The following is a 56,557-nucleotide window of genomic DNA, read 5'->3' on the forward strand; positions in this document are numbered from 1 at the left end:
CGTCTCGGGCGCCTCGCAGGCCAACGGCGCCGCGGTGAACATCTGGGACTGCAACGGCCAGGCCAACCAGCGCTGGACCTCGAACGCCGCCGGTGAGCTGCGCGTCTACGGCAACAAGTGCCTGGACGTGAGCGGTAGCGGCACCGCCAACGGCGCGACGGTCCAGATCTGGGACTGCAACGGCCAGAACAACCAGAAGTGGCGCCTGAACGCCGACGGCACCATCACCGCCCTCGGCGCGAACAAGTGCCTGGACGTGTCCGGCTTCGGCACGGCCAACGGCAGCAAGGTGCACATCTGGACCTGCGCCGGCGGTACCAACCAGAGGTGGACCCGCGTCTGAGGTCTCCCGAGGACGGCGGTCCCGCGTTCACGCCGCAGGCGTGACAACGGTGTCCGGCGCGGGCCTGATCGCCCGCGCCGGAACACCGTGCGGACCCGCCCGGTGACGATGGCACAGAAGTTTCATACTCATTCGGTCCGCGACCGGGGTCCCGGCGGCTCGCCCGTTCGCGCGAGCCCGGCCGCGCCGATGCCGTCACACATCCTGAACAGCGCTGATTCGTGAACCACCGGTCCTGCGGCGGAACGCTCGGCTCCGCGCCCCTCTACACATGTCCTAAATATCCGAAATAAGAATGCTTGACACCATTCTTATGTAGGCTTATTTTCCTACAGAACCGACTTGATGATCACCGAACGGCCGTTCCCGGTCTCCCGCACGCCACGCGTCGTTCACCGGGGAGGCGCGCCTTCCGCCCCGCGAGCCGGACGCGGGCCGGGGGCCGGGCCGTCCGCCGACGGTGAACGGCCGGTGAAGAGCGCCGGGCCCGGCATGACCCCCATCGCCGCTAGGAGATCCTCGTGCACCACTCCCCCCACCGAACGGCGCCGGGATCGCCCTCGGACGATCCCGGCGGCGCGACACCGGCCGGCACGACCGTGCCGTCGGACGGGCCGCCGGACGGGCCGGCCCCGTGCTGAGGATGACCGGCATCGGCAAGAGCTTCCTGGGCGTACGGGTCCTCGGCGGCGTCGACCTGGAGGTGTCCGCCGGCGAGGTGCACGCCGTGGTGGGGGAGAACGGCGCGGGCAAGTCGACGCTCATGAAGATCCTCGCCGGCGTGCACGCCCCGGACGAGGGGACGATCGAGATCGACGGCCGGGGCGTGGTGTTCGGGCACCCGGTCGAGGCGCAGCGGGCCGGGGTGGCGATCATCTACCAGGAGCTCACCCTGCTGCCGGAACGGACGGTGGCCGAGAACGTCTTCCTCGGCCGCGAGCCCGTCCGGCGCGGCCTGGTCGAGCGGGGCGCGATGGAGTCGGCGACGGCCGAGCTGCTGAGCTCGCTGGGCGAGGAGTCGTTCGGGCCGCGCGACCTCGTCCGGCGGCTCTCGGTCGCGCAGCAGCAGGTCGTCGAGATCGTGAAGGCGCTGTCGCTGAACGCCCGGATCGTGGTCATGGACGAACCCACCGCCGCCCTGGCCGACCACGAGGTGGAACTGCTCTACGCGCTGGTGCGGCGCCTGGCCGGGCGCGGCATCGCGGTCCTGTACATCTCCCACCGGCTCCGTGAGATCTTCGAGCTCGCCGACCGGATCACCGTGCTCAAGGACGGTGCCCGGGTCACCACGGCGCGGGCCGCCGACCTGGACACCGCGACCGTGGTCCGCCTGATGGTCGGCCGGGAGCTCGACTCCTACTACCCGCCCCGGGCGGCCGATCCGCCCGGACAGGTCATGCTGAGCGTGCGCGGCGGCGCCAACGCCGCCCTGCGCGACGTCGACCTCGACCTGCGGGCGGGGGAGATCACGGGGGTGGCCGGGCTGCAGGGCTCGGGCCGCAGCGAACTGGTCAAGGCGCTGTTCGGCGCCGAGCCCTTCACCCGCGGCGAGATGACCCCCTGCCGCCCCCGGTCGGTCCGCGAGGCCATCGACGCGGGGATCGGCCTGGTCACCGAGGACCGCAAGGCCGAAGGACTGCTGCCGCGCCAGAGGGTGCGCGACAACGTCCTGCTCGTCGCCCGCGCCGTCCGGGGACGCCGGCCCGCGATCGAGCGGCTGCTCGACCGCGTGCGGCTCCACCCCTCGCACCTGACCCGGGAGGTGAGGCTGCTGTCCGGCGGCAACCAGCAGAAGGTCGTGCTGGCCAAGTGGATGACGGTCGCGCCACGCGTCCTGCTGCTCGACGAACCCACCCGCGGCGTCGACGTCGGCGCCAAGGCGGCGATCCACGAGCTGATCCGCGAACTCGCCGCCGACGGCACGGCCATCCTCATGATCTCCTCCGAGCTGCCCGAACTCATCGGCATGAGCGACCGCATCGTGGTGCTGCGGGAGGGCCGCGTCGCCGGGGAACTGCCCGCAGGCTCCACCGAGGAGGCCGTGATGGCCGTGGCGGCCGCGTCATGACCCGGCAACTGGAACTCCGGCGCGCCCCGGCCCCCGGGTCGCTCCTGCGGCGGATGACGGCCGACCGTCCCGCCCGCCCCGTCTACGTCGCGCTGGTCCTGCTCGTCGGCCTGGGCTGGCTGCTGTTCGCCCTGGACGGCGGGTCGTTCCTCGGCCTGGAGAACATCGTCGGCATCCAGCAGCGCTCGGCCGCCCTCGGCATCGTCGCGGTCGGGCAGACCCTGGTGATCCTGGCCGGGAGCCTGGACCTGTCGGTGGCCTACCTCATCAGCCTGACCTCGCTGGTCGCGGCCGAGATCATGGCGGGCGCCGGCGCGAACGTGCCGGCCGCGATCGCCGCGGTGCTGGCGGTCAGCGCGCTGACCGGGCTGGCCAACGGCCTGATCGTCACCAGGCTCCGGGTGCACGCCTTCATCGCCACGCTCGGGGTCGCGCTGATCATCAAGGGTGTGCTGGACCACCGCTACGACGGCCCGGCGGGCAGCGTGCCGGAGTCCTTCCGGCATCTCGGCTACGACCGCATCGGACCGCTGCCGGTGTCGGCGCTGCTGTGGGCCGCGGTGGCGGTCTGCGCGTGGCTGCTGCTCAGCCGGACCCGGCTGGGATACCGGATCCACGCGGTGGGCGGGGACGCCGAGGTCGCCCGGCTGTCGGGGATCCGCACCGGGCGGGTCGTGATCATCGCCCACGTGCTCTGCTCGGTCTGCGCCGGGATCGCCGGGCTGCTGCTGGCCTCCCGGCTCGGGGCCGGCGCGCCGACGGTCGGGACCGACGGCGGCTACGACCTGGAGTCGATCGCCGCGGTGGTCCTCGGCGGCACCGCCCTCGCCGGCGGCCGCGGCGGGGTCGCCGGGACCGTGGGCGGCGTCCTGCTCCTGGCCGTCCTCGACAGCATCTTCAACCAGCTGGAGATCGACTCCTTCGCCAAGGACGTCGTGCGGGGCGTGGTCCTGGTCGCCGCCCTGGCGATCTACGCCCGAAGGGGGCGGGCCGCATGAGACGCGCGCTGCCCATCCTCGCGGTGCTGGCCGGACTGCTCGTGGCGATCGCGGCCGTCAACCCCCTCTTCCTGGAGCCGCCCACCTTCCTCGCCTTCGTCAAGCGGGCCGCGCCGCTGGTGATCCTCGCGGCCGGGCAGTACTTCGTCATCGTGTCCGGCGAGTTCGACCTGTCGGTCGGCTCCCTCGTCACCGCCGAGGTGGTGATCGCCGCCCGGCTCATCGACGGCTCGGCGGAGGCCACCTGGCCCGTGCTGGCCCTGCTGATCGTCATCGGGCCGCTCGTCGGGCTCGTCAACGGGGTCGTCACCACCCTGCTGCGCGTCCCGTCCTTCATCACCACGCTCGGCATGCTGCTGATCCTGTCGGGCGCGGTCTTCCTGTGGACCGGCGGCGCGCCCCGCGGGGCCCTGTCCGAGCAGTTCCGCGAACTGGGACGGGGGAGCGCCGGACCGGTGCCCTGGTCGGTCCTGATCCTCCTCGCGCTCGCGGGCCTCGCCGTCGCCGTCATGCGCTCCGGTTTCGGCCACACGCTCGTCGCGACCGGTGACAACGACCGGGCCGCGGCCCTGTCCGGTGTCCGCGTCGCCCGGACGCGCACCGTGGCGTTCATGATCTCCGGGCTGTCGGCGGCGGTCGCCGCCGTCCTGCTCGGCGGCTTCGCCGGCGTCTCCGCGCAGGTCGGCCAAGGCCTGGAGTTCCAGGCCATCACCGCCGTCGTGCTCGGCGGCGTGGTCCTCGGGGGCGGCCGCGGTTCCGTGGTCGCCGCGATGGCCGGCGCCCTAACCCTGGAGGCCCTCTTCACCCTTCTCAACCTGCACGGCGTCTCGGGGGCCCTGGAGCCCGCCGTGCAGGGCGTGATCATCATAGGCGCGGTGGCGCTCGGAGCCGTGAGGCTCCCGCGCAGGACGACCGCGTCCGTCACCTGAAAGGACCACAATGCGCACACCCTCGCGGCGACTCCTCGCCGTCGCCGCGCTCATCGCGCTGACGCTCTCGGCGGCCGCGTGCACCAGCGACACGCCGGCGCCCGCCGCCACCGCCGCCACGTCCTCCTCCGCCTCCTCCTCGGGCGCCGCCGCGCCGGACAGGGGCACCGGGGCGCAGTCGAAGTTCTTCGTCCAGGCCGACTACGACGCCCAGATGGCGATGCGCCAAGCGCAGCCGACCGGCCCGTCGGACAAGCCGTGGGAGCAGAGCATCGACCCCGAGCCCGTCGACACCGCCGCGTACAAGAAGGCGGGCCCGTACCACCTGTGCTTCTCCAACGCCGCGGTCAACAACCCCTGGCGGCAGGTCGGCTGGAAGACCATGCAGGCCGAGGTCGCGCTGCACAAGGAGATCGGGCGCTTCACCGCCCTGGACGCCGAGGGCAAGGACGACAAGCAGATCTCCGACATCGCCGAGCTGCAGGAGAAGGGGTGCGACGCGTTGATCGTCTCGCCCAACACCACGGCCACGCTGACCCCGGCGGTGTCCGGGGCCTGCCCCAAGGTGCCGGTCATCGTGTTCGACCGCGGGGTCCAGACCGACTGCCCGGTCACCTTCATCAAGCCGATCGGCGGGTACGCCTTCGGCGCCGAGGCGGCCGAGTTCCTCGTCGGCAAGGTGCCCTCCGGCGGGAAGGTCCTCGCGCTGCGCATCCTGCCCGGCGTGGACGTGCTGGAGACCCGGTGGTCGGCCGCGAAGGTCGCCTTCGACAAGAGCGACCTGCAGGTGGTCGGCGTCGAGTTCACCGACGGCGACGCCGCCAAGACCAAGAGCATCGTCAGCGACTACATCCAGCGCCACGGCAAGATCGACGGTGTCTGGATGGACGCGGGCGCCACCGCCGTCGCGGCCGTCGAGGCCTTCGAGGACGCCGGTCTGCCCGTACCGCCGATCAACGGCGAGGACCAGCAGGACTTCCTGAAGAAGTGGAGCGACGCCAAGCTCACCGCGATCGCCCCGACCTACCCGACCTACCAGTGGCGCACGCCCGTGATCGCGGCGCTGAGGATCCTCAAGGGCGAGCAGGTGCCGAAGGTGTGGAACCTTCCCCAGCCGACGATCACCCAGGAGAACCTCGCCTCCCGCATCACGCCCGGCCTGCCGCCGCTGCACTACGCCCTGTGCGGGTGCGAGGACCTGCCCGGCTACCCCGCCAAGTGGGGCGGCACGTCGTGATCGGCGTCAACACCTGGGTCTGGGTCTCGCCGCTCACCGACGAGGCGCTGGCCGCCCTCGCGCCGCGGATCGCGCGATGGGGGTTCGACGTCGTCGAGCTGCCGGTCGAGCACCCGGGCGACTGGGACCCGGGCAAGGCCGCGGCCCTGCTGGGCGAGCTGGGGCTGCGGGCGTCGGTCGTGCTCACGATGCCGCCGGGGCGCGAGCTCGTCGGCGCCTCACCGCAGACGATCCGCGCCACCCAGGACTACCTGCGCCACTGCGTGGACGTCGCGGTGACCGTCGGCGCGCCCGCGGTCTGCGGGCCCGCCTACGCCTCCGTCGGGAGGACGTGGCAGATGAGCCCGCGGGAGCGGCGCGCGCTCTACGCCGAGCTGCGGGAGAACCTGAGACCGGTCCTCGACCACGCGGCCGAACGCGGCGTCCGGATCGGCGTCGAACCGCTCAACCGGTACGAGACCAGCCTTCTCAACACCGTCGAGCAGGCGCTCGAGGCCCTTCCCGAGGACTGCGGGATCGCCCTGGACACCTACCACATGAACATCGAGGAGAAGGACCCCCTCCGGGCCGTCCGGCTCGCGGGCCCCAGGATCGCGCACGTGCAGGCGTGCGGGACCGACCGCGGCGCCCCCGGCGGCGACCGCTTCGACTGGCCCGGCTTCGTCACCGTCCTGCGCGGCGTGGGCTACACCGGCCCGCTGGTGATCGAGTCCTTCACCGCCGACAACGCCGTCATCGCCACCGCAGCGTCCATCTGGCGTCCCCTGGCACCCAGCCAGGACGCCCTCGCCACCGAAGGGCTGGCTTTCCTACGCACCCTGACCACCTGACCCCCCCTCCCAGGAGACCCCCCCATGCGAAGATCACACCTGCTCCCGGCCCTGGCCACGGCCCTGTTAGGGCTGTTCCTGTTCACGGTGCCACCGGTGGCGAACGCCGCCGCGCCCCAGTTCAAGGTCCTGCTGTTCTCCGAGACCGCCAGCGGCGCCTACCGGCACGACGCCATCCCGGCCGGCATCGCGATGTTCCAGCAGCTGGCGGCCGACAACAACTTCCAGGTCGACCTCAGTGAGAACTCCTCCGTCTTCACGTCGGCGACGTTCAACACCTACGACGCGGTGATCATGCACCAGACCAGCGGCATGGTCTGGGACAACGACGCCCAGCGTCAGGCGTTCCAGTCCTACCTGCGCAGCGGGCGCGGTGTCGTGGCGATCCACAACGCCACCGACATGAACATCGAGGCGCAGTTCCCCTGGTGGGACCAGGTCGTGATGGCCGGGGCTCACATGACCGCGCACTCGGCGACCGTGCAGGGCACCGCCAAGGTGGCCGACAAGGTGCACCCCTCCACCGTGGGACTTCCCGACCGGTGGACGCGCACCGAGGAGTGGTACAACTTCGACAAGAACATGCGCGGCTCGGTGCACGTGCTCGTGACGGCCGACGAGACCACCTACGACGCCGGCCCGAACAAGATGGGCGCCGACCACCCGATCTCCTGGTGCCACAACCCCGAGGGCGGCCGGGTGTGGGCCACCGCCATGGGCCACCAGGCCTCCTCCTACTCCGAGGCCAACTTCAAGCAGCACCTGCTGGGCGCGGTGAAGTGGGCGGCGGGCGCGGCGCCGGGCGACTGCGGCGGCACGGTCGCGGCCCGGTTCCAGAAGGTCACCCTCGACGGCGCGCCCGACCAGCCGATGGAGCTGGACGTGGCCGCCGACGGCCGGGTCTTCTACATCTCCCGCTCGGGCAAGGTCAACCTGATCCCCGCGGGCGGCGGCGGCACGCGCGTCATCGGCACCCTGCCGGTGTACGACGGCGGCGAGGACGGCGGCATCGGCCTGGCCCTGGACCCGAACTTCGCGGCCAACGGCTGGATCTACCTCAACTACTCACCGGCGAACGGCGGCGAGGTGAACCGGGTCTCGCGGTTCACCTTCAACGGCACCAGCCTCGACCTGTCCAGCGAGAAGAAGATCATCGAGGTTCCGGCCTACCGCAACGTGGACGAACCAGGCCACACCGGCGGCTACCTGGCCTTCGGCCCGAACGGCAACCTGTACATCGGCCCCGGTGACGACACCAACCCCAACGGGTCCAGCGGGTACACGCCGATCGACGAGCGTTCCGGCCGGCAGCACTTCGACGCCCAGCGGTCCTCGGCCAACACCAACGACCTGCGCGGCAAGATCCTCCGTATCCACCCCGAGCCCGACGGCACCTACACCGTTCCCGCCGGCAACCTGTTCGCGCCGGGCACCGCCAAGACGCGGCCGGAGATCTACGCGATGGGCTTCCGCAACCCGTTCCGGTTCTCGGTCGACAAGACCACCGGCTGGATCTCGGTGGGCGACTACGGCCCCGACGCGGGCAGCGCCAACGCCAACCGCGGCCCCGAGGGCACGGTCGAGTGGAACCTGATCAAGCAGCCCGGCAACTACGGCTGGCCGTACTGCGTCGGCAACAACATCCCGTTCAACGACTTCAACTTCGCCAACAACACCTCGGGGGCGAAGTTCAACTGCTCGGCGCCGGTCAACAACTCGCCCAACAACACCGGCCTGACCAACCTGCCCCCCGCCCAGCCCGCGAACGTCTGGTACAACTACCACGTCTCGGCCCAGTTCCCCGAGATCAAGTGCTGCGGCGGCGCCGCGGCGATGGGCGGCCCGTTCTACCGCTACAACGCGGCGAGCACCTCCGACCGCAAGTTCCCCCAGTACTTCGAGGGCACCCCGTTCTTCTACGACTGGAGCCGCAACTTCGTCAACGAGTTCCGCCTGGACTCCTCCGGCAACCTCCTGAAGATCAACCCCTTCGTGGCGCAGATCGCGCCGCGCGCGCCGATCGACATGAAGTTCGGCCCGGACGGCGCCCTGTACATGGCCGACTGGGGCAACGGCTTCGGCCACGCCAACACCGACGACTCCATCTACCGGATCGACTACGTGGTCGGCAACCGCGCCCCCGTGGCCAAGATCATCGCCACCCCCGACTCGGGCGCCGCGCCGCTCACGGTGGCGTTCTCCTCCGCCGGTTCGGCCGACCCCGACGGTGAGGCGATCACCTACGCCTGGGACTTCGGCGACGGCGGGACCTCCACCGCGGCCAACCCGTCCCACACCTACACCTCCAACGGCACCTACACCGTCAGGCTGACCGTCCGGGACTCGAGCGGGAAGACGGCGATCGCCACGACGACCGTCGTCGTCGGCAACACCCGTCCCAAGGTCGTCTTCTCGGCCCCGCCCGACGGCGGGTTCATCTCCTTCGGCGACCGGGTCTCCTACACGGTGAACGTCACCGACCCCGAGGACGGCACCGTCGACTGCACCAAGGTCAACGTGATCACCGCGCTGGGCCACGACCAGCACGCCCACGACACCGGCCAGTACACCGGCTGTTCCGGGACGGTCACGACCACCGCCTCCGGCCACGACGAGGCGTCCAACGTCTACTACGTGCTGGCCGCCGACTACACCGACTCGACCGGCCTGAAGGGCAACGCGGGGATCACCCTGAACCCCAAGCACAAGCAGGTCGAGCACTTCTCCGGCTCCTCCGGGGTCCGGGCCGTCGACGAGGCCGGGGCCGAGGGCGGCAGGCGCATCGGTGACGTCTCCAACAACGACTGGGTGTCCTTCACACCGGTCAACCTGTCCGGGATCGACTCGGTGTCCTTCCGCGTCTCGGCGCCGTCCAGCACGGGAGGGTCCATCGAACTGCGCGCCGGCTCGCCGACCGGGACGCTCGTCGCCTCCGCCGCCGTGACGGCGACCGGGGGATGGAACACCTACGCGTCCCTGCCCGCGGCGCGGGTCACCGACCCCGGTGGCACGCGCGTCCTCTACGTGGTGTTCAAGGCGCCGACGGCCGACGCGTTCGACGTCGACTCCATCACCTTCAACGGCAGGGGCGTCGGGCAGGGCGACGGCAACCCGACTCCCACCCCGACCCCCACCCCGACGCCTTCGGGGAACGCCCTGAAGGGAGTGGCCTCGGGCCGGTGCCTGGACGTCAACGGCGCCTCCCAGACCAACGGCGCCGCGGTGAACATCTGGGACTGCAACGGCCGGGTCAACCAGCAGTGGACCTCCACCTCCGCGCAGGAGCTGCGGGTCTACGGCAACAAGTGCCTGGACGTGACCGGCGGCGGCACGGCCGACGGCACCGCGGTGGTCATCTGGGACTGCAACGGTGGCAACAACCAGAAGTGGCGCCTGAACGCCGACGGAAGCGTCACCGCCGTCGGCGCGAACAAGTGCCTGGACGTCTCCGGCGCCGGTACCGCCAACGGCACCAGGGTGAACATCTGGACCTGCAACGGCCAGAACAACCAGAAGTGGACCCGGGGATGACCGCGATGTGACGCGCCCCCGGAGCCGGCCCGCCTTCCGGCGACCGGCTCCGGGGGACGTCCCCGGGGACGACCCGGCGACCGGCTCCGGAGGAGGCCCCGGGGCGACCTTTGCCATATGACGACGCTCGTCCCGGCGTCACCGCGTGACCAGGGGGGATGACACCCTGCGGACCGGCCGGGAGCGGTCCGGGCCGATCAGCGGGCCCGACGGCCGGCAGGTCCCGGGCACGGGTGCGCGGCGGGGCCGGACCCGCCGTCACGGCGTGCGCCGCCCCGACCGTCGCCTGCAACCGGAGCCCGCCGATGGACGTGTCCGCTGTCGTCTGGTGGTTCACGATCGCCGGCATCGCCGGTCTGCTGCTGTTCGACTTCGTCTTCCACGTGCGCAAGGCGCACGTGCCCACCCTGGGCGAGGCCGCCCGCTGGTCGGCCGCCTACGTCGGCGTCGCGCTCCTGTTCGGCGTCGGCGTGTGGGTCTTCGGCGGGTCCGCGACGGGGATCGAGTACTTCGCCGGTTACGTGACGGAGAAGGCCCTGTCGGTCGACAACCTGTTCGTGTTCCTCATCATCATGTCCAGCTTCAAGGTGCCGCGCGCCGACCAGCAGAAGGTCCTGCTCTTCGGCATCGTCTTCTCCCTGATCGCCCGGGCCGGTTTCATCTTCCTGGGCGCCGCGCTGATCAACTCGTTCGCCTGGGTCTTCTACATCTTCGGCCTCATCCTGCTCGTCACCGCCGGCAACCTGCTCAGGCCCGAGGGGGAGGACGGCCACTCCGCCGACAACATCATGGTCCGCCTGGCCAGGAAGGTCTTCCACACCTCCGACACCTACGACGGCGACCGGCTGTTCACCGTCCAGGACGGCAGGCGCGTCATGACGCCCATGCTGCTCGTCATGGTCGCCATCGGCGGCACGGACATCCTGTTCGCACTGGACTCCATCCCGGCCATCTTCGGCCTGACCCAGAACGTGTACGTGGTGTTCACGGCCACGGCGTTCTCGCTGCTCGGCCTGCGCCAGCTCTACTTCCTCATCGACGGCCTGCTGGACCGCCTCATCTACCTCACCTACGGTCTCGCCGCGATCCTGGGCTTCATCGGCGTGAAGCTCATGCTGCACGCGCTGCACGAGAACAACGTGCCCTTCGTCAACGACGGCCGGCCGGTCCCGGTGGTGGAGATCGACACCGGCCTGTCGCTGAGCGTGATCATCGGCGTCCTCGTCGTCACCGTGCTCGCCTCGCTGTTCAGCCCCAAGGGAAGGGCCCAGAACGCCGTCTCGGCGGCCCGGCGCCACGCCACGGAGTACCTGGAGGTCGAGAACGACCCCGCCCGCCGCGAGGAGCTCTTCGCCGCGCTGGTCCACGAGATCGAAGTGATCAAGAAGCTTCCCGAGAAGTACCGGGCGAGGATCCGCGAGGAGGAACGGCTGATGGCACTCCTCACCAGGGCGAAGGAGGCGCATGACGCCTCCCCGCCCTCCTGACCGGCCCCGCGGCCGGGGGCGGCGAACCCCGGCTCACCGTCCCCGCGGGTGCGCCGCCGACCGTCGGGCCAGTTCGGTCTCCAGGGCGTTCAGATAGCGCTCGTGACCCGCGCGGAGCCTGCCGGCGCCGAAGACCAGGGAGACGAGCGGGCCCGCGAGACTCTCCCGCATCGTCACCCTGGTACGGCCGCCGGGAAGGGCCTGGAGCACCTGCTGGTCGACGGCCCTGTACCCGAGGACCACGCCGCTCCAGGTGAGCTCGCGTCCGGGGGCGACGACGGCGAACCTCGACGTGATCCTCACCGGGCCGAGCCGCCAGCGGAAGGCGGCACCGGGGGTCATCTCGCCGAGTTCCAGGACCTCGTACCCGGGTGCCCACGCCGGCCAGTTCCCGAGATCGGCCAGCACCTCCCAGACCTCGGCGGGGGTCGCGTCGACGACGACGCCGGACTCGGAGGTGACGGGGGCCTCGGCGTCGATCCGGCCCCAGCCTCGCGCCGGCCGTCTTCGAGGACAGCGTCGCCGGCCTGGAGGCGCTCGCCGAGGCCTCCGGCACCACCCTGGCCGACGTGCTGGACCTGATCACCGAGCAGACCATCGCCTCGACCGCGTTCATCGACATGGTCAGCGCGCCGCCGGACCCCGACCCCCGCATCATCGCGGTACGCGACCGCGTGGCGAGGGTGCTGGAGAGCGGGCTCCCCGAGGCCCGGCGCGTCGGCCACGTCCGCGCGGACGTGACGGTCGACGACCTGGTCCTGGCCGTCGGCGTGCTGGCCGGTCTCCTCGCCAGGATCCCGGCCCCCGAGCGGGCCGGGACCGCCGAGCGGGTATGGGGACTGCTCCGCGGGGGAATCGAGTCCTGAACGGGGCCGTCCGGGCAGGCGGGTGACCCGTGCCCTCCGGTGGCCGGCGACGGGCGATCGGTGACCGGGGCCGGAGGTCCCGGGGGGTGAGGACTTTCGCCCGTACAGGGGCGTGAGCGCCCGCGGTGGGATGGACGTGAGGGGGAGGGGCCACGGCCCGCCCGTCACCGGAGTCCGCGACGGCGCGCCCCGACGGCGGCGTCCGCGGCCCGGACCCCGCGGGCACCGACCACTGTGACGAGGACGAGACGATGAACACGGGCAGGACTGACGGCCGGTCTCCGGCCGTTGCCGGTCGCGGGCCGGCGTCGATGCTGGCGCTGGCCACACTGGGCTTCGCGGTCAACTTCTGGGCGTGGGCGCTGCTCAGCCCCCTGGGGCCGCGGTTCAAGGAGATACTGAGCCTGTCGGCCTCCCAGCAGGCCCTCCTGGTCGCCGTCCCGGTGATCGTCGGCTCGCTGGGCCGCATCCCGGTCGGCGTGCTCACCGACCGGTTCGGCGGCAGGGTGATGTTCCCGCTCATCTCGGCCGTCACCATCGTTCCCGTCCTGTTCATCGGCCTGGCCGGGCAGGGCTCGCTGGCGGCGTTGCTGGTGGGCGGGTTCTTCCTGGGGATCGGCGGGACGGTCTTCGCCGTCGGGGTGCCCTTCGTCAACGCCTGGTTCCCCCCGCACCGGCGCGGGCTGGCCATCGGCGTCTTCGGGGCGGGCATGGGCGGCACCGCGATCAGCGCCCTGACCACGGTGAGGCTGGTGGAGTCCGGCGGCTCGGCGACGCCGTTCGTGATCACCGCGATCGCGCTCGCCCTCTACGCCGTCGTCTCCTGGCTGGTCATGCGCGACGCGCCGGGACGCACGATCCCGTCGCAGCCTCTGGCCGCGCGCCTGGCCGCCACCGTCAGGCTGCCGATCACCTGGCAGGCGTGCGTCCTGTACGCGGTCGCCTTCGGCGGCTACGTCGCCTTCTCCGTCTACCTGCCGGCCTACCTGCAGACCGCCTACGGCCTGGAGCAGGCCGACGCCGCCAACCGGATGGCGGGCTTCGTCCTGCTGGCGGTCCTGATGCGTCCCGCCGGAGGCTGGCTGTCGGACCGGATCGGGCCGCTGCCCGTGCTGACCGCGGTGTTCGTCGTGGCCGCCGTCGCCGCCGCCGCGCAGTCCTTCACCCCGGCCCTGATGCCGGTGGGCACGATCACGTTCCTGACCATGGCCGCGGCGCTCGGCGCGGGCAGCGGGGCCACGTTCGCGCTGGTCGCGCAGGTGGCGCCGGCCGACAAGGTGGGTTCGGTCACCGGCCTGGTCGGCGCCGCGGGCGGTCTGGGGGGCTTCGTCCCACCACTGGTGATGGGCTTCATCTACGGGCGGTTCGGCTCCTACGCGCTGGGCCTGGCCCTGCTGGCGGTCGTCTCGCTGCTGACCGCGGCGCTGACGACGACCGTGGTCCGCAGGGCCGCCCTGCGCAGGGCGGCCGCGGTTCCCGGATCCTGAAGTCCGTCACCTCGCCCGAACCGGGGTGCCACGACGACCGCCGGAACGGGAAAGTCATGGAGCCGGGCCTTTCGCCCTCCCCACAGGTCAGGCCCACCGGTCCCGTCCGGGCGGCCTGAGCCGGGCGCCGGAGCCGATGATCGGCCCGGCGCCGGCCAGGCGCATCCCCGCTCCGGCGCAGCAGAACGCGCCGCAGGGGCGTTGCCGTAGAGATGGACGGCGAGAATCTCCTCGGCAGGGGCGTCCACCGGGACGGTGCAGGCGCTGTGCGGCTCCCGGTCGTGCGAGAGCGCGCAGAGTCGTGGATCAAGACCGGCGAGCTGACGGGAATGCCCACGGAGTACCCCCTCGACACGGGTGCCGACGGGAACCCGGACCAGGGCGTCTGCGTCAAGGTCCTGTGACAGGATCGCGGAATGCTGCGACTCACCGATTTCATCATCGACTGCCCGGACACGATGAAACTGGCGGCCTTCTACGCTGAGGTGACGGGCCGACCGATCAAGGAAGGCAGCGACGAGAACTGGGCCGGCATCACGTTCGGCGAGGTCGAGCTGGCCTTCATCCGGGTGGAGGAGTACCGCGCTCCGCGGTGGCCCGACAGCGAGCACCCCAAGCAGTTCCACCTCGACTTCGAAGTGGACGAGATCGAGTCCGAGCAGCGCCGCGTCCTCGGCCTCGGCGCGATGCTGCGGCAGGACTTCATCGGCCCCGGCGGCTACGGCTGGCGGATCTACACCGACCCGATCGGCCACCCCTTCTGTCTGTGCCGCAACAAGGGCGTCGTCTGGACCGGCCAGGGCCCGGTCTGGCCCAAGCGCGGCTAAGAGCTGCTAACAGAATGAGCTGAAACGACGCCAGCAGATCAGGGCACAGCCGAGCTTGGGAACTTCTCATGGATGGCGGCAGGGACCTCCCAGCGGATACGCAGCCGACGGAAGGCATGCGGAAGGCGAGGGCTTGCTCGGCCACCCAGCGCTGTTCGCCCAGACCGGAGCCGTGATCGGCGAGCACGACCTCGGGTCGCTACCAGGGACGGCCGCGCTTGCCGCGCACCTTGGGGATTGCCTGCAGCAGCGGCACCAACGGGGTGCATCGTTGCGGTCGCCCCCGGCGAGGATCACCGCGAGTGGGATGCCGGTCGCGTCAGTGATCAGATGGTGCTTGCCGCCGGCCCGTCCGGACACGGTCGGCAGCCTACTCGATCACCACGTCCCGCCGTGGCGGCGGAGACGGCCCTCCGGGCGGCGCACCGGTGAACGGAAAGTGAATTGTCGATACGTTGTGACTACCTCGCTCCGTCCTGTCGTCGTTAATCACATAATTCAATTACATCCGCTATTTCGCAGCGGTACGGGGCGAGTTTTCGGGGAATCACATGAGGCGTTGGATCGGTGTCGGGCTGGCGCTCCTCCTCGGCGTCGCCGTGGTGGCGGCGGTCGTGGCGGGCAACCGTGACGGCGCGGAGACGCAGGAGCTCACCCTGGTCCGCGGGGTGATCGGTTCGGAGAAGAAGCCGTTCTTCGACGATCCGAGGGTGCGGAAGGTCTTCGCCGGGCGCGGCCTGCGGGTGGAGGTCGACACCGCCGGATCGCGGCAGATCGCGACCACGGTGGATCTGGGGAAGTACGGCTTCGCTTTCCCCTCCAGCGCTCCGGCGGCCGAGAAGATCAGGCGTGACCGGGGCGCCGCCCGCACGTTCGCGCCGTTCTCCTCGCCCATGGCGATCGCCACGTTCACCCCCATCGTGGACGTGCTCACCGGGGTGGGTGTCGTACGGGACTCCGGTCAGGGTTACCACGTACTCGATATCCAGAAATATTTGGATATGGTGGCGAAAGGTGCCCGATGGGATAAATTGCCAGGAAATACCGCTTACCCGGCGCGCAAGCGCGTGCTGCTCACCACCACCGACATCCGTACCTCCAACTCGGCGGCGATGTACCTCTCGATCGCCGGTTACGTGGCCAACGGCGACGACGTGGTCACCTCCGCCGAGCGGGGCACCAAGGTGGCCAGGACTGTCGCGCCGCTCTTCCTCGACCAGGGCTACTCCGAGACCTCCACCGAGGCGCCGTTCGAGGACTACCTGTCCCTCGGGATGGGCAAGACGCCCATGGTCGTGATCTACGAGGCGCAGTACGCCTCGCGCCTGTTCGCCGGGGACGGCTCGATCCGCCCCGGCATGCGGCTGCTCTACCCCTCGCCCACGGTCTTGAGCAAGCACACGCTCGTACCGCTGAGCGCACAGGGCGGCGAGGTCGGCCGTCTCCTGCAGGAGGACCCCGAACTCGGGCGCCTGGCGGCCCTGTACGGCTTCCGCACCGCCGACGCCAGGGCGTTCGACGACCTCGTGGCGAAGGCCGGGGCCCCGTTGCCGCCCGGCCTGGTCGACGTGGTGGAGCCCCCCGACCACGACCGGCTGGAGGGCATGATCTCCGCGGTCGAGACGCTCTACCGGTCCGGAGCGGTCCCCTCGTCCACCCCCTGACCTCACCTTTTCAGCGCTTCGAGGAGAGACCACCGTGAGCGATCTCATGCTCAGCCCACCGGAACCCGTGGCCAAGGTGCCCGCGGAGAAGGCCGCCACCATGCTGCCGGTCCCCGAAGGGCGGGCCGAGGAACTGGCGCGCAAGGCCGAGGGCTTCGCCGAGGAGCTGAGCGGCCTGGATCCGAGGTCGCCGGAGTTCACCCGGAAGGTGAACGACATCACCTCCATGGGCGACACCGAGATCCGGGCCTCCTCCCAGGTGGCGAACCGCATGCTGAGGCGCCCGGTGGCCGCGCTGGCCTCGGCGAGGGGCGAGGGCAAGGACGCGCAGGCGGCCGTGGCGGGGCAACTGGTCGCGCTGCGCCGCACGATCGTCGACCTCGACCCCAAGCAGACGTCCGGCCCCGCCAGGAAACTGCTGGGAATCATCCCGTTCGGCGACAGGCTGCGCGACTATTTCGCGAAGTACCGATCGGCACAGAAACACCTCGACGACATCGTCCGCGCCCTCAAATCCGGGCAGGACGAGCTGCGCAAGGACAACGCGGCCATCGAGGGGGAGAAGACCAACCTCTGGGAGTCGATGAAACGCCTGCAGGAGTACGCCTTGCTCGCCGCCGCCCTCGACGCGGCGGTGGAGGAGAAGATCACCTACGTCGAGGCGGCCGAACCGGAGAAGGCCACCGCCCTGCGCTCGGACGCGTTGTTCGGCATCCGGCAGAAACACCAGGACCTGCTGACCCAGCTCGCGGTGTCCGCCCAGGGATATCTCGCGCTGGACCTGATCCGCAGGAACAACCTCGAACTGATCAAAGGCGTTGACCGGGCCTCCACGACGACGGTCGCGGCACTGCGCACGGCCGTGACCGTGGCCCAGGCCCTCGCCGGCCAGAAACTCGTGCTCGACCAGATAACGGCGCTGAACAGCACCACCTCCGACCTGATCGTGGCGACCAGCGAGATGCTGCGCACGCAGGCCGCCGACATCCAGACCCAGGCGGCGTCGACCACGGTCGGCATGGACGCGCTGCGCAAGGCGTTCGACAACATCTACTCCACCATGGACATGATCGACACGTTCAAGGCCAAGGCCGTCGAGAACATGGCGATCACCGTGGACAGCCTCACCGTCGAGCTGGACCACGCGCGCACGTACCTGGAGCGCTCACAGCGGGGCGACGAGCAGGGGAGCATCCGATGAGCGGGGAGCACCCGATGAGCGGGCCGGTACCCGGCGCGAAAGCGGGTGCGCCCCGGGCCGGGCGGGCGCCCGCCGCACGCTCGGGCGCCCGTCCTGTCCGGCGGGCGCTCGCCGCGCTGGCCCTGCTGGTGGCGTCGGCCGCGTGCGGCGGGGCCGACACGCCCGCCACCCCCGACGGCGTCGCCGGCGGCGTTCCCGACGGTCCCGACGTGCTCCGCGTCCTGGCGGGAAGCGAGGTCGCCGATCTGGAACCGCTGCTCAGGCAGGCCCAGGACGCCGTCGGCGTACGGGTCGCGCTGTCGTACGCCGGAACGCTGGACGGGGCCGACCAGGTGGCGAGCGGCGGCGCCGACGGGCGCCACGACGCGACGTGGTTCTCCTCCAACCGCTACCTGTCACTGATCGACGGGGCGGCCGCGCGGCTCTCGACCCAGACCAAGGTCATGGTCTCGCCCGTGGTGCTCGGGCTGAAGGCCTCCAAGGCCCGCGAGCTCGGCTGGGACGCCAAGACCGTCACCTGGAACGACATCGCCTCGGCCGCGAGCGCCCGCAGGTTCACCTTCGGCATGACCAGTCCCGCGGCGTCCAACTCCGGATTCTCGGCGCTGGTCGGCGTGACGGCGGCACTCTCCGACGCCGGCGAGGCACTGCAGGAGGCCCAGATCGCCTCGGCGACTCCCAGGCTGAAGGAGTTCTTCTCGGCGCAGACGCTCACCGCTGGCTCCTCCGGCTGGCTCGCGGACGCGTACGCCAAGGAGGGCGCGGTGGACGGGCTCGTGAACTACGAGTCCGTGCTGCTCGGCCTCAACGCCTCGGGAAAACTCGCCGAGAAGCTCACGCTGGTCTACCCGGGCGACGGGGTGGTGACGGCCGACTATCCGCTGACGCTTCTGAGCTCCGCGCCCCCGCGCAAGAAGGAGCTGTACGGAAAGCTCGCCGCCTGGCTGCGCACGCCGGAGATCCAGCGGGAGATCATGACCACCACCCACCGCAGGCCCATCGTCCCCGAGGTCGCGCCGGACCCGCGTTTCGGGACCGCGTCGCTGGTGGAACTGCCCTTCCCCAACCGGCGTGACGCGGCCGACGAGCTGATCGGCGTCTACCTCAACCAGGTGCGCAGGCCGTCGCGGACCCTGTTCGTGCTGGACACCTCCGGTTCGATGACCGGGGAGCGGATCGTCGCGCTCAGGCAGGCGCTGACCGCCCTGTCCGGCGCCGACACCTCCGTCAGCGGATCGTTCTCGCGCTTCCGTGACCGCGAGACGGTCACGATGATCCCGTTCAACACCGGCCCCGGCACCCCGCAGACCTTCACGCTGCCCGAACGCGATCCAGGGCCGGTGCTCCAGCGGATCCGCTCCTACAGCGAGGGGCTGCAGGTCGAGGGCGGCACCGCGATCTTCGACGGCCTGCGGGCCGCCTACGGGCAGGCGGCGTCTGCGTCTGCGTCTGCGTCGAAGGACTTCACCTCCATCGTGCTGATGACGGACGGCGAGAACACCGACGGCAGTTCCTATGATGACTTCGCCGCCTACTACGCGTCGCTGCCCGTGAAGTTCAGGACGTTCGTCGTGCTCTTCGGCGACAGCGACGTCGAGGAGATGAGGCGGATCGCAGAGCTCACCGGCGGGGCGACCTTCGACGCCCGCCAAGGATCGCTGGCCACGGCCTTCAAGGAGATCCGTGGCTACCAGTAGCCCGAGAGGACGGATCCTCGCCTACGCCGGGTCGACCAGGAACATCGCCGGGTGCGTCCTGGCCCTCGCCGGGGTGGTCCTGGTCTTCCTCGGCGTCGCCGGAACGTACTGGCCCGTCGTGGTCGCCGGGCTGTACGGCGTCGGGGCGCTGCTGGCCCCGGCGGACCGGATGAGGCTCACGATCTCGCACGCGGAGGTGGAGTCCGGGCGGCTGCGCGCCGACCTGGACACCCTGCTGGGCAAGGTCGGCGGGAACCGGTTTCCCGCCGACGTGGTGACGAGGGTCGGCGCGCTCGCCGACGTGGTGCGCGACATCCTGCGTCGGGCGGACACGCTCACCGCCTCACCCGACCACCTGCACGTCGTGTCGCAGACGATCAGGGACTACCTGCCCTCCAGCCTGGAGGCGTACGCGAACCTGCCCCGCTCCTACGCGCTCACGCGGCGCGGCGAGCGGGAGCACAGCGCGCACGAGGAACTGCTCGCCCAGCTCGACCTGCTGGAGGTCCAGATGCGCAAGGTGGCCGAGTCGGTCCACCGGGGCGACGAGCAGGCCCTGCGCGACCAGGGCAGGTTCCTCCAGGACCGGTTCGGCGGTTCCGGCCTGGATCTCTGACCCGATCGCTCGACGTCTCTGCGTCTCTGCGTCTGCGGTGGCGCGGAGAGGCCGTCGCGGTCACGTCCCGCCAGGTCTCATGCCCCAGGGCACGGCCGGTCGCCCGCAGCGGACATCCGGTGCCGACGCGCGCGGTGAGCTCGGCCCGCAGGGCGGCGAGCTCGGCCATGCGCGCGTCGACGACCTGGATCCTCTCCTCGAACAACGCGGACAACGCCCGCGCGGCGTCCGGCGCCTCGCTCAGTTCCTGGCCGTGCCGTGCGATCTCCGTCGGCGTGAACCCGAGGGTCTGCGCCGTGCGGACGTAAGGCTGTTAGTGCGACGTTCCTCAAAGCAGGTAGGTAAAACGGCGTCGGCGGCGACGAGGCTCGGGAGCCGGGCGGCCCCAGATCCAGGGGCGGGCGCGGGCGTTGAGCTGGGTGGTGGTCACGGCGGTGGCGTAGGCGATCTCGTCAGGGTCGGCGAAGGTCTGCCCGGCCCCCGGCTGAACTGGCGCTCGGCCAGGTCCGCGGCGGTGGGTGTCTGCTGAACAGGTCGGCGGCGCTTGTTGCCGGGCAGGCCTTTGATGCCGGCGCGGTGCATCAGCATGGTCACCGCGCCGTGTCCGACCGCGATACCGCGCCCCATGGTGAGTTCGGCGTGTACCCGCGGGCCGCCGTAGACGCTGTTGGAGGCGGCGTGCACCTGCCGGATCTCGTCGGTCAGCCAGGCATGCCGGAGCGTCCGGGCTGAGGGCGGTCGGTTGCGCCAGGCAGAAAAACTGACTCCGACACGTTCATGATCCGGCAGCAGACCTGGATGGGAGCCCTTCGGCGGCCATCACCGCGATGGCCTCGAACCGCCTCTTGGGGGCACCGCCTCTCTCAACAACTCGGCGGCGCGCCTGGTCACGGCCAGCTCGGTGTGGCCGGAGGAGGTGATGCCGGGTTTCTGACCGGTGTCGATCAGCTCCTGCTCGCGCCAGTTGTAGATCGTCTGGTCGCTGATCTGTAGATCGAAGGCTGCTTGCCGCACGGTTCGGCCGGCCTTCAGCAGGTCCAGGAGCTTGCGGCGGAACTCAGGGGGATATCTCTTCGACATGCCGACCTCTCGAAGGGGCGTAGGCATGTAGCCAATCGAAGCGACTCCACGAAAGCCGGAGTACATCAGACCGCAAGAGCCGCCGTAACGTTCGCCACCGAGGCGGACATGTGGGCAGTGCCGGGCCGTCGACGTGGAAGGGAACCCGTGAGCTCGCCGGAGGATCGATTCGCCGCACTGTTCGAACGCGCCCATCAACCGTTGCTGGCCTATGCCCTGCGACGGGTGGCCGATCCAGCGGACGCGGCCGACGTGGTGACCGAGACGTTCCTGGTGGCCTGGCGCCGCCTGGAGGAGGTACCCCAGGGGGACCAGGCGCGCCCGTGGCTCTTCGGGGTGGCGCGCAAGGTCCTGGCCAACCTCCATCGCGGGGAGCGCAGGCGGCACGCGCTGGCCGAGAGACTGCGGGCGTCCCTGTCCGACGTGGCACCCCAGGACGACACGGCGTTCTCGGCGGTCGAGGTGGCCATGAGCCGGCTCACCGACGACGACCAGGAACTGCTCAGGCTGCTCGCCTGGGAGCAGCTGAGCCGTGACGAGATCGCGCTGGCCCTGGCCGTGTCACGGGCCGCGGTCCGCGTACGCCTGCACCGCGCGCGGGGCCGCCTGGTGAAGTCGCCCCGCGATCCCCGACCCGGTGGCGTTCCGCTTCAACGAGGACGTGTACGTGGCGCCACGGTCACAGGTGCCCTCGTCGGCGACCCTGCTGAACCCGGCCACGCCGCAGGACGTCGCCGTGCGGGAGCTGGAGGGAGGTCTCGGCGACTGGGTGGACGGGCTGTACTCCCGCTGCTTCTCCGAGACCGAGGCCGTCGCGTTCACCAAGGCCCAGATCAAACGGCTGGGACTGACGGGCTGGCGGATCGAGGTGTTGCCCGCGGACTCGCGGGACGACGACCAGCCGTGCGCGGACGCGGACCTCGACCCCGGCCACAACACGGTGAGCGTGCTTCCCCACCGCATGAGAGACCACAGCGTCAGGAACGCCGGCACGGTCGACCCGTTCGTGTACGAGCTGCGTGACGCGCTCGTTGAGGGCGTCACCTCCCGGTGTGTCGGCCTGCGCCAGGCGGAGCAGGTGACCAGACGAGCCCTGGGGACGCGGCATCACTGGCCCCTGACCGTGCTGCCCGACCCCACGGCCTCCTGCACCCGCGCCGACCTGCAGGTGGGCGGCAGCGTCCAGGTCACGCTGCGCGGCCCCGAGGTCGCCAATCCGTAGCCCCTCCTCCTGGAGGATCTGTCGTGCCCCGACGCCTACGGAATCGGAAACATGTAGTCCGGCCCGTGCCACTCGGAAGGGATCTCCTCGATCAGCAGATCGGAGAAGATCAGGGTCAGGTCGTGGGCGTTGGTCTGGATCCGGACCTCGTGGAAGTCGATGCCGACGGCCGCGGCCCACTCACGGGCGGCCGGCGAGTCGGTGACGAGCGTCATCCCGGGGTAGAGGCACTGCCAGTTGACGCCCCAGACGTATCCGTCGAGGTCGGCGCCGGTCCCGTGGGTGATGAGCCGATCGTCGAGAGACGCGCGCCAGACACCGGCCGGCACGGTCGTGGCGCAGTCGGCCCGCACGCAGTGGCGGAACAGGTAGCGCAGCGTCGACGGCGCGATCCCGCTCCGCGGGTCGGTGGTCATGTGGATCACGACCTGGTAGTCGCGCATGTACCCCGTGAAGCCGTGGCGAAGCAGTGCCCCGTCGAAGACGTCGTCCAGGGCCTGCCGCAGTCTCACCGGATCCATGACGCAGTTCTACCTGACGGTGCCCTTCGAACGGCGCCGGGGTCGGCGGGGTGGCGGGCCTGTCCCGGGGGCCTGCCGCCGTGCTCGGCCGTGTTCAGCCGTGTTCAGCCGTGTTCGGGCTCCACCGGGAGCCACAGTTCGGCGTCGGCCTCGGTCTTGTCCGGCGACAGGCGGACGCGCAGGATCTCGGGGCCGATGCGGGTGCGGTACGGGTTCGACGGGAACCACTCGGTGAACACGTCCCGCCACAACTCCTGGATGGCCCGCGGCACCGGCCCGGAGACGGTGAACACCGCCCAGGTGCCGGCCGGGACTGCCAGCGTGCTCGTGCCCTCGGGAGCGGCCATGGAGGTGATCACGCCCTGGTGGTAGTCGAGCTCGGTGCCCTCGGCGCGGCCGGGGTCCAGGTCGTCGCAGACCGCGACGATGCCGTGCGGCTCCTGGTCCGACAGCTTCTCCAGGCGCTCCAGGGCCCGCGGGTCGATGCCGCGGACAAAGTCGATGATCGCCTGGTTCGGCCCCGCGTGCACCAGCGGTATCCGGGTCCTGAGCCCGACGACGGTGAAGGCGGCCTTGTCCACGAGGCGGTAGCGCATACTGCTGCTCCCCTCGACGGTGAGGCGGAAGGTCAGCCGGGACTGGGAGTTGAGCGCGGCGCCGGTACGCCGGGCCTCGCCCGGCCCGATGCCGTGCATGGCACGGAACGCCCGCGCGAACGCCTCGCCGGAGCCGTAGCCGTGGCGCACCGCGATCTCCAGCAGGGTCTCCCGCCCGGCGAGGACCTCGGCGCCCGCGAGGGTGAGCCGGCGGCGCCGGATGTACTCCGACAGCGGTATGCCCGCGAGGGCGGAGAACATCCGGCGCAGGTGGTACTCCGAGGTGGCCGCGATGCGTGCCAGCTCCTCCACCTCGACGGTCTGGTCGAGATGGCGCTCGATGTGCTCCATGGCCTGGTTCAGCCGCTCCAGCATGCCCGGTCCCCTTCCTCACGGCGACCACCACGCTAGTGCCACGACCGGAACCGTTCTCCCGGTCGGGTGATCATGCCGTGAGGGGAGGGGGCGTCCGCCGGAGCGGGTGCCCGGTGGCGGACGTGCCGCTGCCGGGCACCGGTTCTCCGTCCGGACCCGGCAACGGGGGAGGTGTGTCTACCCGGCGCCGTGGTCGGTGCCGTCCCCGTCCGGGCCGGGGGTGTGCTGTCCCAGGCCCCGGCGGATCGCGATCTCCACGGGGGAGTACGCGCCGTCGGCCCGTTCCAGCTCGTACGGCGCGGCCGGCATCAGCGGCGGCTGGGCCATGAAGCGCGGCCGCGCCCCGTGGTGCGGTTGCGCCGCGTGGACCAGGAACGGATGGCACAGGAAGACGTCGCCCGGGGACCCGGTGGCGAGGGCGACCGGCCGGTGGTCGGACGCCGCCACCAGATCGGGCGCGAGCACCAGCCCGCTCGCCCCGTCCTCGCCGTACTTCTCCAGCACCTTCGGCACGTCGAGGTGTGAGCCGACCCGGATCCGCGTCGGGGCGTCCTCCTCGCCGACCTCGCTGAACAGGAAGAGCATCAGCAGCGCCCGGCCCCGGGAGCGCAGATTCGTGAAGTACCAGCTCTCGCCCTCCGGCAGATAGCTCCCCTCGATGTGCCAGCCCGCGTCGTCCGGCTCCTCCTCGTGCGGGAAGCGCAGCGGGAACGTGCCCAGCGAGTAGCGCGGCTCCCAGCGTCCCGCGCCGACGAGCAGGTCGTACGCGCGGTGCAGGAACGGGGAGTTGGGTGCGGCGGCGAACGGCCCCTGCGCCAGGCCGGGCACCCAGTGCACGGGCTTCGTCCACGTCTCCGGGTCGTCCGGGTCGCAACCCGTCTCCCGCCACAGCAGCCGCGCGCAGTCCGCGGCCACGCGCGGCGCGACGGCGCCCTCCAGCTTCACGAAGCCGTCGCGGAGAAAGTGGGATACCAAGGTCGTGTCGTCCATGCCCCCATCGTGCGGCGGCACGGGCCCCGGCCGCCCGACACTTCCCGCACCGCCTTTGTCGGGTGTTCACCGAACCCCTCCCCGCCCCGCGGCCTGGCAGACCGAAGCCCGACGGCCGGGCGCGCGAGGGCTTCTCGGCCGGCGAGCGCCGGGAACGACCGGGCGGTGTGCTCGGCGTCCTCTACGTGACCTTCGCCGAGGGGGCGACGGCCACGTCGGGCGACCGGCTGCCGCGCCCCGTACGCGGTACCTGCCCGTACCGGTAGGGTTCTTGATCATTCGAGGTGATCAGGCGGAAAGGGTGGGCCGCTGTGCTCTCCGTGTCTACTCTCGGGCCGCGGCGGCGTCATCCGGTGTTCTGGTGGTGGCTGGCGGCCTCGTACGCGTTATGGGAGATCATCCGGGGGGTGGTGACACCCTCGCGGTACGTCACGTGTGTCGGGCCGCCGACCCTGCACCCGGTGGGTCCCGTCCGCCGCACAGCCGCGGAGGTGGCCGAGATGGCCGGGGACGTGCTGTACCCGGCGGGGCCGTTCCTCCTGGCGATGATCGCCCTGTTCGTGGCCAGGCGCGACCATGCCCGGGTCCACCTGATGGCCGCGGTCGCCGGGTTCGGGATCGTCGCGTTGCCCGAGGTGCTGGCGGTCGCCACGGAGATGCTCAGGCCGTCCGCGGAGCCGCCGCCCGGCTGCCTGCCGGACCCGGAGCCGTTCCGCGTCCTGCCGGTGGTCGTGGCCTGGGTGGTCTCGCCACTGACGATGATCCTGTTCGCGGGCGCCGCCGGGACGCGCGTGCGCCCGGACCGGGGCTCCGTGCTGCGCCTGGTCGCGGCGCTCGGGGTGATCGTGCTCCTCGTGCAGGCCGCGCGGATCCTGCCCGAGCGACTGGCGGCACCGCCGGTCGCGGATGACGGCACTCCCCGGTACGCGCTGCTCGCCATGGGCTACCTGGAGACGGTGAACCTGGACACGGGCCGCATCGCCCACGAGTACATGCCCTACCTCGGCAGGCGCATCACCCCGATCAACGCGGTGGCCGCCACCCGCGAGCCGGGTGAGTACGTGGTGAGCGTGACCTTGCGGCGGGGCCAGGACTCCTGGTCGCCGCGCGGCTTCGTCTCACGCATCCACCGCCTGACGGTGGACGCCGACGGCCAGGCGAAGCTGGGCCGGGCGCTGTCGGGCAGGCTGAAGGGGAACGTCGACCGGATCGTGCTGTCGCCCGAGGGCCGTGTCGCCTACCACCGCCGGACCGAGGACCGCGATCACGAGCAGACCTCCTACGTCGGCGTCCTCGGCCCCGACGTCGAATGGCGGGCGGCCGCGTACGGGTTCTACTGGAGGGACGCCCACGCCCTGGTTCTGCCCGACGACCTCCACTTCACCGGGGTCACGTACCCGCCGAAGCCGAAGTCGGTCAAGGCCTGGGAAGGTGCCCTCGACGTGCGGAGGCCCGCGTCGGAGCGGATGCCCGCGTCGGATCCGTCGTCCGCGGTGACGCTCGTCCGGGCGCCCCGCGACAACGGCAGCCACACCCTCCCCCACCCCCTGCCGGACGGCCGGACCCTGCGGGTGCGCCAGGGCAGCTACGAGCAGCCGTCCGAGCTGATCCTCTACGACGGGGCCCGGAAGGTGACCACGGTACTCACCCTGAGCTGCGGCGAGATCGTGTCGATGGCGCTGGACCGATCGGGTCGGCATCTCCTGGTCGGCAAGAACAACGAGAACGATTCGGTGGCCGGCAACCGGCCGTGCGGGGGCAAGGACCACGAACTGCTCCGCGTCGATCTTGCTCCGACGGCCACCGGCGCCTTCCCGCACAGGGTCGTCTGGCGGGGCGAGACCTACGTCGGCGGACTCACCTGGTGACCGATCCCCGCGGGCGACCGGCCGGATCACGTCCACCACCACCGATCGATCCGGCTCGTGAACACCCCACAGGACGAAAGACCCGGTTCCGGGTCATGGAGCCGGGTCCTTCGCCGTGTCACCCGGTCGGTGCCACCGGGGAGAGACGCGGAGTTCAGGACCGGCGCAGCAGGACGGTGCCCGCCGTGCGCGCCGGGTGGCTCAGGAATGTTCCCATCCGCGTCGCGGGACGCGGGAGCCGGCCCGCACCTCGTCCCGGCTGCGGTAGACGATGTAGGGGCGGGTGACGTACCCGACCGGGGCGGTGAGCATGTGCACCAGCCGGGTGAACGGCCAGAGCGCGAACAGCGCCAGCGCGCTGAGGGCGTGCAGCCGGAACAGGATCGGCGCCCCGGCCATCAGCGACGGGTCCGGGCTGAAATAGAAGATCGACCGGAACCAGGGGGAGATCGTGGTGCGGTAGTCGTAGCCGCCGCCGACGATGTTGGCCACCACCGTGGCCGCCAGGCCCAGCACCAGGGTGACGGTCAGGGAGGCGTACATGAGCTTGTCGTTGCGGGTGGTCGCGGTGAACACCGGGCCGACGGTGCGGCGCCGGTAGATCAGGATGGCGATGCCGCCCAGGGTCGCGACGCCCGCGACGGTGCCGAGCACGACGGCCACGACGTGGTAGACGCCCTCGCCGATCCCGGCCGCCTCGGTCCACGCCTTGGGGACGAGGAGCCCGCCCACGTGGCCGAGGATCACGACCAGGATGCCGAAGTGGAACAGCGGGCTGCCGATGCGCAGCAGCCGCGACTCGTACATCTGCGACGACCGGGTGGTCCAGCCGAACTTGTCGTAGCGGTAGCGCCAGGCGTGGCCGAGCACGAACACGGTGAGGGCCACGTACGGCGCCACCACCCAGAGCAGTACGTCCAGCGCGTTCACCGGTTTCCTCCCGAGACGGTGAAGGGTTCGAGGCCGACCTCCTCGGCCGGCGGCCCCTGGGCCGCCAGTCGCAGCGCGGCCTGTCGTTCCCGCGCGCTCACCGCGGGCAGCGTGGCCAGCACCGCGGCCACCGGGTCGGCGTACGGGGACCCCTCGGCCTCCAGGGCCTTGAGCAGCACCTCCAGGCCGGCGCGGCTCTCCTGCAGCAGGCGCCTGGCCTGCCGGACGGCCCCGCGCGCCGACAGCTCGCACACCACCGCCAGGTGGTCGGGCAGCTCCCCGTCGGCGAGTTCGAACCCGGCCTCGCGGAAGGCGTGCTTGAACCGCAGCAGGGCGGCGCCGCGCTTGCGGGTGTCACCGTAGGCGTAGTACGTGAGGTAGAGGCAGCAGCGCCGCTTGAGGTCGAACGTGGCCACGTAGTGTGCCCGCAGCTCGACCGGCGCCGTGGCGGCGAGGTGGGCCAGGAAGGCCGACAGCCGGTCGCGGACCTCCCCGGCCGGGAGCGCCTCCACCGCCCCGGCCAGGAGCGGCCGCTCGTCGTGGAGGCGGTCGTCGGGGTAGCCGAGCAGCACCGAGGCCACCAGGTGGGCGGTGCGCAGCGCGTCCTCGTGAAGCCTGCCGAGCCGGGCGGTTCCGTCGGGTACCTCGGTTCCGCCCGGTTCACCGGCCCTGCGGGACCTGCCGGACCTGCTGAGGATCGTCATGAGCGCTTCTCTCCGTTCCCCTTGGGGAACAGGCCGTCCGGCGTTCCCTTGCCGTCCCAGTTGAGGAGGTTGACCCGGCCGCGCAGCTCGCCCGCGCCGGTGACGTCCTCGCCCTGCTGGCGTTCCTTGAGCGCGTGGAAGTTCTCCACCGACACCGGGGCGGGCAACCCGGAGGCCTCGCCGAACGGGCCGCCCATGCCGGGGCCGCCCTCGTAGTCGAGGCTGCACCCGGTCATCGACTCCTCCAGCCGCGCGCCCTGCTCGGCGTGCGCCTTGGGGATGACGTAGCGCTCGTCGTAGGCGGCGATGGCCAGCAGCCGGTGCATCCGCTCGACCGCCTCCCCGGTCAGGCCCACCGCCTCCGCGATCGACTCGTCGCGCTCCTGGCCCAGGTTGATCCGGCGCATGTACGAGCGCATCGCCGCCAGGCGGCGCAGTACCCCACGCACCGGCGCGGGGTCACCGGCGGTGAACAGCTCGGCCAGGTAGCCGATGGGAATGCGCAGCGCGTCGATCGCGCCGAACAGGTTCCCGGCGTCCTCGCCGTCGTGGCCGGTGCCCGACAGCACGTCGACGACCGGCGAGAGCGGCGGGATGTACCAGACCATGGGCATGGTGCGGTACTCCGGGTGCAGCGGCAGCGCCAGCCCGAACTCGAAGATCAGCTTGTGCACGGGGGAGCGCCGCGCGGCCTCCAGCCAGTCCTCGGGGATGCCCCCGGCACGGGCCGCGTCGATCACCGCCGGGTCGTGCGGGTCGAGCATCACGCTCCTCTGCGCCTCGTACAGCGCCTTCTCGTCGGCGACGGCGGCGGCCTCGCCCACCCGGTCGGCGTCGTAGAGGACGATCCCGATGTAGCGCAGCCGGCCCACGCACGTCTCCGAGCAGACCGTGGGGATGCCCACCTCGACGCGCGGGTAGCAGAACGTGCACTTCTCGGCCTTGCCGGTGCGGTGGTTGAAGTACACCTTCTTGTACGGGCAGCCGGTCACGCACATCCGCCAGCCCCGGCAGCGGTCCTGGTCGACCAGGACGATGCCGTCCTCGGAGCGCTTGTACATCGCGCCCGACGGGCAGGAGGCCACGCACGAGGGGTTCAGGCAGTGCTCGCAGATGCGCGGCAGGTAGAACATGAACGCCTGCTCGAACTCCAGCCTCACCTGGTCCGACAGCTTGCGCAGCACCGGGTCGGAGGGCGCCAGCTCCGGGCCCCCGGCCAGGTTGTCGTCCCAGTTCGCGCTCCAGCTGATCTTCGTCGGCTCGCCGGTGACGAGCGACCGGGGACGGGCGACCGGGGTGTCGTCCTGCATGGGCGCGGAGAACAGCCGGTCGTAGTCGTAGGTCCAGGGCTCGTAGTAGTCCTGGATCGACGGCATCAGCGGGTTCGCGAAGATCGACAGGAGCTTCTTCAGCCGCCCGCCGGCCCGCGGCCGCAGCCGCCCTCCCCGGGTCCGCTCCCAGCCGCCCTTCCAGCGCTCCTGGTCCTGGTAGGTGCGGGGGTAGCCCTGCCCGGGGCGGGTCTCGACGTTGTTGAACCACACGTACTCGGTGCCGGCCCGGTTGGTCCACGCCTGCTTGCAGGTGACCGAACAGGTGTGGCAGCCGATGCACTTGTCCAGGTTCATCACCATGGCGAGCTGTGCCATGACGCGCATCAGTAGTCGACCTCCTGGCTGCGGCGGCGGATCACGGTGACCTCGTCACGCTGGTTACCGGTCGGGCCCAGATAGTTGAAGGCGAACGACAGCTGGGCGTAGCCGCCGATCAGGTGGGTGGGCTTGATCAGCAGGCGGGTCAGGGAGTTGTGGATCCCGCCGCGCCTGCCCGAGGTCTCGCTCCTGGGCACGTCCACCACCCGTTCCTGGGCGTGGTACATGTACACGGTCCCGGTGGGCATGCGGTGCGAGACCACGGCCCGGGCCACCACGACGCCGTTGCGGTTGACCGCCTCCACCCAGTCGTTGTCGCGGATGCCGGCCCGCTCGGCGTCGGCCGGGCTCATCCAGATGTTCGGCCCGCCCCGCGACAGGGTGAGCATCAGCAGGTTGTCCTGGTACTCGGAGTGGATGGACCACTTGGAGTGCGGGGTCAGGTAGCGCACGGTGATCCCGTGCTCGGGGCCCTCGCTCTCGCCGACGCCCGGCTCGCCGAACAACACGGTCATGTTCAGCGGCGGGCGGTAGACCGGCAGCGCCTCGCCGGCCTCGTGGATCCAGTCGTGGTCGAGGAAGAAGTGCTGGCGGCCGGTGAGGGTGTGCCAGGGTTTGCGGTGCTCGACGTTGACGGTGAACGCCGAGTACCGGCGCCCGCCGGTCTCGCTGCCCGACCACTCCGGCGAGGTCGTCACCGGTACCGGCCTGGCCTGGGTGTCGGCGAAGGTGATCCGCTTGTGCTCGTCGGCCAGGCCGTCGAAGGAGGTCCCGGTGCGACGGCCCAGCGTGGCGAACCCCTGCGCGGCCAGATGGCCGTTGGTGGTGCCGGACAGCGCCAGGATCGTCTCGCACATGTCGGTGTCGCGGGCCAGGGAGGGTCTGCCGTCGGCCACGCCGCCGCGCACCAGGCCGTTGGTCCGGCCGAGCCGGGCGACCTCGTCGGTGATCCGGTAGGTGATGCCCTTGGTGGTGGCGCCGAGTTCCTCGGCCAGCGGGCCGAGTGCGGCCATCTTGTCGGCGATCGCCCCGTAGTCCCGCTCGACCGTCACGATCTTCGGGAAGTTCCGGCCGGGCACGGGCGTCTCGCCGGTCCGGCGCCAGTCGCGGACGTGGCCGTGGGGGGTGGCGAGCTCGTCGGGGGTGTCGTGCAGCAGCGGCACCGCGACCAGGTCGGTGCGGGTGCCCAGGTGGGAGGCGGCCAGCGCGCTGAAGGACCGGGCGATGGCCGAGAAGGCGGCGAAGTCGGTCCTGGTCTGCCAGGGCGGGTCGATCGCCGGGCTGAAGGCGTGCACGAACGGGTGCATGTCCGTCGAGGACAGGTCGTGCTTCTCGTACCAGGTGGCGGCCGGGAGCACGATGTCGGAGAACAGCGTGGTGGAGGTCATCCTGAAGTCCAGCGAGAGCAGCAGGTCGAGCTTGCCGCGCGGCGTCTCCTCGTGCCAGGTGACGTCCTGGGGACGCTGCTCGGGCGCGGCCTCGGCCGCCCGGACCGAGGAGTCGGTGCCCAGCAGGTGCCGCAGGAAGTACTCGTTGCCCTTGGCCGAGGAGCCCAGCAGGTTGGCCCGCCACACGGTGAGCACCCGCGGCCAGTTGCCCGGCGCGTCGGGGTCCTCGCAGGCGAAGCCGAGCTCGCCCGAGGCCACCTTGGCCGCGACGTGGTCGCCGGGCGTCTGGCCGGAGGCGGCGACCTCGTCGGCCAGGTCCAGCGGGTTGCGGTCGAACGTCGGGTACGACGGCATCCAGCCCAGCCGCGCCGACTGCGAGAGCAGGTCCGCGGTGGCCTTCCCGGCGAACGCCCCGCCGCCCAGCGGGGAGGAGACCGTGTCGGCGGAGTAGGTGTCGTAGCGCCACTGCCCGGTGTGCAGGTACCAGTAGGCGGTGCCGATCATCTGCCGGGGCGGGCGCGACCAGTCCAGGCCGAAGGCCATCTGCGCCCAGCCGGTGACCGGCCGGCACTTCTCCTGGCCGACGTAGTGCGCCCAGCCGCCGCCGTTGACGCCCTGGCAGCCGGTGAGCGTGGTCAGCGCAAGGAACGAGCGGTAGATCGTGTCGGAGTGGAACCAGTGGTTGGTCCCCGCACCCATGATGATCATGGACCGGCCGCGGGACTCCTCGGCGTTGCGGGCGAACTCGCGGGCGATCCTGATCGCCTTCGCGGCCGGCACGCCGGTGATCGCCTCCTGCCAGGCCGGGGTGTACGGGGCGCCGGCGTCGCCGTACCCGGGGGCGGCGTCGCCGGAGGCGCCGGGCGCCGGGCGGGTCACGCCGTACTGGGCGAGCATGAGGTCGAAGACCGTGGTCACCAGCCGGCCCGCGACCTCGCGCACCGGGACCTCGCGCCGCAGCACGCCGGGGCCGCCCGCCTGGTCGAAGCGGGGCAGCAGGACCGTCACGGTCGGCCCGCCGTGCAGCGAGAGCAGCGGGTCGACGTCGCCCAGGTCGAGGTTCCAGCGGCCCTCGCCCGCCTCGGCGTAGCGGAACCCCAGCGAGCCGTTGGGCACCGCCGGGGCGCCGGTGACGGCGTCGACGAGCACCGTCTTGAACGCCGCCTCGGTGTCGCCGCCCGTGCCGCCGCTCAGGTCGGCGGCGGTCAGGTCGGCGGCGGTCAGGAACCTGGCCGGTACGTAACCGCCGCCCTCCTCGCGGCCGGCGGCGTCCCCGGCGTCCCCGGCGTCCCCGGCGTCCCCGGTGCTCCCGGTGTTCCCGGTGTTCCCGGCGTCCGCTTCGCGGCCGGCGCCGTCGCGGTCGCCGCGCCGCTCCAGCGTCACCAGGAACGGCAGGTCGCTGTGGCGCTTGACGTAGTCCACGAAGTACGGCACCTGCCGGTCGACGAAGAACTCCTTCAGGACCACGTGCCCCATCGCCATGGCCAGCGCGCCGTCGGTGCCCGGGTGCGGGGCCAGCCACTCGTCGGCGAACTTGGCCGCGTCGCTGTAGTCGGGGCTGACCACGACGACCTTCTGCCCCCGGTAGCGGGCCTCGGTCATGTAGTGCGCGTCCGGCGTGCGGGTCACCGGCACGTTCGACCCCCACAGCATCAGGTAGGCCGCGTCCCACCAGTCGGCCGACTCCGGCACGTCGGTCTGGTCGCCGAACACCTGCGGGGAGGCCACCGGCAGGTCGGCGTACCAGTCGTAGAACGAGAGCATGGTCCCGCCGAGCAGTGACACGAACCGGGCGCCGGAGGCGTGGGAGACCATCGACATGGCCGGGATCGGGGAGAACCCGGCGATCCGGTCAGGTCCGTACTCCTTGATCGTGTGCACGTGCGCGGCCGCGATCATCTCGGTGGCCTCCTCCCACGTGACCCGCACCAGCCCGCCCTTGCCGCGGGCCGACTGGTAGCGGCGCCGCCGCTCGGGGTCGGAGGTCACCTCGGCCCACGCCGCGACCGGGTCGCCCAGGCGCGCCCTGGCCTCCCGGTACATCTCCACCAGCACGCCGCGGGCGTAGGGGTGGCGCACCCGGGTGGGGGAGTAGGTGTACCAGGAGAACGCCGCCCCGCGCGGGCAGCCGCGCGGCTCGTACTCCGGCCGGTCCGGTCCCACGCTCGGGTAGTCGGTCTGCTGCGCCTCCCAGGTGATGATCCCGTCCTTGACGTAGACCTTCCAGGAGCACGATCCGGTGCAGTTCACCCCGTGGGTGGAGCGCACCACCTTGTCGTGACTCCACCGGTCCCGGTAGAAGGCGTCCCCCTGCCGGCCACCGATCTGGTGCAGCGTCCGAAGATCGTCGGAGACCCTGCCGGGACGCAGATGCCGTCCCAGTCGCAACAGGGCGTCGCCGGCCGGACCGTCCATGCCCGTCATGTGTTCTCCCTCGTTCTCGTCACGGACCGGGCGCCCTCGAAGGCCCGTGTGCGATGCGGCGCCCCCGGGTCGGAAGGGGCCCGGTGCGGCCGGTGGGTGCGGGTGGCCGGGGTGCCCGTGGTGCCCGTGGTGCCCGTGGTGCCCTTGGTGTCCGTGTCGATGTGCCGGTAGCGGATGTTCCGTTCTCATCCTTGCGAGGGGCCGTATATGCCTTTAGGGCCTTTGGTCCCGTGGAGGCGGCCCAAGGGCCCGAAGACCTCACCGGGACGGACGGCACGACGCGAGGACGAGCCTTGACTACCCACGGTGGGACGATGTCGCTCACGGTGCCGGTCCGGGGCCGGGGGCCGCGGACCTCGCGGGTGACGCACGGGCGGCTCACGGGCGGCGGGACCTCGCGGGTGACGCGCGGGCGGCTCACGGGCGACGCGGAGGACTCGGCATACTTGATCGCATGCGACGCCGCTTCCAGCAGGTCGATGTCTTCACCGCCGTCCCCTACCGGGGCAACCCCGTCGCCGTCGTGCTCGACGCGGAGGGGCTGAGCCCGGAGGAGATGCTCGAGTTCGCGCGCTGGACGAACCTGTCGGAGACCACCTTCGTCCTGCCGCCGGAGGCGCCCGGCGCGGACTACCGGGTGCGGATCTTCACCCCGGGCCTGGAGCTGCCCTTCGCCGGGCATCCGACGCTGGGCACCTGCCATGCCTGGCTGTCGTCGGGCGGGACGCCCGCGAGATCCGGCGTGATCGTCCAGGAGTGCGGGCTAGGCCTGGTCCCGGTGCGCCCGACCGGGGAGGGGGCGGCCTTCGCCGCCCCGCCGCTGCTGCGTTCCGGGCCGGTCGAGGAGGAGGTCGTCGAGCGCGTCGCGCGCTCGCTCGGCATCGGCCGCGCCGACGTCCTGGACGCCGAGTGGGCCGACAACGGGCCCGGCTGGGTGGCCGTCCTGCTGGCGAGCGCGGACGAGGTGCTCGCGCTGCGGCCCGGGGTCGTCGACCTGGACGTGGGCGTGGTGGGCCCCTACCCGCCCGGGTCGCCCGAGGCGTTCGAGGTGCGGGCGTTCTTCCCCAAGGACGGGGTCACGGCCGAGGACCCGGTGACGGGCAGCCTGAACGCCTCGCTCGCCCAGTGGCTGCTGCGCACCGGCCGGGCCGAGGCGCCCTACGTGGCGGGTCAGGGGACCGTGCTCGGGCGCGCCGGGCGGGTCCACGTCTCCCGCGATCCCGACGGGACGATCTGGGTCGGCGGTGGCACGATCACCTGCGTCACGGGCGAGGTCGAGCTGTAGGTCCCCGGCCCGGTCCGGGGACCTCCGTCAGGTGACGGGGACGATCCTCGCCTCGACGAGGCGGCCGTCCTCGACGCGCAGTGTGCCCAGGGTGCCGTGCGGCTGGCGGCGGCGGTCGGTGGGCGACCCGGGATTGAAGATCCGCAGACCGTCCGCCGCCTGGTCCATGGGGATGTGGGAGTGCCCGAACACCACCAGGTCGGCCGAGGGGAATCTGCGCCGCATCCGGGCGAGCCGCCCCTGCGCCGTCCCGCTGTCGTGGATCATCGCCACCCGCAGGCCGCCGAGATCCAGCTCCAGGGTCTCCGGCGCCACCACGTCCGGTCCGTCGTTGTTGCCCTTGACCACGTGGACCGGGGCGTAGGAGGCGAGCTCGTCGATGACCCCGGCGACGCAGACGTCCCCCGCGTGCAGGATCGCGTCCGCGCTCCGCAGGTGCTCGGCCACGGCGGGCGGGCACGACTTCCACCGCCGGGGCGCGTGGGTGTCGGAGAGCACGACCACGTTCATGCGCCCATGCTCCCACCGGCCCGTTCCCGGTCGAAGAACGTCTCCACGACACGCGTGTGCAGCGGGAACGCCAGCTCCCGGGGGCCGTCGATCACCAGCCACTCCGAGGTCTCCGAGGTGGCCGCGACCGGCGGGAGACAGGCCGCGTCGGTGCGCGGGCCCCGGGCGAAGACCAGCACGGTGCCGTCGGGGGCGCTGAGAACGTCGAGGAGCCGTACCTCGTCCACGTCGACGTCGATCCCGGTCTCCTCGCGCAGCTCCCGCACGGCCGCCTGCTGCCAGGACTCGCCCATGTCGACGAAGCCGCCGGGCAGGGCCAGCCCGCCCCGGTGCGGTTCGACGGCGCGCCGGATCACCAGCAGGCCGTCGTCCACGGGCAGCACCATCACCGCGACCGGCAACGGGTTGAGGTAGGAGGTGTTGCCGCAGCCGGGGCAGGTGCGCGGCCAGGCCTGGCCGGGGGCGAACGCGGCGCCGCAGAAGGAACAGTGGGAGTTCTTGGTCGTCACCACGGTGAGACTAGACCAGGACCGGCTGTCGCGGGACCCGACGGCTCATACGCCGGCGACGAACGCAGACGCCGAGCAGGGCGGCGCCGAGGAGCGCCTGGATCGCCAGCGAGGCCGGTGTCACGGCGAGCAGCAGCGGCACGTTGCCGAGAACCGCGACGTCCACCCCGGCCGTCGCCCACAGCACGGGGCCGAGGGGGAGCCCGCCCATGCCGAGATCGACGACGGGGATCGAATGGTCGATCGGGCCTCGCCGTGCCATGCGCAGGGCTCCCGCGGCGAGACCGGGGGCCGCCGCCGGAGCGAACAGGCAGCTCCAGGCGGGCAGGAAGCCCGCCACGACCAGCAGGGCCAGGGCCAGGCCGGTCCACAGGAGCGCGAGGACGGCGGGCATCACGACCCTGGTGGCGGACCCTCCCATGGTGAACAGGCGGGCCAGCTCGGGGTGCTGGGCGTCCCAGCGCGCCCCGGCGGCCGCGGTCGTCGCGGCGGCCAGGCCCCCGCAGAGGAGCACGGCCACCGCCAGGCCCGTCGTCCCCCCTGCGGAGCGGACCAGGACGGGCAGCGCGGCCAGGACGGTCAGGACGGCGAGCCGGCCCGGACGGCGGCTCAGCATGCGCGCGTCCGACAGCACCATCGCGGCCCGGCCGGTGACGGGCCAGGGACGTGAACGCAGCCGCCTGGACCGCCAGAACCGTTCCTCGGCGATCGACGTCAACGCGGTCGGTTCGAGGTTGTAGGAGGAGGCGACCAGCGTGCCCATCCGGGCCGAGGCGTCCAGCAGGGCGCGTGAGGGGAAGCCCGCCAGCGCCCGCCATGCCCTCCACGTCAGGAGGGCCGCGACCACCGGGGCCGAGAACGCCGCCGGGACGAGGGGCGGATCGGGGAGGGGCGGGCGCAGCAGGACGAGCGCCCCCGCCGCCACGAGCAGGAGGACCGCGGTGAACCGGAGCCAGTCGCGCCTCGCCTCGGCGGTCTGGAGCAGCACCCCCGTCGCACCCGCGGCGACCGTGACGGAGACGCCCAGGGACACGTGGGCGATCACGTCCCGGCCCCCGCCGGACACGGCCGCCCCCAGGCAGCCCAGGACCAGTCCGGCGACGGCCGAGGACGCCAGGAGCACGGAGGCGTTACGGGTGAGCACCCGGCGCCGGTTCAGCGGGGAGAGGACCAGCCAGCGCACGTCGGCCGGCGACGACACCACCGGTCCCGTCCAGGCCAGGAGCATGAGGAGGCCGGACAGAAGGGTCAGGAGGAGGGCCGGGCCCAGCGCGGCGCTGTCCAGCCCCGCCCCGCCGAAGAGCCAGGAGGAGAACCGGACGAGCTGGGGGACGCCGATCGCGGCGACGAGCCCCAGGGTGATCAGCCGGTAGTACGCTCGCTGCCACCCCGGCTCCCGGGCCGTCGACCGGCGACGCCGGGTGAGCCGGGCGACCGTCGTCACGTGGGCCCCGCGCCGTGGAGCGTGACCACGCGGGCCCCCGCGGACTCGGCGAGCCGCGCGTCGTGCGTCGCCATCACGAGGGTGCCCCCGTCCCCGGCGTACTTCGCGAGCAGGGCGCCGAGGCTGCCGCGGAAGGTCTGGTCCAGACCCTGCTCGGGCTCGTCGAGCAGGAGGAGACGACTCGGCCTGGCCAGCATCGCGGCCAGTGACAGCCGTTGCCGCTGGCCGGTCGAGAGCGTGATCGGGGCGACGTCGGCCCGGTCGGACAGGCCGAAGGTCTCGAGCAGCGCCTCCGGCTCCGGGCACGAGTCCCCGACCGGCGCGTGGATCCTCCTGACCAGCTCCAGATGCTCACGGACCGTGAGCCACGGGTACCACGCCTGCTCGTCGGTGATCAGGCCGACGTCGCGCCAGAACGTCTCGTCGTCCCTCGGCGGGGCTCCGAGGACCAGGATCTCCCCCCGCTCCACCCGTTCGAGACCGGCGAGGCAGCGCAGCAGGGTCGACTTCCCGGCGCCGTTCACGCCCGTCAGCGCGACGACCTCGCCCTGGTCCACCCTGAGGTCGAAACGGTCGAGGACCGTGAGACCGCCGAATGTGACGCACACGCCTTCGGCCGTCACCACCGGCACCCGGTCGTCGCCGGTTCCGGGCCGGGGGGTTCGGGCAGCCCGGGACATCGATTTCCGATCTTCTGGATGGGGGCGGACGCCTCGCAGCCTATCCCCGGGACGGCCGGACCCGGTCGTCGTGACCACCCTAGGGGGTTCGCCTCCTCGGGCGGCGCCCGCGCCGGACCGCCGGGTGCGCCAGGTGCCGGAGGAGGGCCAGGCCCGCGAGCAGGGCCACCAGCGCGCACACCCCCGGCCAGCCGGCGCGCCCGTAGGCGCCCGCCCCCAGCCACGACCCGGTGGCGCCGCCGGCGTAGGCGCACGTCATGTACGCGGTGTTGAGCCTGCTGCGCGCCTCGGGACGCAGGCCGTAGATGCGGACCTGGTTGGCCACCATCCCGGACTGCATGGCGACGTCCAGCAGCAGGGTCCCCAGCACGAGCCCGGCCAGGCCCGCCGCGCCGCCGAGGCCACCGGCCGCCAGCACGAGCGCCGAGACGGCCGCCCCCGCGAGGCAGACGAGGTTGACCGCGTCGGGCCCTCGGCGGTCCACCTGACGCCCGGCGATCGGCGTGCACACCATCGTGCCCGCGTTGACCAGGGCGAGTGCCCCGACCGCCGAGGCGCCCAGGCCGTACACCGGACCGCTCAGCAGCAGTGCGACCGCCGTCCAGACCGCGGAGAAGGCGGCGAAGACCGCGGTCTGGTACACGCAGGAGCGGCGCAGCTCCGGCTCGGCGCGCAGCAAGCGCGCCGAGCCGGCCAGCAGCGCCGGATACCGCTGCGCCGACGGCGGGACCGTCTGCGGCAGTACCCGTGCCAGCAGGAACGCGACGCCCAGGACCAGACCCGCGGACACCAGGTACGGTGCGCGCCATCCCAGCCGTTCGGCCAGGGCCCCGCCGAGCGCGCGGGAGAGCAGCATGCCGCCGATCGACCCGCTCAGCAGCGTGCCGGCGACCACCCCGCGCCGGTCCGCGCCCACCAGCCCGGCCGCCATCGGGCCGATGATCGGCGCGACGACGGTCGTGAGGCCGACCGGCACGCTCGCCGCGAGCAGCGCCCCCAGCGTGGGCGCCGCGCCCGCGGCCACGAGGCCCGCCCCGGTCAGGACCAGCAGGGTGACGATCAACCGGCGGTGCGGGAGCCGGTCGCCGAGCGGCACCAGCAGGAAGATCCCGGCGGCGTACCCGAACTGCGTCGCGGTCACCACCGGCGCCGCGGCCTGGGCGGTGACGTCCAGGCCGGCGGCCAGGGAGGGGAGGACTGCCTGGGGGAAGTAGACGTTGCCGACCGCCACCCCGCAGGCGAGGGCCAGCAGGAAGATCACCGGCACGGTTCCGCCTCCCGGCCCGCGGGCGGCACCGGGGACCCGGCCGTGAGGGGGGACGGTCCGCGCCGGGCCCCGTGACCCGCCGACGAGGAGCGTGCCGCTCGCGGGGCGAGCGGGGCGAGCACGGCGAGGGGGGCGAGGGGGGCGAGCGGGGCGAGCGGGGCGAGGGGGGCGAGCGGGGCGTGACGTTCGAGATCCGGGTGTTCCATACGGAGAAGTCCACGCCCGCGGGACCGGGCCGCCAATCGATGTAGCGTGGAGCTTAATGATCAGTTTCGAGCTCGGCGTCGAGGACCTCGCGGACACGCGGTTCGCCCTCTCCTGCCTGAACGAGACGGTGTACAGCCTGCGGGTGCTGCGCGATCCCGGCCTGCACGCGCTGCACCTGCCCTGGCGCGCCTCCGTCCTCGGCCGCCTCGACCCGCGTGACGCCGACCGGCTGGTCGCCCTGGTGGGAAGGAGGCTCGCCCTCCCCGACTTCCTGACGCCCCGGCCGGCGGCCTTCGCCGCGCCCCTGCCCGAGGCGATGTCCCTGGTACGCGGCACACCACCGTGGATCGTCCGCCGGGACCTGGAGGCCGCGCTGATCGAGGGGCCGATCCCCGCCGACGACGCCTCCGCGGCCCGGTTCCGCGACGACACCTGCGACCTGCTGCGGCGCTACTGGGAGCTGGCCGTCGAACCGGTGTGGCCGCGGATGCGGCTGGTGCTGGAGGCCGACATGACCTACCGGGCGCGGCGGCTGGCCGTGGGCGGCGCCCGGCTGCTGTTCGCCGACATGCACCCGAACCTGCGCTGGCACGAGGGGGTGCTGCACATCGACAAGATGATCGGCCGGCACCGGGTGGCCGCGTCCGGCCGGGGACTGCTGCTGATGCCCTCGGTGTTCGCCCACAAGCCGGCGCCGCCGGTCAGCCCCGAGGAGCCGCCCCTGCTGACCTATCCCAGCCGCGCGGTGGCCACCCTGTGGAGTCCGGCGCCGGTCCCGGACGCGACGGCGCTGACCTCGCTGCTCGGCGCGCCCCGCGCGGCGCTGCTCGGCCTGCTGGCGGAACCGCTGCCGACGGTGGAGCTCGCCCGCCGCCTGGGGGTGACCCCCAGCGCCGTCTCCCAGCACCTGCGTGTGCTGTACGCCACGGGCCTGGTCACCCGGGCCCGTGACGGACGGCACGTCCTGTACCGGCGCAGCCCCCTGGGCGACCGGCTCGCCGCCCAGCCCCACCCCCGTCGGCCCGAGGCCCCCTGATCGGCGCCCGTCCCGCCCCGGCCGGGCCCCGCCGTCCGGCGGGACGCGCCGTCTAGCCCGGTCGAGGGGACGGGACCGGGCTAGACGGCGCGGGCGACGGCGATCGTCGATCCGCCGCGCTGCCCGGCCTCGTAGAACATGTACCGCACGCCGCCGTCGGTGCCGAACGAGGGCGCGGCGGCGCGGCCGTTGTCGGGGGCGCCGGCCAGGGCCCGGTGGAAGAGGCCGAGGTGGACCTCGCGGTCGAAGGCGTCGCCGACCTCGGTGAGGAACATGTTCCCGCTGTTGCCGTGGTAGACGACGTACGTCGTGCCGTCGCGCTTGAGCAGGCTCGGCCCGGACAGGTCGCTCTGGCCGTCGCCGCCCGGCGAGACCAGCGGGCTCGGGTCGAACCGCCAGCTCCTGCCGTCGGACGACCAGCCCCAGAAGATCTTGCGCTTGCCGCCGGTGACGCCCATGAAGACCATGACGTACCGGTTGCCCAGCCCCGGCACCGCGTGCTCGAAGACCCGCGCGTAGGAGGTCTCCGTCGAGCCGGGGATCATCGCGGTGGTCAGCACCGTGCCGTGGTAGGTGAAGTTCACGCCGTCGGCCGAGACGGCGAGCCGGGTGGTGGTGTTCTCGCCGTGGAAGTACATGTGGAACCGGCGCTCGGCGGCGTTCCAGATCATGTGCGGCGACGAGACGTGGCTGACCGAGTAGTGCGGCGCCCAGACGTTGGGGATGACCGGGTTGCCCGGGTACTCGGTGAACCGGCCGCCGAGCGAGTCGCCGTAGGCCAGGCAGATGCCGCCGGGCCGGTCGTGCGGGGCGTAGTAGAGGTGGTAGCGCCCCAGCGGGCGGGCGATCTTGTCGTACATGCCCCGGACACAGGGGAAGATCAGCTCGTCGGTCGGGTTGTAGCGCAGGCTCGCCTTGTCGAACGGCGTGCCGATGTAGCGGTAGCCGGGGAAACCGGCGGGGCCCAGGGCGGCCCGCGCCGTACCGCTCGCGGTCGTGCCCGCGGCGGCGCCCGAGGGCAGCACGAGGCCGAGGCCACCGGTCATTCCGGCCACACCGGCGCCGGCCGCCGCGCGCAGGAGCCCACGGCGGTCCAGGAGGGGTTCAGACATTGGCGTCCCTTCGCCTGCGACTCTCACGGTGAGTGATGGTGAGGACATCTCTCTGATCGCAAAGGCTCGGCCAGGCGCGTCCGTACGTCAAGACGCTAATACGAATTATCACTGGGACGTTCTCGCGAGGGACGGTTCCGCTTCCCCCTCTTGACAGGGGGCGGTGCGCGCTTGCAGGATGACGTCCCACTCCACTAATGCGCATTATCATCAGACGGGACGCTACGGATCGTGACCTCCCCCGGCCGCCGCCTCACCCAGCAGGACATCGCCCGCATCGCGGGGGTGAGCCAGACCACGGTGTCGCTGGTCCTGAACAACAGGACCGACGCCGAGGTGCGGATCGCCCCCGAGACGCGCGAGCGGGTGCTGAGGGTGATCAGGGAGACCGGGTACGTCGCAGACCCGGTGGCCCGGCGCCTGGCCGAGCGGCGCAACCGTATCCTGGGCGTCTTCACCTACGAGGCGGTCTTCCCGACCGCGAGCGCCGACTTCTACCACCCGTTCCTGCTCGGCATCGAGGAGTGCGCCGAGGAGATCGGCTGCGACCTGCTGCTGTTCACCAGCGCCAGGGCGGCGGGGGAGCGTCGCCGGATCTTCAACGAGGACAGCCGGGTGCGGCTGGCCGACGGCTGCCTGCTTCTCGGGCGCGCCGTCGACCGCGACGACCTGGCCCGGCTGCTGGCCGAGGGCATCCCCTTCGTCTCCATAGGGCGTCGCGACGACGCCGGTGCCCCGGTGCCGTACGTGGGGGCCGACTACCCCCCCGCGGTGCGCGCCCTGGTCGACCGGACGGCCCGCCTGGGCCACCGGCGGCTGGCCTACGTCGGCACCGGGGCGGGCGCCGAGTCGCCGGCCGACCGCATGCGCGGCTTCCGCGAGGCGGTCGCCGCCGTCGGCGTCGAGGGGCTGCACGTGCCGGTGACCGGCAGGACCCCCGGCGAGCTGCTGGACGACGTCTCGGCCGCCGGGGTGAGCGCGATCCTCGTCGAGGAGCCCGCCGACGCCGTGGCGATCACGCACGCGGCGGGCGAGCGGGGCCTGTCGGTCCCCGGCGACCTGTCGGTCCTCGCGCTGGGCGCGCCGACCAGGCCGGTCCCCGTCGACGTCGACTTCACCGGGTTCCGCATCCCCCGCCGCGAGATGGGCCGCAGGGCCGTCGAGCTGCTGGCGGAGCTGCTGGGCAACGGCGGCGGGACACCACAGGAACTGCTGAGCTGCGAGCTGGTCGAAGGATCCACGCTCGCCCCGAACCGGAGCTGACCGAACGTTGGAAACCATGACGGGAGAGGCCACGGACGTGGTTGAGACATCTGCGGACGCCGTGGTCGTCGGCGGCGGGCTGGGCGGCGTCGCCGCCGCCCTGGCGCTGCTGCGGGCCGGACGCACCGTGATCCTGACCGAGGAGTACGACTGGCTCGGCGGGCAGCTCACCAGCCAGGCCGTGCCGCCCGACGAGCACTCCTGGGTGGAGCGGTTCGGCGTCACCGCCTCCTACCGTGCGCTGCGCGAGGGCATCCGCCGCTACTACCGCGACCACTACCCGCTGACCGAGCGCTCGCGCGGCTGGCGGGAGCTGAACCCCGGCGCCGGGCACGTCAGCCGCCTGTGCCACGAACCGCGGGTCGCGGTCGCGGTGATCGAGGCGATGCTGGCGCCGTACCGGGGCTCGGGGCGGCTGCGGGTGCTCCAGCCCTACCGGCCGGTCGGCGCGGACGTCGACGGCGACCGGGTGCGGGCCGTGCGCCTGGAGCACCGCGACGGCGGCGGCGAGGTCACGGCCGTCGCGCCGTACGTGCTGGACGCCACCGAGACCGGCGAGCTGCTGCCGCTGACCGGCACCGAGTACGTGACCGGGTTCGAGTCGCAGGGCGACACCGGCGAGCCGAGCGCGCCCGCCCAGGCCCAGCCGATGAACATGCAGGCCGTGTCGGTCTGCTTCGCCATCGACCACGTCGACGGCGACCACACCATCGACCGGCCCGCCGCCTACGACTTCTGGAAGGACTACCAGCCCGCCTTCTGGGGCGACCGGCTGCTGTCCTGGCGCTGCCCGCACCCCAGGACGCTGGAGATCGTGGAACGTTCCTTCACCCCCAACCCGGACGACGACCCGCTGCTGGTGGAGGCCGACCAGCGGCTCAACCCGGGGGACGCGAACCTGTGGACGTTCCGCAGGATCGCCGCCCGGCGCAACTTCGCCGACGGCGCCTACGCCAGCGACATCACCCTGGTCAACTGGCCGATGATCGACTACCTGGAGGGCCCGGTCATCGACGTCCCGGACGCGGCCGGCCACGTGGCCGCGGCCCGCGAGCTGTCCCGCTCGGTGCTGTACTGGATGCAGACCGAGGCGCCCCGCGCGGACGGCGGGACCGGCTTCCCGGGCCTGCGCCTGCGCGGCGACGTCACCGGCGGCGGCGAGGGCGGGCTCGCCCAGGCCCCCTACATCCGCGAGTCGCGCCGCATCCGAGCCCTGTACACCGTGGCCGAGCAGGACCTGTCGATGGCGGTGCGCGGCGACAAGGGCGCGGTGAGCTACGCCGACTCGGTCGGCGTGGGCATGTACCGCATCGACCTGCACCCCTCCACCGGGGGCGACAACTACATCGACGTGGCCAGCTCGCCGTTCGAGATCCCCCTCGGCGCGCTGATCCCGCGGCGGATGACCAACCTGCTGCCCGCGTCGAAGAACATCGGCACCACCCACATCACCAACGGCGCCTACCGGCTGCACCCGGTGGAGTGGAACGTCGGCGAGGCCGCCGGCGCCCTGGCCGCCTTCTGCCTGGACAACGCCACCGTCCCGCACGCCGTACGCCGGGACGAGGCGCTGCTCGCCGACTTCCAGCGGCGGCTGGCCCGCGACGGCGTCGAACTGCGCTGGCCCCAGGTCACGGGTTACTGACCATGCCGCCGACCATGCCGCCGACCATGCCGCCGGCCGCGCCGCGAACCGGATCGCCGGCCGGACCGCCGACGGCGCCACGGGTCGTGCCGCGGGCCGCGCCACCCGCCGGGCGACCGGCCTCCCACCACGACCGCCGGGGGATTCCCAGCAAGGAGAACGAACGATGAGATCATCCGCGAAGCCCGCGGCCGTCGCGCTGGCGGCGCTGCTCACCCTCACCGCGTGCGGCCAGGGCGCCGGGAGCCCCCCCGCGGCGAAGGGGCCGCAGCCGCTGCGCATGACGATCTGGACCTCCAACGAGGCCCACCTGAAGCTGTTCGGCGAGATCGCCGCCGAGTACAGGAAGACCCACCCCGGCGTCGGCGAGATCACCTTCGACCCCCTCCCGTTCGAGACCTACACCACCACCCTGACCACCCAGATCGCCGGCGGCAACGCCCCCGACCTGGCCTGGATCCTGGAGAGCTCGGCACCGGACTTCGTCACCTCGGGCGCGCTCGCGCCGCTGGAGGAGACCCTGAAGAAGACCGAGGGCTACGAGTTCGGCGACCTCACCCCCTCGGCCGTCAAGCTCTGGCAGGCCGACGGGAAGCTGTACGCCTACCCCTTCTCCACCTCGCCGTTCGGCGTGTTCGTCAACACCGACCTGCTGAAGAAGGCCGGCCAGAAGAGCCCCGCCCAGATGATCGAGGACGGTGCCTGGACCTGGGAGAAGGTCGTCGCGCAGAACGCCGCCGTGGCCGGGAGGACCGGAAAGGCCGGCATGGTCGTCCGCGACTTCGACTACAAGGGCTGGGACAACCTCGCCACGGTGTGGGGCGGCTGGGGGGCCCGCGCCTGGAGCGAGGACGGGAAGACCTGCGGGTTCGACAGCCCCGAGATGGTCGAGGCCATGACGTTCCTGCACCGGGCCGTCTTCACCGGCAAGGCGTTCCCCGGCCCCGGCACCGCGGCCGACTTCTTCGCGGGCGACGCGGCCATGACGATCACCCAGATCTCCCGCGCCTCGCTGCTGCAGGACGCGAAGTTCGGCTGGGACCTCGTCCCGCTGCCCGCCGGGCCCAAGGGCGAGTACTCGGTGATCGGCCAGGCCGGGCTGGGGGTGTTCAAGAAGTCCCCGAACGCCGCGGCGGCCGCCGACTTCCTGGCCTTCTTCACCAACCCCGCCAACTCCGCCAAGCTCGCCGCCTACTTCCCGCCGCCCAGGGCCTCCCAGCTCACCGCGGACACGCTGGCCAAGAGCAACCCGCTGCTCAAGCCCGCCCAGCTCCAGCAGGTCGTGATCGCCGGCATCGAGAAGGGCGTGGTCAAGCCCAACCACACCGGCCAGGCCGAGCTCTCCCAGACCGTCCGGGCCGCGCTCGACCCGCTCTGGCGGCCCGAGGCCGACGTCAAGGCCGTGCTGACCGGGGTCTGCGCCAAGATCAAGCCGATGCTGGGGACGTGACGTGACCCCGTCCGCCTCCAAGCTCGCGGTGACCGCCGACCGGGCAGCGCCCCGGCCGGCGGGGGCCGGGCACCCGCACCGGGGCGGCCGGCGGTCCTTCTGGACCGTGCGCCGCCGCGACAACCTGGTCGGGTACCTGCTCGTCACCCCGCAACTGCTCGGCAGCGCGCTGTTCGTGCTCCTGCCGCTCGGGCTGGTGCTCTGGTACAGCCTGCACGAGTGGAACGTGCTGGCCGGGACGTTCGAGTTCGTGGGCCGGGAGAACTACGACAGGCTGCTGGCCGATGCCAACCTGCGCGAGGTGCTGAGCGGCACCGCGCTGTTCTCCGCCGGCCTGGTGGTGCTCAACCTCGCCCTGGCCCTCGTCCTGGCGATCCTGCTCAACCAGCGCCTGGCCGGCACCACGTTCTTCCGCACGGTGTTCTTCTCCCCGGTGGTGGTCTCGCTGGTCGCCTGGACCATCGTCTGGCAGTTCCTGCTGCAGGACGACGGAGGCCTCAACGGCCTGCTCGGCGTCGCCGGGATCGACGGGCCGAACTGGCTGCGCGGCGAGGGCACCGCGATGACGTCGGTGATCGTCGTCCAGGTGCTCAAGAACGTCGGCCTGAACATGGTGCTGTTCCTGGCCGCGCTCCAGGGCGTGCCCGGCCAGCTCTACGAGGCCGCCGAGCTGGACGGCGCCGGCGCCTGGACCCGCTTCCGGCGCATCACCGTCCCGCTGATCAGCCCGACCATCCTGCTCACCTCGATCATCACCGTGGTGGGTTCGCTGCAGGTGTTCGCGCAGATCGCGGTGCTCACCCAGGGAGGTCCCGGCATGTCCACGACCGTCCTGGTCTACTACCTGTACCAGCAGGCCTTCCAGTTCCATCACTTCGGGTACGGCGCGACGCTGTCCGTCCTGCTCTTCGCGATCGTGGCGCTGCTCACCGTCGTGCAGTGGCGGATGCGCAGGAGGTGGGTCTTCAATGAGACGTGAGCCGTCGGTCCGTCTGAAGACGCTCCTGTACGGGCTGCTGTGCGTGTTGTGCGTGCCGTTCGTCTTCCCGACCTGGTGGATGGTCACCTCGTCGTTCAAGCCGATCGCCGAGATCTTCGCGTTCCCGCCCAGGCTGCTGCCCGCCGACTGGGACCTGTCGGCCTACGGGCAGGTGTTCGAGCTCCAGCCCTTCGCCGTCCAGTACGTCAACAGCCTCTACATCGCCCTGGTCGTCACGGCCGGGACCATGGCGGTGGCGGCCATGGCCGGGTACGCCTTCGCGCGCATCCGCTTCCCCGGCCAGAACGCGCTCTTCGTGGTGGTGCTGCTCGGGCTGCTCATCCCGAGCGAGGTCACCATCGTCCCGCTCTTCCAGATGTTCCACGGCCTGGGCCTGACCGACACCCACTGGCCGCTGATCCTGGTGCCGATCCTCGGCGCGCCCGGCGTGCTGGCCACCTTCATCATGCGGCAGTTCTTCATCAGCCTGCCCGGCGAGCTGGAGGAGGCCGCCCGGGTGGACGGGCTGGGCAGGTTCGGCACCTTCTACCGGGTCGCGCTGCCGCTCGCCCGCCCCGCGCTCGGCGCTGTGGCGATCTTCACCTTCCTGCACAGCTGGAACCTCTACCTGGAGCCGATCGTGTACCTCTCCTCGCCGGAGAGGTTCACCCTGCCGCAGGCGCTGACCCAGTTCGTCGACGCCTACGGCGGTCCGATGTGGAACGTCCAGCTCGCCGCGGCCTCGATGACCGCGCTGCCGGTGCTGGTGGTGTTCGTCCTCGCCCAGCGGCAGTTCATCGAGGGCCTGGCCCACACCGGCCTCAAGGGCTGACGGCGCCGCACCCCACCCGGCGGGCCGGGCGCGGCGGGAACGGCCGTCCGGGCGCGCCGGGCGGGGGGTGGTCAGGCGCGCGGGTCGACGACAGGCCGATGTGGACCACCCGCCTGCCCGGCTCCACCAGGTCGGCGGGCAGGCCGGGGGCGGTGGAGGCGTCGTCGACGCCCTCGCCGGCCGAGGAGACCGTCCCGCACCACTCGTGGCCGAGCCGCACCGGGTAGCGGGCGTGACCGTCGTGAAGGTAGCTCATCTGGCCGCCGAAGATCTCCATGTCGGTGCCGCACACCCCGGCCCGCTCCACGTCCACGACGACCTGCCCGGGGCCGGGGACCGGCGGGTCGACCTCCAGCACCTCGAAACGGCGCGGACCGGTCACGACGAACGCTCTCACGGGGCAACCCTACGGACGCCGGTCGCGCGGGTGCTCACCCGGCCTCACGTGGCGGCCTCGCGGACGGGTTCACCGGGCCTCACGGGCGGCGACCCCGCGGGCATCCGTCGCGGGGGGGCTCACCCGGCCTGCGCCGAAGCCCCCACCAGGGTCTCCCCGGCGGCCGTGCGCTGGTAGAGCACCGACCGGCCGGCGCGCCGCCGCCGGACCAGCCCGGCGTCGAGCAGGACCCTCAGGTGGCGGCCGACCGACCCCAGCCCCTGGCCGGTCAGCGCCACGAGCTGCGACGTGCTCATGGGCGTGCCGAGCAGGACCAGCACCCCGGCCCGTGCCGGGCCGAGCAGCCTGCCCAGCGCCTCGGGGGCCGCGGCCCGGTCCGGCTCGGCCAGCGTGCCCGAGCACGGGTAGACCAGGGCGTAGCGCGGCACCGGCGTGTCCGCGCTCCAGGTGACCCAGCCCTGGCCGGGGGTGACCGGGACGAACATCAGCCGGACACCGGCCAGTTCCTGCGGCGGGTAGTCGTGCGTGTTGATCTGCAGCCGGTTCCCGCCCAGCCAGCGCGTCCCCGGGCGCATGCCGTCCAGCACGGCGGCCCAGCCGCCCTGGGTCAGCCGGTCCGTCCGCGCCAGGATGTCGGCCTCCAGGACGCGCCGCCGCCGGGGCCAGTACGGCAGCACCGTCTCCTCCCACACCCACTCCAGCAGGCGGGCGGCGCGTTCGGGCAGGTCGGACCGGTGCAGCGCCGCCGGGAGCGGCCCCCGAAGCGTCGTCCCCACATCCGCCCGCGCGGTCCCGGGCGGCGTCCGCCGGACCCGCTCCACCTCCTCCTCGAAGCCGGGGGAGCCCTCTCCCGCCGGGGCGAGGGTGAGGAAGTCGGCGATCCAGGTCCGCCCCAGCGCGCACCGGACGAGCAGCGCCGTCACCGGGTCGGCGGCCAGGCGCGCCCGGTAGCCGGGCAGGTGGGCCTCCAGCCACCTGCGCTCACCCGGGTGCGCGGCTCTCGCCCGCTCCAGGGCGATCAGGCAGGCCGTGGTCTCGGCCAGCGGGGAGACCACGAACCGGCTCCCCGCGAGGGTGTCGGCGTTGACCTCCCACCAGCCCATCGTTTCGCCTCCCCGCGAAACTCTAACGGCCCGGCGCCGCCGCCGCCGAGACTCCCGGGATGCGCACCTACACGGAACTCTTCGGGACGCCCGAGTTCACGCCCCTGTTCGCGACCGGCGCGGTGCAGGTCGCCGCCTCGACGGTGAGCGGGCTGGCCCTGGGCACGCTCGTGTACGCGGCCACCGGGTCGCCGCTGCTGTCGGCGCTGAGCATGTTCGGCTCCTCCTTCGCGCAGCTGCTCGGGGCGATGGTGCTGCTGTCGGCGGCGGACCGGCTGCGCCCCCGCGCCGCGCTGACCGGGCTGGCGCTGGTCTTCTGCGCGAGCACCGCCGTCCTCGCCGTGCCGGGCCTGCCGCTGTGGGCGGTCTTCGTCCTGATCCTCGGCCAGGGGACGGCCGCCTCCCTGGGCGGCGGGGTCCGGATCGGGTTGCTGAACGAGATCCTCCCCAGGGAGGGGTACCTGCTCGGCCGATCGGTGCTCAGCATGTCCGTCGGCGTCCAGCAGATCTGCGGGTTCGCCGCCGGCGGGGTGCTCGTCGCCGCCCTGTCCCCGCGCGTCACCCTGCTCGTCGGCGCGGGCCTCTACCTGGTCGCCGCGGCCGTCGCGCGGCTGGGACTCGGCGACCGGCCGCCGCGCGTCGCCGGGCGCCCGTCGGTCGCCCGGACCTGGCGGACCAACCGGCTGCTGCTGAGCTCCCGGGCGCGCCGCCGGGTCTACCTCGCCATGTGGGTGCCGAACGGGCTGATCGTCGGTTGCGAGTCGCTCTACGTCTCCCACGACGCCCGGCACGCCGGGCTGCTCTTCGCGTTCGCCGCCCTGGGGATGCTCGCCGGGGACACCGTGATGGGGAGGTTCGTCCCGGCCGGGTGGCGGGAGCGGCTGGCCACGCCGCTGCGGCTGCTGCTGGCCGCGCCCTACCTGCTCTTCCTGCTCTCCCCGCCGCTCCCCGTCGCGGCGGCCGCGGTCGCGCTGGCCTCGGCCGGGTTCTCGGCCGGCCTGATGCTTCAGCAGCGCCTGATGGAGATCACGCCGGAGGAGATGAGCGGGCAGGCGTTCGGGCTGCAGTCCTCCGGCATGCTCGCCATGCAGGGGGTCGCGGCCTCGATCGCGGGCACCGTCGCCGAGTTCACCTCGCCCCCGGTCGCGATGGCGGTGATGGCGGCGGCCTCGATCGCGGTCACGCTGGCCCTGGCGCCCGGTCTGCGGCGGGAGCGGGAGAGGAGCGCCGAGGGGGTGCCGGGCGGGAGGGTCACCGGCCGTTAAAACGTGGTAACGGATCGGGCCTCCGGTCGCCGCCGCCAGAGCCGGAGGGGGCCGCGCGGCACCGGGGTGCGGGACGGCCCGAACCGTGTAACTGTAAAGAAACGGCATCTTCGCGTTCCATTGACACCCGTGCCGCATGGTTCTACTGTCCAGCTCAGATTGTTAAATCGTTTTTGATCCGGAGCCCGGCACCCCCGGGCGCGGGCCTCATCGAGGAGAGATCACGTCGTGCAGCGCGTCTGCTTCCTGCTGAAGGTACGGCCCGAGCGCCTGGACGAGTACCGCGAGCGTCACCGGGCCGTCTGGCCGGAGATGCTGGCAGCGCTCAGCGCCACCGGCTGGCACAACTACTCCCTCTTCCTGCGCGAGGACGGGCTGCTGGTCGGCTACCTGGAGACCGAGGACTTCGAGGCCGCCCGCGCGGCCATGGCCGCGACCGAGGTCAACGCCCGGTGGCAGGCCGAGATGGCGCCGTTCTTCGAGAGCCTCGACGGCCGCCCGGACGAGGGCATGGTCTCGCTCGAGGAAGTCTTCCACCTCAACTGATTCGGGGACCGATCAATGATCAAGGATTCGCTGCGGGCTCAGGTCATCGAGACCCCGTCGTGGGCGTACGGCAACTCCGGTACGCGGTTCAAGGTGTTCGCCCAGCGCGGGGTGCCCAGGGACCCGTTCGAGAAGCTGGCCGACGCCGCCCAGGTGCACGCCTTCACCGGGGTGGCGCCCAGGGTCGCGCTGCACATCCCGTGGGACCGGGTCGACGACTACGCCGCGCTGGCCGAGCACGCCTCCGGCCTGGGGGTGAGGATCGGCGCGATCAACTCCAACGTGTTCCAGGACGACGACTACATGCTGGGCAGCGTGACGAACCCCGACCCGAAGGTGCGGGCCAAGGCGCTGGCGCACCTGCTGGACTGCGTGGACATCATGGACGCCACCGGGTCGGACACGCTGAAGCTCTGGTTCTCCGACGGGATCAACTACCCCGGTCAGGACGACCTGCGCGCCCGGCAGGACCGGCTGGCCGAGGCGCTGGAGCGGGTCTACGGGCGGCTGGGGGAGGGGCAGCGGTTCCTGCTGGAGTACAAGCTGTTCGAGCCCGCCTTCTACGCCACCGACGTGCCCGACTGGGGGACGGCGTACGCGCACTGCCTGAGGCTGGGCCCCAAGGCCCAGGTGGTGGTGGACACCGGCCACCACGCGCCGGGCACCAACATCGAGTTCATCGTGGCGTTCCTGCTGCGCGAGGGCAAGCTGGGCGGGTTCGACTTCAACTCCCGCTTCTACGCCGACGACGACCTGATGGCCGGGGCCGCCGACCCGTTCCAGCTCTTCCGCATCATGTTCGAGGTGATCGGCGGGGGCGGCCTCACCGAGGACGTGGCGTTCATGCTCGACCAGTGCCACAACATCGAACCGAAGATCGCCGGGCAGATCCGGTCGGTGATGAACGTGCAGGAGGCCACGGCCAAGGCGCTGCTGGTCGACCGGGAGGCGCTCGCGGCGGCGCAGGCGTCCGGGGACGTGCTCGGGGCCAACGCGGTCGTGATGGACGCCTACAACACCGACGTACGGCCGCTGCTGGCCGAGATCCGCGCCGAGGCGGGCCTGGACCCCGACCCGATGGCGGCCTACGCCCGGTCGGGCTACTTCGAGAAGATCGCCGAGGAGCGTGTGGGCGGGGCGCAGGCCGGCTGGGGCGCCTGAGGGGCCGCGAGCGGGGCGGCACCGGGAGCGCCCCCACCGCACCGCCCCGCACGGCCCCGTCCCGCACCGCGCCGCCCGCTCCGTCCCGCACCGCGCCGCCCCGTCCCGCCCGGGTGGGCGCGGTACGGGGTGGTGCGGGCGTTGACATCGACGGCGGTCTCCGACACGCTCCGACTGGAATTCGATTCTAAAATTGGAGGCCGGATGAGCGGCATCGTGTCGGGCCGGGTGGTGATCGTCACCGGGGCGGCCCGGGGGATCGGACGCGGCCACGCCCTGGAGTTCGCCCGCCAGGGGGCCCGGGTCGTGGTCAACGACCTGGGGGCCGAGGTGGACGGCACGGGCTCCTCGGAGGGTCCGGCCGGGCAGGTCGTCGAGGAGATCCGGGCCATGGGCGGCGAGGCCGTCGCCAACGGCGAGGACGTCTCCGACTTCGACGGCGCGGGCCGGCTCGTGCGGGCGGCGATCGACCACTACGGCACGCTGGACGTCCTGGTCAACAACGCCGGCATCCTGCGCGACCGGATGCTCGTCAACATGACGATCGACGAGTGGGACGCGGTCGTCCGGGTCCACCTGCGCGGCACGTTCGCACCGCTCCGGCACGCCGCCGCCTACTGGCGCGAGCGCTTCAAGAGCGGCGACGCCGTCGACGCGCGGATCATCAACACCACCTCCTCGTCGGGCATCTACGGCAACCCCGGGCAGGGCAACTACGGCGCGGCCAAGGCCGGCGTCGCCGCGCTCACCGTGATCGCCTCCCAGGAACTGGCCCGGTACGGCGTGACCGTCAACGCCCTCGCCCCCACCGCGCTCACCCGCATGACCGAGAACCTGGTGTCGGGCAGGCCGCGTCCGGTCACCACCGACTTCAACGCCTTCCAGGCCGAGAACGTCGCGCCGCTGGCCGTCTGGCTGGCCAGCGAGGAGGCCAGGGACATCACCGGCCGGGTCTTCAACGTCAGGGGCGGCGTGATCAGCGTGGCCGAGGGCTGGCACGCCGGACCCGAGGTCGACAAGGGCACCCGCTGGGACCCGGCCGAGCTCGGCTCGGTGATTCCCGACCTGGTCGCACGGGCGGCGCCCAACGCCCTCCAGAACGGCGTGATCCCCGGCCGGGAGGGCTGACCTCCCACCCCCCGGCGTTCCCGGCGCCCCGCCACGGTGCCCCCGATCCCCGGCCGCCGGGGCTCCCGGCCCCCGGACACCGGTGCCCCCGACCCCCGACTCTCGGCGCCGGGCCCGGGGGCGAGCGCCCGGTGCCCGGCCCTCAGGCTCCGGCGCGGGACCCGCGGCCGGTCTTCGGGGGCGGGGGCTCGCCGCCGGAGGGCGGGCGGGGGCCGCGGAGCGGGTCCAGGCGGCGGATCAGCTCGATCGCCGCCTCGGTGATCCGCCCGGCCTCCTCCTCGGAGTCGCAGGTGGCCACCTCGCGGCCGGCCTCGCCGATGACCGACGTCAGGACGGCGACGGTGAGCCGGTCCAGCGGGGTGCTGCCCGCGCCGAGCAGGACGGCGTTCTGCCGTACCCACTCACGGCCGCGGGTGCGGCGCAGCAGCTCGAACCCGGGCGGGCCGTCCCCGTCCATGAACAGCCGGGCCAGGTCCCGCCGCTCCCAGGAGCCCTCAAGGAAGGCGCGCGCCCCGGCCGTGAACAACTCCAGCGGATCGCGGACGCCCGAGCGGCGCGCCTCCGACACCGCCGAGGCGGCGTTCTCCTCGTGCTCGGCCTGGTGCCTCTCCCACAGGGCGAGGAACAGCTCGGTCTTGCCGCCGAAGTGGTGGTAGAGGCTGCCCACGCTCAGCCCGGCCCGTTCGACGACGTCGGCGACCCCGGCGTCGGCGAACCCGTGCTCGGTGAAGACCTCCCGGGCCGCCGTGAGCATGCTGGTCCGGGTCTGCGCGGTGCGGCTCCACTCCCAGGCTCCGGGCTTGCGTGTCATCCGTCCCCTTCCCATCCTCCGTCGTACGCCGTCCGTCCGGGGGACGGAAGGGATGTCGCGGTCCCGCCCCGGGGGCCGGCCGCGTCCGGTGCCGTGCTCAAGGGGGCTTCAGGAAGGACTCGGGACCCCGTTGCCGTTCCACCCGCGCCCGGCCAGCACGTCCTCCAGGCGCGGGGCGGGATCGGCGTCGTCGCGCGGCCCGGCCTGGGCGAGCTGGATCAGCACGCCGTGGGCCTCCTTGGGGTGCAGGAACACCTCGCGCCACCTCGGGTCGCCCTGGTTCAGGCCGTGCAGCCGGTAACCGCGCGCGGTGAGCAGACAGACCGCCAGGTCGAGGTCGCGCACGTGGAAGTTGAGGTGGTGGACGCCGCCCCGCCCCCGGGTGAGCTCGAAGAAGCTGTCGAAGAACGAGGAGCCCTCCAGCGGCTCCATCAGCTCGACCTTGCCGCCGCCCGGGTAGGCGAGCTGCATCACCCGGTACCCGCCGGGGTGGTCACCGCCGCCCAGGAAGGTCCCGCCGAGCAGGCCCTGGTAGATCGGCAGGAGGTCCCTGACCCGGGGCGCCGCGACGGCGGTGTGGTCGAAGACCACACCCAGCTCCTGGAGCTCCGGGAGCTCCTGGAGTCCCGGGGCTGCCGGGGGTTCCGGTGAGACGTGCACGTGGGCTCCTCGCGGTCGGGGCCGGGAGGCCGGCCAATCCTAGAACGGAATTCTAGTAGCATCCGCGACGCCCTGTCGTGCCGGTCGCCCGCGGGCCCGCCCGACCTGGAGAAGGGCCGTTTACCCGCGCCACCGCGGGTAGGCGGAAGATCCCTGACACACGGTTGATGAGGAGAGCCCCCGCATGACGATCGAAGGACTGTGGAACTACCGCGAGGGCGTGTACGGTCCCGACGAGACGCTGAGCGTCATCGGTTTCGACGTGGAGGCCGTCGACGGCAAGGTCGGCCTGGTGGAGGAGGAGAGCAACGTGACCGACGACAGCTACGTCGTCGCGGACGTCGGCTCCTGGCTCTCGGGCAGGAAGGTCGTGCTGCCGGCCAGCACGGTGACCCGGATCGACCGCGAGGAGCGCAAGGTCCACATCGCGCGTACCAAGCAGGAGATCCAGGACGCGCCCGAGTACGACGCGGCCACCTACCGTCAGAGCGTCTACCGCCAGGAGCTGGGCGGCTACTACGGCAGGTTCTCCCCGTCGCTCTGAACGACGTCCGGGGCCGCCGGCCGTGCCGGACGGCGGACGGCCCCGGGCGCCCCCGTCGGTACCGGTCGGTGCCGGAGGGTGCGATCCGCAGCTCACGGGGCATGTGAAGGCAGGGTTCGATGTGGGCCTCCCGCCGGCCGGGATCGCCGACGGCCGCCCGGGGCGGGCCCGGCACCACGGGCCCGCCGGGGCGGCCGGCGAGATCGGCGCGGTGACGCGGGGTCCTGAGCGGAGAGGTGTGGCGTGAGATGCCGACGATAGGCCTGGTGGGAACGTTCGACACGAAGGGGCGGGAGTACGCCTGGCTCCATGACCGGCTGCGCGCCCTGGGCTGCGAGGTCGTCCTGATCGACGCGGGGGTGGGGGAGACGCGGCTGCCCGCCGACGTGGCCAACGACCGGGTCGCGCTGGCGGCCGGGGCCGACCTGGCGGCGCTGCGCGCGGCCGGTGACCGCGGGGCGGCCGTCACCACGATGGGCGAGGGCGCCGCGGCGGTCCTGGCGGAGCTGTACGCCCAGGGACGCCTCGACGGAGTGCTCGCCGTGGGCGGGAGCGGCGGCTCCTCGATCGCGGCGCGGGCCGTCAGGGACCTGCCGATCGGGCTGCCCAAGCTCATCGTCTCGACCATGGCCTCGGGGGACGTCTCCCCCTACGTGGGGGCCAAGGACGTCACCATCATGTACAGCGTGGTCGACGTCGCGGGCGTCAACCGGGTCTCCGCGCGCATCCTCGGCAACGCCGCGGCGGCGATCGTCGGCATGGCGAGCGTCCCCGCCCCGGTCGTCGAGGACGACCGCCCCCTGGTGGCCGCGTCCATGTTCGGCGTGACCACGCCCGCGGTCGACGCGGCCCGGCAGCGGCTGGACGAGCTCGGCTACGAGGTGCTCGTCTTCCACGCCACCGGCTCCGGCGGGCAGGCCCTGGAGACGCTGGCCGGCAGTGGCCTCATCGCGGGCGTGCTCGACCTCACCACCACCGAGCTCGCCGACGACCTGGTCGGCGGGGTGCTGTCGGCCGGACCGGCCAGGCTCACCGCCGCCGGCGAGCGCGGCCTGCCCCAGGTGGTCGCCCCCGGCGCGCTGGACATGGTCAACTTCGGCCCCCTGGAGACGGTCCCCGAACGCTTCGCCGACCGGCTGTTCTACGTCCACAACCCGACCGTGACGCTGATGCGCACCACGGCCGAGGAGATGGC

52 protein-coding genes and 3 pseudogenes (1 of these 55 cut by a window edge) are annotated in these 56,557 nt (G+C 72.3%); 33 read left to right on the forward strand and 22 right to left on the reverse strand.

From position 1 onward, the window contains the following. From AB0G16_RS24385 to AB0G16_RS24420, 8 genes are all read left to right on the forward strand, one after another. On the forward strand, positions 1 to 343 hold a 343-nt coding region (locus AB0G16_RS24385), incomplete at its 5' end, for an RICIN domain-containing protein (RefSeq protein WP_362809136.1). A gap of 643 nt (positions 344 to 986) precedes the next feature. Next, on the forward strand, positions 987 to 2,411 hold the full coding sequence (locus AB0G16_RS24390; protein ID WP_362809308.1) for a sugar ABC transporter ATP-binding protein: 1,425 nt from the start codon (positions 987 to 989) through the stop codon (positions 2,409 to 2,411). Further along, entirely contained in the window at positions 2,408 to 3,409 is a 1,002-nt protein-coding gene (locus AB0G16_RS24395; RefSeq protein WP_362809139.1) for an ABC transporter permease, read from the forward strand. The genes AB0G16_RS24390 and AB0G16_RS24395 overlap by 4 nt, the downstream gene beginning before the upstream one ends. Continuing rightward, on the forward strand, positions 3,406 to 4,338 hold the full coding sequence (locus AB0G16_RS24400) for an ABC transporter permease (protein WP_362809142.1): 933 nt from the start codon (positions 3,406 to 3,408) through the stop codon (positions 4,336 to 4,338). Before AB0G16_RS24395 ends, AB0G16_RS24400 begins: the two co-directional genes overlap by 4 nt. A gap of 10 nt (positions 4,339 to 4,348) precedes the next feature. Continuing rightward, a complete protein-coding gene (locus AB0G16_RS24405; protein ID WP_362809144.1) occupies positions 4,349 to 5,575 on the forward strand; it encodes a substrate-binding domain-containing protein in 1,227 nt (408 codons plus the stop codon). After that, a complete protein-coding gene (locus AB0G16_RS24410; protein WP_362809147.1) occupies positions 5,572 to 6,405 on the forward strand; it encodes a sugar phosphate isomerase/epimerase family protein in 834 nt (277 codons plus the stop codon). The genes AB0G16_RS24405 and AB0G16_RS24410 overlap by 4 nt, the downstream gene beginning before the upstream one ends. A 24-nt stretch (positions 6,406 to 6,429) precedes the next feature. Then, a complete protein-coding gene (locus tag AB0G16_RS24415) occupies positions 6,430 to 9,936 on the forward strand; it encodes a ThuA domain-containing protein (protein WP_362809149.1) in 3,507 nt (1,168 codons plus the stop codon). A 305-nt stretch (positions 9,937 to 10,241) separates the two neighbouring features. Next, the gene (locus AB0G16_RS24420; protein WP_362809151.1) at positions 10,242 to 11,423 is read left to right on the forward strand and encodes a TerC family protein; all 1,182 of its coding nucleotides are present in this window, start codon (positions 10,242 to 10,244) and stop codon (positions 11,421 to 11,423) included. A gap of 33 nt (positions 11,424 to 11,456) precedes the next feature. On the opposite strand, the gene AB0G16_RS24425 is transcribed toward AB0G16_RS24420, so the two are convergent. Continuing rightward, complete coding sequence (locus tag AB0G16_RS24425; RefSeq protein ID WP_362809311.1) at positions 11,457 to 11,903, reverse strand: SRPBCC family protein; 447 nt, start codon at positions 11,901 to 11,903, stop codon at positions 11,457 to 11,459. Between the two features lie 89 nt (positions 11,904 to 11,992). On the opposite strand from AB0G16_RS24425, the gene AB0G16_RS24430 reads away from it, so the two are divergent. From AB0G16_RS24430 to AB0G16_RS24445, 4 genes are all read left to right on the forward strand, one after another. Continuing rightward, positions 11,993 to 12,289 carry a hypothetical protein gene (locus AB0G16_RS24430; RefSeq protein WP_362809154.1) on the forward strand — a complete coding sequence of 99 codons (297 nt, stop codon included), beginning with the start codon at positions 11,993 to 11,995 and terminating at the stop codon, positions 12,287 to 12,289. Between the two features lie 251 nt (positions 12,290 to 12,540). Then, positions 12,541 to 13,776, forward strand: coding sequence for an MFS transporter (locus tag AB0G16_RS24435; RefSeq protein WP_362809157.1), 1,236 nt, complete (start codon positions 12,541 to 12,543; stop codon positions 13,774 to 13,776). Between the two features lie 281 nt (positions 13,777 to 14,057). Beyond that, entirely contained in the window at positions 14,058 to 14,180 is a 123-nt protein-coding gene (locus tag AB0G16_RS24440; RefSeq protein ID WP_362809160.1) for a hypothetical protein, read from the forward strand. A gap of 12 nt (positions 14,181 to 14,192) precedes the next feature. After that, a complete protein-coding gene (locus AB0G16_RS24445; RefSeq protein ID WP_362809163.1) occupies positions 14,193 to 14,603 on the forward strand; it encodes a VOC family protein in 411 nt (136 codons plus the stop codon). 6 nt (positions 14,604 to 14,609) lie between these two features. Here the strand turns inward: AB0G16_RS24445 and AB0G16_RS24450 are convergent. After that, positions 14,610 to 14,954: pseudogene (locus AB0G16_RS24450) on the reverse strand (IS5/IS1182 family transposase); the annotation flags it as partial. 200 nt (positions 14,955 to 15,154) lie between these two features. Here AB0G16_RS24450 and AB0G16_RS24455 point away from each other — a divergent pair. The 4 genes from AB0G16_RS24455 to AB0G16_RS24470 are packed head-to-tail and all read left to right on the forward strand — an operon-like array spanning position 15,155 to position 19,781. Further along, complete coding sequence (locus AB0G16_RS24455; protein ID WP_362809166.1) at positions 15,155 to 16,267, forward strand: hypothetical protein; 1,113 nt, start codon at positions 15,155 to 15,157, stop codon at positions 16,265 to 16,267. Between the two features lie 34 nt (positions 16,268 to 16,301). Continuing rightward, complete coding sequence (locus tag AB0G16_RS24460; RefSeq protein WP_362809168.1) at positions 16,302 to 17,468, forward strand: toxic anion resistance protein; 1,167 nt, start codon at positions 16,302 to 16,304, stop codon at positions 17,466 to 17,468. Further along, positions 17,465 to 19,165, forward strand: a complete 1,701-nt coding sequence (locus AB0G16_RS24465) for a VWA domain-containing protein (RefSeq protein WP_362809171.1) — start codon at positions 17,465 to 17,467, stop codon at positions 19,163 to 19,165. The genes AB0G16_RS24460 and AB0G16_RS24465 overlap by 4 nt, the downstream gene beginning before the upstream one ends. Then, positions 19,152 to 19,781 carry a hypothetical protein gene (locus tag AB0G16_RS24470; protein WP_362809174.1) on the forward strand — a complete coding sequence of 210 codons (630 nt, stop codon included), beginning with the start codon at positions 19,152 to 19,154 and terminating at the stop codon, positions 19,779 to 19,781. Before AB0G16_RS24465 ends, AB0G16_RS24470 begins: the two co-directional genes overlap by 14 nt. 190 nt (positions 19,782 to 19,971) lie before the next feature. On the opposite strand, the pseudogene AB0G16_RS24475 reads toward AB0G16_RS24470, so the two are convergent. The 3 genes and pseudogenes from AB0G16_RS24475 to AB0G16_RS24485 all read right to left on the reverse strand — a co-directional run. Further along, positions 19,972 to 20,046 (reverse strand): annotated as a pseudogene (locus AB0G16_RS24475) (hypothetical protein); the annotation flags it as partial. A gap of 161 nt (positions 20,047 to 20,207) precedes the next feature. Continuing rightward, positions 20,208 to 20,573 (reverse strand): IS3 family transposase, encoded by a 366-nt coding sequence (locus tag AB0G16_RS24480; protein ID WP_362809314.1) that lies wholly within the window; start codon positions 20,571 to 20,573, stop codon positions 20,208 to 20,210. Positions 20,574 to 20,600: 27 nt separating this feature from the next. Beyond that, the gene (locus AB0G16_RS24485) at positions 20,601 to 20,888 is read right to left on the reverse strand and encodes a transposase (RefSeq protein ID WP_362809177.1); all 288 of its coding nucleotides are present in this window, start codon (positions 20,886 to 20,888) and stop codon (positions 20,601 to 20,603) included. An 81-nt stretch (positions 20,889 to 20,969) separates the two neighbouring features. Between AB0G16_RS24485 and AB0G16_RS24490 the strand changes: the two are divergent. Next, a pseudogene (locus AB0G16_RS24490) lies at positions 20,970 to 21,416 on the forward strand (sigma-70 family RNA polymerase sigma factor); the annotation flags it as partial. Positions 21,417 to 21,498: 82 nt separating this feature from the next. Next, positions 21,499 to 22,083: a hypothetical protein gene (locus tag AB0G16_RS24495; protein WP_362809317.1), complete on the forward strand. Its 585-nt coding sequence runs from the start codon at positions 21,499 to 21,501 to the stop codon at positions 22,081 to 22,083. 35 nt (positions 22,084 to 22,118) lie between these two features. Here the strand turns inward: AB0G16_RS24495 and AB0G16_RS24500 are convergent, their stop codons facing one another. The 3 genes from AB0G16_RS24500 to AB0G16_RS24510 form a co-directional block, all read right to left on the reverse strand. After that, positions 22,119 to 22,604 (reverse strand): hypothetical protein, encoded by a 486-nt coding sequence (locus AB0G16_RS24500; RefSeq protein ID WP_362809180.1) that lies wholly within the window; start codon positions 22,602 to 22,604, stop codon positions 22,119 to 22,121. Positions 22,605 to 22,708: 104 nt separating this feature from the next. After that, entirely contained in the window at positions 22,709 to 23,575 is an 867-nt protein-coding gene (locus AB0G16_RS24505; protein ID WP_362809183.1) for an AraC family transcriptional regulator, read from the reverse strand. A 177-nt stretch (positions 23,576 to 23,752) separates the two neighbouring features. After that, entirely contained in the window at positions 23,753 to 24,565 is an 813-nt protein-coding gene (locus tag AB0G16_RS24510; RefSeq protein WP_362809186.1) for a phytanoyl-CoA dioxygenase family protein, read from the reverse strand. A gap of 62 nt (positions 24,566 to 24,627) precedes the next feature. Between AB0G16_RS24510 and AB0G16_RS24515 the strand changes: the two genes are divergently transcribed. Both AB0G16_RS24515 and AB0G16_RS24520 read left to right on the forward strand, forming a co-directional pair. Further along, positions 24,628 to 24,831 (forward strand): hypothetical protein, encoded by a 204-nt coding sequence (locus AB0G16_RS24515; RefSeq protein ID WP_362809189.1) that lies wholly within the window; start codon positions 24,628 to 24,630, stop codon positions 24,829 to 24,831. Between the two features lie 195 nt (positions 24,832 to 25,026). Beyond that, on the forward strand, positions 25,027 to 26,433 hold the full coding sequence (locus AB0G16_RS24520) for a hypothetical protein (RefSeq protein ID WP_362809192.1): 1,407 nt from the start codon (positions 25,027 to 25,029) through the stop codon (positions 26,431 to 26,433). Positions 26,434 to 26,634: 201 nt separating this feature from the next. Here AB0G16_RS24520 and narI read toward each other — a convergent pair whose 3' ends face one another. Genes narI through AB0G16_RS24540 form a run of 4 tightly spaced genes read right to left on the reverse strand, consistent with a single transcriptional unit; the run spans position 26,635 to position 33,528 of the window. Continuing rightward, a complete protein-coding gene (gene narI, locus AB0G16_RS24525; protein WP_362809195.1) occupies positions 26,635 to 27,363 on the reverse strand; it encodes a respiratory nitrate reductase subunit gamma in 729 nt (242 codons plus the stop codon). Beyond that, positions 27,360 to 28,067, reverse strand: coding sequence for a nitrate reductase molybdenum cofactor assembly chaperone (gene narJ, locus AB0G16_RS24530; RefSeq protein WP_362809197.1), 708 nt, complete (start codon positions 28,065 to 28,067; stop codon positions 27,360 to 27,362). The genes narI and narJ overlap by 4 nt, the downstream gene beginning before the upstream one ends. Beyond that, positions 28,064 to 29,722 carry a nitrate reductase subunit beta gene (narH, locus tag AB0G16_RS24535; protein WP_362809200.1) on the reverse strand — a complete coding sequence of 553 codons (1,659 nt, stop codon included), beginning with the start codon at positions 29,720 to 29,722 and terminating at the stop codon, positions 28,064 to 28,066. The genes narJ and narH overlap by 4 nt, the downstream gene beginning before the upstream one ends. Further along, positions 29,722 to 33,528, reverse strand: coding sequence for a nitrate reductase subunit alpha (locus tag AB0G16_RS24540; protein WP_362809203.1), 3,807 nt, complete (start codon positions 33,526 to 33,528; stop codon positions 29,722 to 29,724). The genes narH and AB0G16_RS24540 overlap by 1 nt, the downstream gene beginning before the upstream one ends. Positions 33,529 to 33,982: 454 nt before the next feature. Here AB0G16_RS24540 and AB0G16_RS24545 point away from each other — a divergent pair, with 454 nt between their 5' ends. Continuing rightward, positions 33,983 to 34,813 (forward strand): PhzF family phenazine biosynthesis protein, encoded by an 831-nt coding sequence (locus AB0G16_RS24545; protein WP_362809206.1) that lies wholly within the window; start codon positions 33,983 to 33,985, stop codon positions 34,811 to 34,813. 27 nt (positions 34,814 to 34,840) lie between these two features. On the opposite strand, the gene AB0G16_RS24550 is transcribed toward AB0G16_RS24545, so the two are convergent. The 5 genes from AB0G16_RS24550 to AB0G16_RS24570 all read right to left on the reverse strand — a co-directional run bounded on the left by AB0G16_RS24550 (position 34,841) and on the right by AB0G16_RS24570 (position 39,223). Further along, the gene (locus tag AB0G16_RS24550; protein WP_362809209.1) at positions 34,841 to 35,323 is read right to left on the reverse strand and encodes a metallophosphoesterase family protein; all 483 of its coding nucleotides are present in this window, start codon (positions 35,321 to 35,323) and stop codon (positions 34,841 to 34,843) included. Next, the gene (locus tag AB0G16_RS24555; RefSeq protein ID WP_362809212.1) at positions 35,320 to 35,832 is read right to left on the reverse strand and encodes an NUDIX domain-containing protein; all 513 of its coding nucleotides are present in this window, start codon (positions 35,830 to 35,832) and stop codon (positions 35,320 to 35,322) included. The genes AB0G16_RS24550 and AB0G16_RS24555 overlap by 4 nt, the downstream gene beginning before the upstream one ends. Before the next feature lie 10 nt (positions 35,833 to 35,842). Further along, positions 35,843 to 37,276 carry a DUF6297 family protein gene (locus tag AB0G16_RS24560; RefSeq protein ID WP_362809215.1) on the reverse strand — a complete coding sequence of 478 codons (1,434 nt, stop codon included), beginning with the start codon at positions 37,274 to 37,276 and terminating at the stop codon, positions 35,843 to 35,845. Beyond that, positions 37,273 to 37,884 carry an ABC transporter ATP-binding protein gene (locus tag AB0G16_RS24565; protein WP_362809218.1) on the reverse strand — a complete coding sequence of 204 codons (612 nt, stop codon included), beginning with the start codon at positions 37,882 to 37,884 and terminating at the stop codon, positions 37,273 to 37,275. Before AB0G16_RS24565 ends, AB0G16_RS24560 begins: the two co-directional genes overlap by 4 nt. A 151-nt stretch (positions 37,885 to 38,035) precedes the next feature. Next, positions 38,036 to 39,223, reverse strand: a complete 1,188-nt coding sequence (locus AB0G16_RS24570; RefSeq protein WP_362809221.1) for an MFS transporter — start codon at positions 39,221 to 39,223, stop codon at positions 38,036 to 38,038. Between the two features lie 262 nt (positions 39,224 to 39,485). Between AB0G16_RS24570 and AB0G16_RS24575 the strand changes: the two genes are divergently transcribed. Continuing rightward, positions 39,486 to 40,466, forward strand: coding sequence for a helix-turn-helix domain-containing protein (locus AB0G16_RS24575; RefSeq protein ID WP_362809223.1), 981 nt, complete (start codon positions 39,486 to 39,488; stop codon positions 40,464 to 40,466). An 80-nt stretch (positions 40,467 to 40,546) separates the two neighbouring features. Here AB0G16_RS24575 and AB0G16_RS24580 read toward each other — a convergent pair whose 3' ends face one another. Further along, positions 40,547 to 41,578, reverse strand: a complete 1,032-nt coding sequence (locus AB0G16_RS24580; protein ID WP_362809226.1) for a hypothetical protein — start codon at positions 41,576 to 41,578, stop codon at positions 40,547 to 40,549. 231 nt (positions 41,579 to 41,809) lie between these two features. Here AB0G16_RS24580 and AB0G16_RS24585 point away from each other — a divergent pair, with 231 nt between their 5' ends. The 5 genes from AB0G16_RS24585 (at position 41,810) to AB0G16_RS24605 (ending at position 47,747) form a co-directional block, all read left to right on the forward strand. Continuing rightward, positions 41,810 to 42,841 carry a LacI family DNA-binding transcriptional regulator gene (locus AB0G16_RS24585; protein WP_362809229.1) on the forward strand — a complete coding sequence of 344 codons (1,032 nt, stop codon included), beginning with the start codon at positions 41,810 to 41,812 and terminating at the stop codon, positions 42,839 to 42,841. 37 nt (positions 42,842 to 42,878) lie between these two features. Continuing rightward, positions 42,879 to 44,486 (forward strand): FAD-dependent oxidoreductase, encoded by a 1,608-nt coding sequence (locus AB0G16_RS24590; RefSeq protein WP_362809232.1) that lies wholly within the window; start codon positions 42,879 to 42,881, stop codon positions 44,484 to 44,486. A gap of 166 nt (positions 44,487 to 44,652) precedes the next feature. Further along, positions 44,653 to 45,936 carry an extracellular solute-binding protein gene (locus tag AB0G16_RS24595; RefSeq protein WP_362809235.1) on the forward strand — a complete coding sequence of 428 codons (1,284 nt, stop codon included), beginning with the start codon at positions 44,653 to 44,655 and terminating at the stop codon, positions 45,934 to 45,936. A gap of 1 nt (position 45,937) precedes the next feature. Beyond that, positions 45,938 to 46,915 carry a sugar ABC transporter permease gene (locus AB0G16_RS24600; protein WP_362809238.1) on the forward strand — a complete coding sequence of 326 codons (978 nt, stop codon included), beginning with the start codon at positions 45,938 to 45,940 and terminating at the stop codon, positions 46,913 to 46,915. Next, entirely contained in the window at positions 46,905 to 47,747 is an 843-nt protein-coding gene (locus AB0G16_RS24605; protein WP_362809241.1) for a carbohydrate ABC transporter permease, read from the forward strand. Before AB0G16_RS24600 ends, AB0G16_RS24605 begins: the two co-directional genes overlap by 11 nt. On the opposite strand, the gene AB0G16_RS24610 is transcribed toward AB0G16_RS24605, so the two are convergent. Further along, a complete protein-coding gene (locus AB0G16_RS24610) occupies positions 47,737 to 48,144 on the reverse strand; it encodes an alcohol dehydrogenase catalytic domain-containing protein (protein WP_362809244.1) in 408 nt (135 codons plus the stop codon). The two genes, AB0G16_RS24605 and AB0G16_RS24610, sit on opposite strands and share 11 nt — an antisense overlap. A gap of 119 nt (positions 48,145 to 48,263) precedes the next feature. Continuing rightward, positions 48,264 to 49,247: a helix-turn-helix domain-containing protein gene (locus AB0G16_RS24615; protein ID WP_362809247.1), complete on the reverse strand. Its 984-nt coding sequence runs from the start codon at positions 49,245 to 49,247 to the stop codon at positions 48,264 to 48,266. A gap of 59 nt (positions 49,248 to 49,306) precedes the next feature. On the opposite strand from AB0G16_RS24615, the gene AB0G16_RS24620 reads away from it, so the two are divergent. From AB0G16_RS24620 to AB0G16_RS24635, 4 genes are all read left to right on the forward strand, one after another. Beyond that, positions 49,307 to 50,512 (forward strand): MFS transporter, encoded by a 1,206-nt coding sequence (locus AB0G16_RS24620; RefSeq protein ID WP_362809250.1) that lies wholly within the window; start codon positions 49,307 to 49,309, stop codon positions 50,510 to 50,512. Positions 50,513 to 50,740: 228 nt separating this feature from the next. After that, entirely contained in the window at positions 50,741 to 51,058 is a 318-nt protein-coding gene (locus AB0G16_RS24625; RefSeq protein WP_362809253.1) for an L-rhamnose mutarotase, read from the forward strand. 15 nt (positions 51,059 to 51,073) lie between these two features. Further along, on the forward strand, positions 51,074 to 52,219 hold the full coding sequence (rhaI, locus tag AB0G16_RS24630) for an L-rhamnose isomerase (RefSeq protein ID WP_362809256.1): 1,146 nt from the start codon (positions 51,074 to 51,076) through the stop codon (positions 52,217 to 52,219). Positions 52,220 to 52,423: 204 nt separating this feature from the next. Continuing rightward, positions 52,424 to 53,347 carry an SDR family oxidoreductase gene (locus AB0G16_RS24635; RefSeq protein WP_362809258.1) on the forward strand — a complete coding sequence of 308 codons (924 nt, stop codon included), beginning with the start codon at positions 52,424 to 52,426 and terminating at the stop codon, positions 53,345 to 53,347. A 142-nt stretch (positions 53,348 to 53,489) separates the two neighbouring features. On the opposite strand, the gene AB0G16_RS24640 is transcribed toward AB0G16_RS24635, so the two are convergent. Together AB0G16_RS24640 and AB0G16_RS24645 are read right to left on the reverse strand one after the other, a co-directional pair. Beyond that, entirely contained in the window at positions 53,490 to 54,158 is a 669-nt protein-coding gene (locus tag AB0G16_RS24640) for a TetR/AcrR family transcriptional regulator (RefSeq protein ID WP_362809262.1), read from the reverse strand. Positions 54,159 to 54,266: 108 nt separating this feature from the next. Beyond that, positions 54,267 to 54,818 carry a VOC family protein gene (locus AB0G16_RS24645; RefSeq protein ID WP_362809265.1) on the reverse strand — a complete coding sequence of 184 codons (552 nt, stop codon included), beginning with the start codon at positions 54,816 to 54,818 and terminating at the stop codon, positions 54,267 to 54,269. Between the two features lie 184 nt (positions 54,819 to 55,002). Between AB0G16_RS24645 and AB0G16_RS24650 the strand changes: the two genes are divergently transcribed. After that, positions 55,003 to 55,362, forward strand: a complete 360-nt coding sequence (locus tag AB0G16_RS24650) for a PRC-barrel domain containing protein (RefSeq protein WP_362809268.1) — start codon at positions 55,003 to 55,005, stop codon at positions 55,360 to 55,362. Between the two features lie 248 nt (positions 55,363 to 55,610). After that, a protein-coding gene (locus tag AB0G16_RS24655) for a Tm-1-like ATP-binding domain-containing protein (protein WP_362809271.1) crosses the window boundary here: on the forward strand, positions 55,611 to 56,557 show its 5' portion. 274 nt of this gene lie beyond the right edge of the window; 947 of the gene's 1,221 nt are visible here — the first part of the coding sequence; it begins with the start codon at positions 55,611 to 55,613; its stop codon lies off the right edge, out of view.

The sequence above is a fragment of the Streptosporangium sp. NPDC023615 genome (assembly GCF_040640155.1).
Lineage (GTDB): Bacteria > Actinomycetota > Actinomycetes > Streptosporangiales > Streptosporangiaceae > Streptosporangium.

Excerpts from the sequence above, each read along its gene's own strand:
- AB0G16_RS24500 (WP_362809180.1), bottom strand. The coding sequence starts at position 22,604 with ATGGATCCGGTGAGACTGCGGCAGGCCCTGGACGACGTCTTCGACGGG.
- AB0G16_RS24615 (WP_362809247.1), bottom strand. The coding sequence starts at position 49,247 with ATGGGCTGGTGGGAGGTCAACGCCGACACCCTCGCGGGGAGCCGGTTC.
- AB0G16_RS24400 (WP_362809142.1), top strand. The coding sequence starts at position 3,406 with ATGAGACGCGCGCTGCCCATCCTCGCGGTGCTGGCCGGACTGCTCGTG.
- AB0G16_RS24620 (WP_362809250.1), top strand. The coding sequence starts at position 49,307 with ATGCGCACCTACACGGAACTCTTCGGGACGCCCGAGTTCACGCCCCTG.
- AB0G16_RS24455 (WP_362809166.1), top strand. The coding sequence starts at position 15,155 with ATGAGGCGTTGGATCGGTGTCGGGCTGGCGCTCCTCCTCGGCGTCGCC.
- AB0G16_RS24405 (WP_362809144.1), top strand. The coding sequence starts at position 4,349 with ATGCGCACACCCTCGCGGCGACTCCTCGCCGTCGCCGCGCTCATCGCG.
- AB0G16_RS24550 (WP_362809209.1), bottom strand. The coding sequence starts at position 35,323 with ATGAACGTGGTCGTGCTCTCCGACACCCACGCGCCCCGGCGGTGGAAG.
- AB0G16_RS24580 (WP_362809226.1), bottom strand. The coding sequence starts at position 41,578 with ATGTCTGAACCCCTCCTGGACCGCCGTGGGCTCCTGCGCGCGGCGGCC.
- AB0G16_RS24595 (WP_362809235.1), top strand. The coding sequence starts at position 44,653 with ATGAGATCATCCGCGAAGCCCGCGGCCGTCGCGCTGGCGGCGCTGCTC.
- AB0G16_RS24605 (WP_362809241.1), top strand. The coding sequence starts at position 46,905 with ATGAGACGTGAGCCGTCGGTCCGTCTGAAGACGCTCCTGTACGGGCTG.
- AB0G16_RS24465 (WP_362809171.1), top strand. The coding sequence starts at position 17,465 with ATGAGCGGGGAGCACCCGATGAGCGGGCCGGTACCCGGCGCGAAAGCG.
- AB0G16_RS24635 (WP_362809258.1), top strand. The coding sequence starts at position 52,424 with ATGAGCGGCATCGTGTCGGGCCGGGTGGTGATCGTCACCGGGGCGGCC.
- AB0G16_RS24435 (WP_362809157.1), top strand. The coding sequence starts at position 12,541 with ATGAACACGGGCAGGACTGACGGCCGGTCTCCGGCCGTTGCCGGTCGC.
- AB0G16_RS24485 (WP_362809177.1), bottom strand. The coding sequence starts at position 20,888 with ATGCCTACGCCCCTTCGAGAGGTCGGCATGTCGAAGAGATATCCCCCT.
- AB0G16_RS24445 (WP_362809163.1), top strand. The coding sequence starts at position 14,193 with ATGCTGCGACTCACCGATTTCATCATCGACTGCCCGGACACGATGAAA.
- AB0G16_RS24420 (WP_362809151.1), top strand. The coding sequence starts at position 10,242 with ATGGACGTGTCCGCTGTCGTCTGGTGGTTCACGATCGCCGGCATCGCC.
- AB0G16_RS24640 (WP_362809262.1), bottom strand. The coding sequence starts at position 54,158 with ATGACACGCAAGCCCGGAGCCTGGGAGTGGAGCCGCACCGCGCAGACC.
- AB0G16_RS24540 (WP_362809203.1), bottom strand. The coding sequence starts at position 33,528 with ATGACGGGCATGGACGGTCCGGCCGGCGACGCCCTGTTGCGACTGGGA.
- AB0G16_RS24415 (WP_362809149.1), top strand. The coding sequence starts at position 6,430 with ATGCGAAGATCACACCTGCTCCCGGCCCTGGCCACGGCCCTGTTAGGG.
- narH (WP_362809200.1), bottom strand. The coding sequence starts at position 29,722 with ATGCGCGTCATGGCACAGCTCGCCATGGTGATGAACCTGGACAAGTGC.
- AB0G16_RS24545 (WP_362809206.1), top strand. The coding sequence starts at position 33,983 with ATGCGACGCCGCTTCCAGCAGGTCGATGTCTTCACCGCCGTCCCCTAC.
- AB0G16_RS24575 (WP_362809223.1), top strand. The coding sequence starts at position 39,486 with ATGATCAGTTTCGAGCTCGGCGTCGAGGACCTCGCGGACACGCGGTTC.
- AB0G16_RS24505 (WP_362809183.1), bottom strand. The coding sequence starts at position 23,575 with ATGCTGGAGCGGCTGAACCAGGCCATGGAGCACATCGAGCGCCATCTC.
- narJ (WP_362809197.1), bottom strand. The coding sequence starts at position 28,067 with ATGACGATCCTCAGCAGGTCCGGCAGGTCCCGCAGGGCCGGTGAACCG.
- AB0G16_RS24650 (WP_362809268.1), top strand. The coding sequence starts at position 55,003 with ATGACGATCGAAGGACTGTGGAACTACCGCGAGGGCGTGTACGGTCCC.
- AB0G16_RS24395 (WP_362809139.1), top strand. The coding sequence starts at position 2,408 with ATGACCCGGCAACTGGAACTCCGGCGCGCCCCGGCCCCCGGGTCGCTC.
- AB0G16_RS24390 (WP_362809308.1), top strand. The coding sequence starts at position 987 with ATGACCGGCATCGGCAAGAGCTTCCTGGGCGTACGGGTCCTCGGCGGC.
- AB0G16_RS24510 (WP_362809186.1), bottom strand. The coding sequence starts at position 24,565 with ATGGACGACACGACCTTGGTATCCCACTTTCTCCGCGACGGCTTCGTG.
- rhaI (WP_362809256.1), top strand. The coding sequence starts at position 51,074 with ATGATCAAGGATTCGCTGCGGGCTCAGGTCATCGAGACCCCGTCGTGG.